The organism is Bradyrhizobium sp. WU425, assembly GCF_021052305.1.
Taxonomy (GTDB): domain Bacteria; phylum Pseudomonadota; class Alphaproteobacteria; order Rhizobiales; family Xanthobacteraceae; genus Bradyrhizobium; species Bradyrhizobium canariense_D.
Genome location: NZ_CP088089.1, coordinates 4202518 through 4257507, shown reverse-complemented (window position 1 = coordinate 4257507; position 54990 = coordinate 4202518). Strand labels below are relative to the sequence as shown.

The 54990-nt window shown below is 61.5% G+C and carries 60 protein-coding genes, 1 tRNA gene and 1 pseudogene (2 of these 62 cut by a window edge); 31 read left to right on the top strand and 31 right to left on the bottom strand.

Features of this window, described 5'->3' with window-relative positions; translation table 11 throughout:
- The 3 genes from tnpC to tnpA form a co-directional block, all read right to left on the bottom strand.
- Positions 1-453, bottom strand: the 5' portion of a protein-coding gene (gene tnpC, locus BcanWU425_RS20710) for an IS66 family transposase (RefSeq protein WP_231188500.1). Its footprint begins 1176 nt before the window's first position; only the first 453 of its 1629 coding nucleotides appear in the window; its start codon is at positions 451-453; the stop codon falls past the left edge of the window.
- A 69-nt stretch (positions 454-522) separates the two neighbouring features.
- The gene (gene tnpB / locus BcanWU425_RS20705) at positions 523-870 is read right to left on the bottom strand and encodes an IS66 family insertion sequence element accessory protein TnpB (RefSeq protein WP_231188497.1); all 348 of its coding nucleotides are present in this window, start codon (positions 868-870) and stop codon (positions 523-525) included.
- Complete coding sequence (gene tnpA / locus BcanWU425_RS20700; protein ID WP_231188495.1) at positions 867-1262, bottom strand: IS66-like element accessory protein TnpA; 396 nt, start codon at positions 1260-1262, stop codon at positions 867-869. Before tnpA ends, tnpB begins: the two co-directional genes overlap by 4 nt.
- 401 nt (positions 1263-1663) lie before the next feature.
- On the opposite strand from tnpA, the gene BcanWU425_RS20690 reads away from it, so the two are divergent.
- Positions 1664-2173 (top strand): hypothetical protein, encoded by a 510-nt coding sequence (locus BcanWU425_RS20690; protein WP_231188493.1) that lies wholly within the window; start codon positions 1664-1666, stop codon positions 2171-2173.
- A 651-nt stretch (positions 2174-2824) separates the two neighbouring features.
- Positions 2825-3007 carry a TPR end-of-group domain-containing protein gene (locus BcanWU425_RS37720; RefSeq protein ID WP_445818657.1) on the top strand — a complete coding sequence of 61 codons (183 nt, stop codon included), beginning with the start codon at positions 2825-2827 and terminating at the stop codon, positions 3005-3007.
- Between the two features lie 139 nt (positions 3008-3146).
- On the opposite strand, the gene BcanWU425_RS20685 is transcribed toward BcanWU425_RS37720, so the two are convergent.
- The 9 genes from BcanWU425_RS20685 to BcanWU425_RS20645 all read right to left on the bottom strand — a co-directional run bounded on the left by BcanWU425_RS20685 (position 3147) and on the right by BcanWU425_RS20645 (position 13864).
- Complete coding sequence (locus BcanWU425_RS20685) at positions 3147-4235, bottom strand: ABC transporter substrate-binding protein (protein ID WP_231188491.1); 1089 nt, start codon at positions 4233-4235, stop codon at positions 3147-3149.
- 126 nt (positions 4236-4361) lie between these two features.
- Entirely contained in the window at positions 4362-5393 is a 1032-nt protein-coding gene (locus BcanWU425_RS20680; protein WP_231188489.1) for an ABC transporter substrate-binding protein, read from the bottom strand.
- Positions 5386-5712 carry a hypothetical protein gene (locus tag BcanWU425_RS20675; protein ID WP_231188488.1) on the bottom strand — a complete coding sequence of 109 codons (327 nt, stop codon included), beginning with the start codon at positions 5710-5712 and terminating at the stop codon, positions 5386-5388. Before BcanWU425_RS20675 ends, BcanWU425_RS20680 begins: the two co-directional genes overlap by 8 nt.
- 196 nt (positions 5713-5908) lie before the next feature.
- Entirely contained in the window at positions 5909-6757 is an 849-nt protein-coding gene (locus BcanWU425_RS20670) for an ABC transporter substrate-binding protein (protein ID WP_231188486.1), read from the bottom strand.
- A gap of 478 nt (positions 6758-7235) precedes the next feature.
- Positions 7236-8216: an ABC transporter substrate-binding protein gene (locus tag BcanWU425_RS20665; RefSeq protein ID WP_231188484.1), complete on the bottom strand. Its 981-nt coding sequence runs from the start codon at positions 8214-8216 to the stop codon at positions 7236-7238.
- Between the two features lie 324 nt (positions 8217-8540).
- On the bottom strand, positions 8541-9791 hold the full coding sequence (locus tag BcanWU425_RS20660) for an adenylate/guanylate cyclase domain-containing protein (RefSeq protein ID WP_231188482.1): 1251 nt from the start codon (positions 9789-9791) through the stop codon (positions 8541-8543).
- Entirely contained in the window at positions 9788-10177 is a 390-nt protein-coding gene (locus tag BcanWU425_RS20655; protein ID WP_231188481.1) for a response regulator, read from the bottom strand. The genes BcanWU425_RS20660 and BcanWU425_RS20655 overlap by 4 nt, the downstream gene beginning before the upstream one ends.
- The gene (locus BcanWU425_RS20650; RefSeq protein ID WP_231188475.1) at positions 10174-12738 is read right to left on the bottom strand and encodes an ATP-binding protein; all 2565 of its coding nucleotides are present in this window, start codon (positions 12736-12738) and stop codon (positions 10174-10176) included. Before BcanWU425_RS20650 ends, BcanWU425_RS20655 begins: the two co-directional genes overlap by 4 nt.
- 127 nt (positions 12739-12865) lie before the next feature.
- Positions 12866-13864, bottom strand: a complete 999-nt coding sequence (locus tag BcanWU425_RS20645) for an ABC transporter substrate-binding protein (protein ID WP_231188474.1) — start codon at positions 13862-13864, stop codon at positions 12866-12868.
- 1071 nt (positions 13865-14935) lie between these two features.
- Between BcanWU425_RS20645 and BcanWU425_RS20640 the strand changes: the two genes are divergently transcribed.
- Together BcanWU425_RS20640 and BcanWU425_RS20635 are read left to right on the top strand one after the other, a co-directional pair.
- Positions 14936-15094: a hypothetical protein gene (locus tag BcanWU425_RS20640; RefSeq protein ID WP_231188473.1), complete on the top strand. Its 159-nt coding sequence runs from the start codon at positions 14936-14938 to the stop codon at positions 15092-15094.
- Between the two features lie 28 nt (positions 15095-15122).
- A complete protein-coding gene (locus BcanWU425_RS20635; protein ID WP_231188472.1) occupies positions 15123-15557 on the top strand; it encodes a YybH family protein in 435 nt (144 codons plus the stop codon).
- A gap of 307 nt (positions 15558-15864) precedes the next feature.
- Here BcanWU425_RS20635 and BcanWU425_RS20630 read toward each other — a convergent pair whose 3' ends face one another.
- The 6 genes from BcanWU425_RS20630 to BcanWU425_RS20605 all read right to left on the bottom strand — a co-directional run bounded on the left by BcanWU425_RS20630 (position 15865) and on the right by BcanWU425_RS20605 (position 21998).
- Positions 15865-16287 (bottom strand): hypothetical protein, encoded by a 423-nt coding sequence (locus tag BcanWU425_RS20630; protein WP_231188471.1) that lies wholly within the window; start codon positions 16285-16287, stop codon positions 15865-15867.
- A gap of 314 nt (positions 16288-16601) precedes the next feature.
- Complete coding sequence (locus tag BcanWU425_RS20625) at positions 16602-16889, bottom strand: hypothetical protein (protein WP_231188470.1); 288 nt, start codon at positions 16887-16889, stop codon at positions 16602-16604.
- Positions 16890-17119: 230 nt separating this feature from the next.
- Positions 17120-18955 (bottom strand): caspase family protein, encoded by a 1836-nt coding sequence (locus BcanWU425_RS20620; protein WP_231188469.1) that lies wholly within the window; start codon positions 18953-18955, stop codon positions 17120-17122.
- Positions 18956-19283: 328 nt separating this feature from the next.
- Complete coding sequence (locus BcanWU425_RS20615) at positions 19284-19547, bottom strand: hypothetical protein (protein ID WP_231188468.1); 264 nt, start codon at positions 19545-19547, stop codon at positions 19284-19286.
- A gap of 488 nt (positions 19548-20035) precedes the next feature.
- The gene (locus BcanWU425_RS20610) at positions 20036-20194 is read right to left on the bottom strand and encodes a hypothetical protein (RefSeq protein ID WP_231188466.1); all 159 of its coding nucleotides are present in this window, start codon (positions 20192-20194) and stop codon (positions 20036-20038) included.
- Positions 20195-21122: 928 nt separating this feature from the next.
- On the bottom strand, positions 21123-21998 hold the full coding sequence (locus BcanWU425_RS20605) for a transglutaminase-like domain-containing protein (RefSeq protein WP_231188464.1): 876 nt from the start codon (positions 21996-21998) through the stop codon (positions 21123-21125).
- 183 nt (positions 21999-22181) lie between these two features.
- Between BcanWU425_RS20605 and BcanWU425_RS20600 the strand changes: the two genes are divergently transcribed.
- Positions 22182-23051 (top strand): transglutaminase family protein, encoded by an 870-nt coding sequence (locus BcanWU425_RS20600; RefSeq protein WP_231188462.1) that lies wholly within the window; start codon positions 22182-22184, stop codon positions 23049-23051.
- Between the two features lie 506 nt (positions 23052-23557).
- Complete coding sequence (locus BcanWU425_RS37405) at positions 23558-23680, top strand: hypothetical protein (RefSeq protein ID WP_268738910.1); 123 nt, start codon at positions 23558-23560, stop codon at positions 23678-23680.
- A gap of 548 nt (positions 23681-24228) precedes the next feature.
- Here the strand turns inward: BcanWU425_RS37405 and BcanWU425_RS20595 are convergent.
- Positions 24229-24432, bottom strand: coding sequence for a cold-shock protein (locus tag BcanWU425_RS20595; RefSeq protein ID WP_231188461.1), 204 nt, complete (start codon positions 24430-24432; stop codon positions 24229-24231).
- Between the two features lie 1325 nt (positions 24433-25757).
- On the opposite strand from BcanWU425_RS20595, the gene BcanWU425_RS20590 reads away from it, so the two are divergent.
- Positions 25758-25976, top strand: coding sequence for a hypothetical protein (locus BcanWU425_RS20590; protein WP_018457943.1), 219 nt, complete (start codon positions 25758-25760; stop codon positions 25974-25976).
- A gap of 6 nt (positions 25977-25982) precedes the next feature.
- Here BcanWU425_RS20590 and glmU read toward each other — a convergent pair whose 3' ends face one another.
- Positions 25983-27338 carry a bifunctional UDP-N-acetylglucosamine diphosphorylase/glucosamine-1-phosphate N-acetyltransferase GlmU gene (gene glmU, locus BcanWU425_RS20585; protein WP_204511261.1) on the bottom strand — a complete coding sequence of 452 codons (1356 nt, stop codon included), beginning with the start codon at positions 27336-27338 and terminating at the stop codon, positions 25983-25985.
- A gap of 174 nt (positions 27339-27512) precedes the next feature.
- On the opposite strand from glmU, the gene BcanWU425_RS20580 reads away from it, so the two are divergent.
- Positions 27513-28871, top strand: a complete 1359-nt coding sequence (locus tag BcanWU425_RS20580) for a hypothetical protein (protein WP_204511262.1) — start codon at positions 27513-27515, stop codon at positions 28869-28871.
- 110 nt (positions 28872-28981) lie between these two features.
- Entirely contained in the window at positions 28982-29362 is a 381-nt protein-coding gene (locus BcanWU425_RS20575) for a hypothetical protein (RefSeq protein WP_018457946.1), read from the top strand.
- Here the strand turns inward: BcanWU425_RS20575 and BcanWU425_RS20570 are convergent.
- The gene (locus tag BcanWU425_RS20570) at positions 29322-30881 is read right to left on the bottom strand and encodes a glycoside hydrolase family 17 protein (protein ID WP_162496338.1); all 1560 of its coding nucleotides are present in this window, start codon (positions 30879-30881) and stop codon (positions 29322-29324) included. The genes BcanWU425_RS20575 and BcanWU425_RS20570 overlap by 41 nt on opposite strands.
- Positions 30882-31210: 329 nt before the next feature.
- Here BcanWU425_RS20570 and BcanWU425_RS20565 point away from each other — a divergent pair, with 329 nt between their 5' ends.
- The 6 genes from BcanWU425_RS20565 (at position 31211) to BcanWU425_RS20540 (ending at position 37100) form a co-directional block, all read left to right on the top strand.
- Complete coding sequence (locus BcanWU425_RS20565; RefSeq protein WP_085353125.1) at positions 31211-31801, top strand: beta-1-3, beta-1-6-glucan biosynthesis protein; 591 nt, start codon at positions 31211-31213, stop codon at positions 31799-31801.
- A 214-nt stretch (positions 31802-32015) separates the two neighbouring features.
- On the top strand, positions 32016-34691 hold the full coding sequence (locus BcanWU425_RS20560; RefSeq protein ID WP_085353127.1) for a glycosyltransferase: 2676 nt from the start codon (positions 32016-32018) through the stop codon (positions 34689-34691).
- 315 nt (positions 34692-35006) lie between these two features.
- Positions 35007-35082: transfer RNA gene (locus BcanWU425_RS20555), tRNA-Lys, on the top strand.
- A 674-nt stretch (positions 35083-35756) separates the two neighbouring features.
- Positions 35757-36125 carry a hypothetical protein gene (locus BcanWU425_RS20550; protein ID WP_204511263.1) on the top strand — a complete coding sequence of 123 codons (369 nt, stop codon included), beginning with the start codon at positions 35757-35759 and terminating at the stop codon, positions 36123-36125.
- 100 nt (positions 36126-36225) lie between these two features.
- A complete protein-coding gene (locus BcanWU425_RS20545) occupies positions 36226-36609 on the top strand; it encodes a hypothetical protein (RefSeq protein ID WP_085384048.1) in 384 nt (127 codons plus the stop codon).
- Positions 36610-36917: 308 nt separating this feature from the next.
- Positions 36918-37100, top strand: a complete 183-nt coding sequence (locus BcanWU425_RS20540; protein ID WP_018457954.1) for a hypothetical protein — start codon at positions 36918-36920, stop codon at positions 37098-37100.
- A gap of 83 nt (positions 37101-37183) precedes the next feature.
- On the opposite strand, the gene BcanWU425_RS20535 is transcribed toward BcanWU425_RS20540, so the two are convergent.
- The gene (locus tag BcanWU425_RS20535) at positions 37184-37390 is read right to left on the bottom strand and encodes a hypothetical protein (RefSeq protein ID WP_085384046.1); all 207 of its coding nucleotides are present in this window, start codon (positions 37388-37390) and stop codon (positions 37184-37186) included.
- Positions 37391-37551: 161 nt separating this feature from the next.
- Here BcanWU425_RS20535 and BcanWU425_RS20530 point away from each other — a divergent pair, with 161 nt between their 5' ends.
- Positions 37552-37911: a hypothetical protein gene (locus BcanWU425_RS20530; RefSeq protein WP_143273397.1), complete on the top strand. Its 360-nt coding sequence runs from the start codon at positions 37552-37554 to the stop codon at positions 37909-37911.
- Positions 37912-38089: 178 nt separating this feature from the next.
- Here BcanWU425_RS20530 and BcanWU425_RS20525 read toward each other — a convergent pair whose 3' ends face one another.
- Positions 38090-38752 carry a hypothetical protein gene (locus tag BcanWU425_RS20525; RefSeq protein ID WP_085384044.1) on the bottom strand — a complete coding sequence of 221 codons (663 nt, stop codon included), beginning with the start codon at positions 38750-38752 and terminating at the stop codon, positions 38090-38092.
- Positions 38753-39241: 489 nt separating this feature from the next.
- Between BcanWU425_RS20525 and BcanWU425_RS20520 the strand changes: the two genes are divergently transcribed.
- The 4 genes from BcanWU425_RS20520 (at position 39242) to BcanWU425_RS20505 (ending at position 40735) form a co-directional block, all read left to right on the top strand.
- The gene (locus BcanWU425_RS20520) at positions 39242-39412 is read left to right on the top strand and encodes a hypothetical protein (RefSeq protein WP_018457957.1); all 171 of its coding nucleotides are present in this window, start codon (positions 39242-39244) and stop codon (positions 39410-39412) included.
- Positions 39413-39733: 321 nt separating this feature from the next.
- The gene (locus BcanWU425_RS20515) at positions 39734-39976 is read left to right on the top strand and encodes a hypothetical protein (RefSeq protein WP_007590794.1); all 243 of its coding nucleotides are present in this window, start codon (positions 39734-39736) and stop codon (positions 39974-39976) included.
- A 133-nt stretch (positions 39977-40109) separates the two neighbouring features.
- Entirely contained in the window at positions 40110-40337 is a 228-nt protein-coding gene (locus BcanWU425_RS20510) for a hypothetical protein (RefSeq protein ID WP_018457959.1), read from the top strand.
- A 104-nt stretch (positions 40338-40441) separates the two neighbouring features.
- Entirely contained in the window at positions 40442-40735 is a 294-nt protein-coding gene (locus tag BcanWU425_RS20505) for a hypothetical protein (protein WP_018457960.1), read from the top strand.
- A 1-nt stretch (position 40736) separates the two neighbouring features.
- Here the strand turns inward: BcanWU425_RS20505 and BcanWU425_RS20500 are convergent, their stop codons facing one another.
- Together BcanWU425_RS20500 and BcanWU425_RS20495 are read right to left on the bottom strand one after the other, a co-directional pair.
- Positions 40737-41123, bottom strand: coding sequence for an NUDIX hydrolase (locus BcanWU425_RS20500; protein ID WP_026233469.1), 387 nt, complete (start codon positions 41121-41123; stop codon positions 40737-40739).
- A gap of 145 nt (positions 41124-41268) precedes the next feature.
- On the bottom strand, positions 41269-42378 hold the full coding sequence (locus tag BcanWU425_RS20495) for an AI-2E family transporter (RefSeq protein WP_026233470.1): 1110 nt from the start codon (positions 42376-42378) through the stop codon (positions 41269-41271).
- A gap of 141 nt (positions 42379-42519) precedes the next feature.
- Between BcanWU425_RS20495 and BcanWU425_RS20490 the strand changes: the two genes are divergently transcribed.
- The 4 genes and pseudogenes from BcanWU425_RS20490 to BcanWU425_RS20475 all read left to right on the top strand — a co-directional run bounded on the left by BcanWU425_RS20490 (position 42520) and on the right by BcanWU425_RS20475 (position 45684).
- A complete protein-coding gene (locus tag BcanWU425_RS20490) occupies positions 42520-42741 on the top strand; it encodes a hypothetical protein (protein ID WP_018457963.1) in 222 nt (73 codons plus the stop codon).
- Positions 42742-42896: 155 nt separating this feature from the next.
- Complete coding sequence (locus BcanWU425_RS20485) at positions 42897-43124, top strand: hypothetical protein (RefSeq protein ID WP_018457964.1); 228 nt, start codon at positions 42897-42899, stop codon at positions 43122-43124.
- Between the two features lie 118 nt (positions 43125-43242).
- Positions 43243-45290, top strand: a pseudogene (locus BcanWU425_RS20480) (acetoacetate--CoA ligase).
- A 91-nt stretch (positions 45291-45381) separates the two neighbouring features.
- Positions 45382-45684 carry a hypothetical protein gene (locus tag BcanWU425_RS20475; protein ID WP_026233471.1) on the top strand — a complete coding sequence of 101 codons (303 nt, stop codon included), beginning with the start codon at positions 45382-45384 and terminating at the stop codon, positions 45682-45684.
- 3 nt (positions 45685-45687) lie between these two features.
- Here the strand turns inward: BcanWU425_RS20475 and BcanWU425_RS20470 are convergent, their stop codons facing one another.
- The gene (locus tag BcanWU425_RS20470; protein WP_026233472.1) at positions 45688-45924 is read right to left on the bottom strand and encodes a hypothetical protein; all 237 of its coding nucleotides are present in this window, start codon (positions 45922-45924) and stop codon (positions 45688-45690) included.
- 337 nt (positions 45925-46261) lie between these two features.
- Entirely contained in the window at positions 46262-46549 is a 288-nt protein-coding gene (locus tag BcanWU425_RS20465; RefSeq protein ID WP_204511264.1) for a hypothetical protein, read from the bottom strand.
- Positions 46550-46736: 187 nt separating this feature from the next.
- Here BcanWU425_RS20465 and BcanWU425_RS20460 point away from each other — a divergent pair, with 187 nt between their 5' ends.
- From BcanWU425_RS20460 to BcanWU425_RS20450, 3 genes are all read left to right on the top strand, one after another.
- Positions 46737-47324: a formyltransferase family protein gene (locus BcanWU425_RS20460; RefSeq protein WP_018457969.1), complete on the top strand. Its 588-nt coding sequence runs from the start codon at positions 46737-46739 to the stop codon at positions 47322-47324.
- 200 nt (positions 47325-47524) lie between these two features.
- Entirely contained in the window at positions 47525-47869 is a 345-nt protein-coding gene (locus tag BcanWU425_RS20455) for a hypothetical protein (protein ID WP_018457970.1), read from the top strand.
- On the top strand, positions 47814-48359 hold the full coding sequence (locus tag BcanWU425_RS20450; protein ID WP_026233473.1) for a hypothetical protein: 546 nt from the start codon (positions 47814-47816) through the stop codon (positions 48357-48359). The genes BcanWU425_RS20455 and BcanWU425_RS20450 overlap by 56 nt, the downstream gene beginning before the upstream one ends.
- Positions 48360-48411: 52 nt before the next feature.
- Here BcanWU425_RS20450 and BcanWU425_RS20445 read toward each other — a convergent pair whose 3' ends face one another.
- A complete protein-coding gene (locus BcanWU425_RS20445; protein WP_204511265.1) occupies positions 48412-48810 on the bottom strand; it encodes a RidA family protein in 399 nt (132 codons plus the stop codon).
- 151 nt (positions 48811-48961) lie between these two features.
- On the opposite strand from BcanWU425_RS20445, the gene BcanWU425_RS20440 reads away from it, so the two are divergent.
- Both BcanWU425_RS20440 and BcanWU425_RS20435 read left to right on the top strand, forming a co-directional pair.
- A complete protein-coding gene (locus BcanWU425_RS20440) occupies positions 48962-49837 on the top strand; it encodes a DMT family transporter (RefSeq protein WP_204511266.1) in 876 nt (291 codons plus the stop codon).
- Between the two features lie 204 nt (positions 49838-50041).
- Entirely contained in the window at positions 50042-51472 is a 1431-nt protein-coding gene (locus tag BcanWU425_RS20435; RefSeq protein WP_204511267.1) for a caspase family protein, read from the top strand.
- A 75-nt stretch (positions 51473-51547) separates the two neighbouring features.
- Here the strand turns inward: BcanWU425_RS20435 and BcanWU425_RS20430 are convergent, their stop codons facing one another.
- Positions 51548-51790, bottom strand: coding sequence for a BrnA antitoxin family protein (locus BcanWU425_RS20430; RefSeq protein WP_007610629.1), 243 nt, complete (start codon positions 51788-51790; stop codon positions 51548-51550).
- 3 nt (positions 51791-51793) lie between these two features.
- Positions 51794-52771, bottom strand: a complete 978-nt coding sequence (gene cysK, locus BcanWU425_RS20425; RefSeq protein ID WP_018457976.1) for a cysteine synthase A — start codon at positions 52769-52771, stop codon at positions 51794-51796.
- 199 nt (positions 52772-52970) lie between these two features.
- On the opposite strand from cysK, the gene BcanWU425_RS20420 reads away from it, so the two are divergent.
- On the top strand, positions 52971-53189 hold the full coding sequence (locus BcanWU425_RS20420) for a hypothetical protein (protein ID WP_026233474.1): 219 nt from the start codon (positions 52971-52973) through the stop codon (positions 53187-53189).
- A 15-nt stretch (positions 53190-53204) separates the two neighbouring features.
- Here the strand turns inward: BcanWU425_RS20420 and tgt are convergent, their stop codons facing one another.
- Positions 53205-54353, bottom strand: coding sequence for a tRNA guanosine(34) transglycosylase Tgt (tgt, locus tag BcanWU425_RS20415; RefSeq protein WP_204511268.1), 1149 nt, complete (start codon positions 54351-54353; stop codon positions 53205-53207).
- Between the two features lie 226 nt (positions 54354-54579).
- Here tgt and BcanWU425_RS20410 point away from each other — a divergent pair, with 226 nt between their 5' ends.
- Positions 54580-54990: the beginning of a patatin-like phospholipase family protein gene (locus BcanWU425_RS20410; RefSeq protein WP_204511269.1), read on the top strand. It continues 774 nt past the right edge of the window; only the first 411 of its 1185 coding nucleotides appear in the window; the start codon lies at positions 54580-54582; the stop codon falls past the right edge of the window.

The window sequence follows — 54990 nt, the reverse complement described above, 5'->3', positions numbered from 1 at the left end:
TTTCGGGATCACCTCCAGCGTCTCGGTGATGTCCTCGCCGAGCTTGGACAGCCGCGCGCCGCCACAGCAGGCGCACGCCACAGGTCCCGGCACTATCACCCGCTCGCGAGGCAGATGCTCCGGGAACGGCTGGCGTGACGGCCGCTTGCGCGTGAACGACGCCACCTTCGTGGTTTTGGCCGCGGCCATTTCGGCGGTGAGTTCGTCCTCCGTCGCCGAACTCTCCAGCTCCTCCAACGTCAGTTCAAGCTGATCCAATAGCCGCGCGGTACGCTCCGAGCGCGGACCATGGCGGTCGCGGTTAAGTTTCTCGATTTGCAGCTTCAGATGGGCGATCAACGCCTGGTCGTCGGACTGCCGGGCACGGGCGGCCGCAGCCTCCGCCCGTGCAACGATCAATGCCGCTTGCAGCGTTTCGACGTCGTCTGGCAGCGATTCAAGGTCGTCACCCATGGCCCCGATGGAATCACAAAAGAGGCGATTTGAGGCCTCTTTTCTTCCGCACCTCAGAACTTTTTGAGCCTATCCTGCGCTCTGTGGCCGCCACGTGTGCTGCGGATTGCGCCAGTCGATCGCCTCCAGCAGATAACTCATCTGCGCCGCGCTCAGCCCCACCACACCGCCAACCGTCGCCGGCCAGACAAAACGGCCACGGTCCAACCGCTTCGCGTAGAGCGACAGTCCAACTCCATCGTGCCACAAGGCCTTGATCAGCGAACCGCCGCGTCCGCGGAACACGAAGACATCTCCGGCGAACGGATCACGACCAAGGCTTTCCTGCACCAATAATGACAAACCCTGCATGCCCTTGCGCATGTCGGTGTGGCCGGTCGCAATCCAGATCCGGGCGTTCGAAGAGATCGGTATCATCGAAGCTCCAGAACCTGCAGCACCCGCGCCAGCGCCGCCGCATCGACGCTGGCGTCGACAATCACTCGACGATCCCTGCCGACTACGATCACCATCTGCCCACTCGGCGGTGTGGCAGCAACCGCCGGCTCGACCTCAGCGGCCAGGATGACCCGCGCAAAGCCAGATTGTTCGCTTTGAGGGCTGATCGGCTCGGGCCCGAACGCGCGACGCCATGTCATCAGCAACGAACGTGATATGCCATGGCGCCGTGCCGTCGACGATATAGCACGCGGCTCTTCAAAGCTCTCGCTCACGATCCGCAGCTTCTCGTCATCCGACCAGCGCCGACGACGACCAGTCTCGACCACCTCAAGCCGTTCAAGCTGAGTACTGCGCTTATGGCTGTCCATAAGGACTGTTACGCACCAATTGGACTAACCCAACAAGGCGGCCCTCACCGGAGGGAAACGCCATACCCCACCGACCGATGCTCGCGTTGGGCCCTCCTTTCGACTCGCGCGCCAGCGCTCTCCAGTATTGACCGGCGCAGTTCGTAGACGGCCCTCGCTGCTTCGTCTGAAGCTTGGTTCCCGCCGCCAGATGGTGGCTGGCTACGAACGCCAGTGAATGGGTGGCGGCGGTTCACTCATGCGTGGATGGGACCTGATTGAGGAGCTGCAAGACCGCAGTGACGAGATGGGTCGGCGCGAACGGCTTCTGCAACAGGATGCTGCTTAGGACACCCCGCGAGCCCCCCTTCGTTCGCCGCAGCCTGGTGCGGCTGGCACGCTATACCTATCGGCTAATCCCGATGGCGGCAGAACTCGTCACCGTTTTCATACTCGATGCAGGTCTTGACGCGAGGATAAGGCTGCATTTCCCCATAGTGCCTTCCTTCATATCGGTCTTCGCCGCGGCCCGGCGACCGGTATCCCCTTCGCGTGTAATCATCGTCGCGCCGCCAGTTTTGGCCCATAGGTCGATGATCGTCATCTTGGTCGATCATTCGGCCCATCTGGCGATGCATCTGACGCATGCGATCCATATCCATGCGCTCCTCGCCACGCTGCCGCGTAGTCCAATCACGGTTGATGCGCGTCTCTTCAGCGCTCTGACGATCTCGGTCGCGTGCCTGATCCGATTGCTGCGGTGTACGCTCTGGCTGGACTGGAGCCTTTTGGGGTTGGACTTGGTCGGGCTGTTGCGGCGCGACGTCGGGCCGAGCTTGGGGAGAGGCTTGAGCCTCAGGCGCTGTTTGCTGAGCATAGGCAGTAACGGGCAAGAAACTGGAGAGGACAAGCAGGAGGGCAGCCATATCTGATCGGAGCATGATCTCACCTCGCGAGTTTGCTCTCTAACTTCGTGAGGTGAATTTGGTTCTTATGGAAGCAGCCTGCTTTTGAAACGTCAGGAATGGTGACGCTTGACTTTACTCCCTTCAAAGAAATCCTAATCACGCTAGCTCCTCCTCGACAACGACTATACAGGCGGCCTCCTTGATGAGGAGCTCACCTCAACTGACCGAGCTGACATGACCGATGACTCGATCCCGAGACCGAGCCGCAGCGGCCAGCCGTACCCGCTCGCCTCCGCTTGCCAGCGCTCGGTTAGAAGCTCAAACGTGGATCTCATGTTCGACCGCCTTCAAAGCCGCGCAACCCAAATCACCGGGCGACGACCATTCCACACCTCACCTCCTCCGGTGCTTAGGTCCGCTGTGACGCCGATTGCGGAAGAGAAGCTAAGTAGCTGATGTGGTCAGCTATGGGCCATGTGTGGACGGCTGCGGGTCGGCAAGGAGAATTTTCAGTTGCGGCTGCTGCCTTTGGTCATGTTGAGAACATGGTGCCAGAATGGTCGGTCCCTTTAGCCGCTCGCGACTTTGTCGAAGGCATTGCCGTACGTACTTCCGATACCAGAGCAACCCTGCGGAAATTGGAAATACTCTCGGAACGAAAGTTTGTCACATCTTATGGGTCTCGCGCTGGTCCATGCAGCTCTTGGCGATACGGATGGCGCGTTTGCCCGTCTCGATAAGGCATTTGCCGAGCGGTCCAACTGGCTGATATGGCTGCGACTTGACCCGCGTTGGAAAACTCTGCGGCTCGATGCACGCTTCAAGAAATGCCTGAACCGTCTTAGCTATCCGGAATGAACATAGCAGTGGGTCAACTACGAACAACTCAACGCGAGCAAATCTGGTCCGCGCGGCCTTGCGGATCGAACATCTATAGGGGGTGCCGCAAATTCGGCGGTGGGCCATCTGCAGATGCACCGAGATAAACCGCACAGAGCTACTGAATTAGCTCATCAGCAAGCAGCAGGATTGATGGTGGTATTGTCAACCCGAGGGACTGCGCGGTCTTGAGATTGACGACTAAACGGAAGCGCGTCGGCTGTTCAAGTGGCAGATTGGCGGGCCTCTCGCCTTTCAGGACGCGCTCCACCAAGCTCGCCCCCCGCTCAGCGGTCTCTACCTCGTCCGGACCATAGGACATAAGGCCTCCGTCCCGCACGAAGCTATCCGCCTCATAGATGGCAGGCAAGCGATGCCTCGCCACAAAGTCAAAGACGCGTTTGCGATTGAGAGCGGTGAGCGCGTCCGCTACCATCAATAACCCATCTGGCATGGAGCGTTCCATGCTTGCAAACGCATCATCGAAATCATCAGGCTCGCGCACGCCTAATGCCATCACTGTGATGTTCAACTGCTTTGCCGCAGCCGCAGATGCTTCATAGCGCGCGGTCATTCCGGGGTTACCTGCATTCCACAGCAATGCTACGCGTTGAAGTCGAGGCGCCGCGTTCTTCAGCAATTCGAGGCGCTTCGGCGCGAGCTCGGCTGCGACATCGGAAATACCCGTTATGTTTCCTCCAGGTCGATTGAGACTGGCGACGAGATGCGTTTGCACGGGATCACCAGTGGCAAAAATCACGGCCGGAACCGTACTGGTACCTTCCTTCACTGCAGCAGCCACAGGATAGCTGATGGCAATTATGACGTTGACCTTCGCTGTAACCAGCTCCGTCACGAACCCAGGTAACCGGTCGAGATGCCCTTCAGTGGCACGTTTGACCAGCTCGAGGTTGACCCCCGGAGTAAAGCCGTTCTGCGCGAAGTGGTGAGTTAGTTGGTCCGTGAGCCTGCCGGGGTAAGTGTCCGGCGCGAAGCTCCCTGCGCTTATGACGCCGACGCGGTAAAGCTTCAGCGCCTGCCCGAGCCCAGCCATGGGCCACGCGAGCGGCAAGACTGCTAGACCCCCAAGGGCTGAAAGCAGCTGGCGTCGTTCCATCGCGGTACCAATGACCTGAATGATGAGCGCCTCAATGTAGCACGCCTGCATATCGGCCGTGCAGGATTTCACGGCCGCATTGAGAAACAATCCCCGGCGATGCCCGCTTCGCGTCAATCTCTGCTTAAAGCGCAATCGAGGGCGGTCTGCTGTCCGCTGTAAACCTGACGCTCGCCAGCAGCCGCCGAAGGGCGTCGTCGGTGGGCCAACTAGGCGTCATTCAATGACTTCATCCGCCGACGCTAAGAGAGATGCCGGCAAGTCCAGTTCAAGCACTTTTGCTGTCCGCAAGTTAAGGACAGTTTCAAACGTCGTTGGCCGTTCGATTGGCAATTCCTCTGGTCGTGCCCCTTTGAGGATGCGGTCTACGTAGGACGCCAATCGATGGTAGGAATCGGACAGCTTTGGGCCATATGTGCAGAGCGCGCCGCTTCTGGCAAAAATTGGCCAGCCCGATATGACCGGTACCCGATGTTGCATCGCGAACTCGATTATTGTGTTGCGATTTTGGATGGCAAATCCGTCGGCGAGGACCGAGATCGCTTGAGGAGGGCTACGGTCCATAGCCGCGAGTGCGGAAACGAGTCGATCCTGGGTTGCCGTGGCAAAGAAGTCGGCTGCGATCCCCAGCTGCTTAGCCGTGTCCTCTGAGTACACACGTTCGATGTGTGAGCCCGGATGTTCGGGGTTGCCGATGATCGCAACCCGCTGCAAGTGTGGAACCGCATCTCGCAAGATTTGCAGTCGCTTGGCGTTGAGTTCGGCCGCCATAAACGTCAGGCCAGTCATGTTGCCGCCCGGGTGCGAAAGGCTGGTCGCAAAACCAGCGAGCACAGGGTCTCCACTGAAGACGTATACGCCAGGTGTCGATAGTTTGAGCTGATTCACCACAGTCACGGCGGACCCTTGGACGACCAAGAGGTCAACGGGCGTGCTAACCAGCTCGAAGGCAAGTCTCGGCACGAGCGTAAGATCATCGTCGCCATACCGATAGGTGATTTCTAGATTCACATTCTCAACATAACCAAGCTGTTTGAGACCGCTTCTAAACACGTCGACAAACGGCGCGAGGCTCGGCTCGCGCTGAGCCGTAAGGAATCCTATTCGGAATATTCTTCCGGCTGCCCGTGCTGGTTGCCGCTCCGCAAACACCAGTATGAGGCTCGAAAGCAAAAAAGTGCGTCGATCCATTGGCTCGTCCTGACCACAAGAGCTTAACTTACCAAAGTTGATGGCACCATCAAACAACCTCGGCCAACCGTCCAGAGGGACAGACCTCGGCTTTGTATCGACCGTCGATCACTTCTTGCGCGCACGTGCTCAGCTTGTTCGTGTCACCGTCGGCAAATCTACGTCTGAAGGCGATGTTCTGTCCCTCGACATATCCAAACACACGTAGCGCCGGGATGAACGCGTCGAGCGTGGCAAGACTGGCGTCAGTTCTGACGCCGCGGCCCCCCGACAGAACGCCGATCTGGACAATCTTAGAGGTCTGCTGCGCGTCGGCGGCGATCGGCCAACTCCCGACCGCGCTGATGAGGAGTTTGATGAGCTCGCGCCGCGTCATTTGCCACCCCGACATAGCGGCCATGGTAGCGATAAACATTCGTCACCGGAAGGGTGCAAGGTCTGTCATGACCGCTTAGCCTCCACAAGCTCCCTCCCCTGGCTAGTCGCCAGACGTCCTTCGGTCGACCTCGACCTCTGGACAATCACCGCCGCCGCCGCCTGCCGCCATAAGCAGCTACGCACGCCTCCCGATCTCACTCAATCAGTTCGTCCGCCTCTATGAGAATGGATGGGGGTACCGTAAGGCTGAGTGCTTTCGCAGTTCGCATGTTGATGACCAGCTCGAACTTCGTCGGCCGCAGGACTGGAAGATCGACCGGTTTCGCTCCGCGGAGGATCTTGCCCGCATAGACGCCGACCTGGCGGTAGGCGCCGGCGAGGCTGGCACCATAACTCATTAGCCCGCCATCCGCCGGAAACTCCCGAATGTGGAAGATGCCGGGCAATTGTTGACGAGACGAGAGAGCAATGATCTTGGTTCGCCGAGAGTCGAAGAATGGATCGTTCTGCACCATCAACGCCCCAACGCCAGCTTCATTCAGCGCCGCGAAACCCGCCTCGATCTCAGCATCCGTTGTCGCGCTCTGCACGATTATATCGCGGCCGAGCGACTGAGCTGCGCTCACTACCGACCGTCGGAACTCGTCGAACGCTTCCATTCCGAAGGCCGGGTTGAGCAAAAGTCCCACAAGACGAGCCGAGGGGACCAACGTGCAGAGAAACTCCAGGCGTTTGGCGCCGAGATCACCCGTGAAGAAGTTCACACCAGTGGCCGTGCCTGGCCGATTCATACTTGCGACCAGACCGGCGCGCACTGGATCCTGCCCCACGACGAAGACAAGCGGCACGGCAAAGCCCGCCGCCTTGGCTGCGAGTGCGGCCGGATCACCGGTGGCAATGATAACCGAAAGCGGTCTGCCCCGCAGATCGGCGATAAGGGGCCCCAACTGACTGTAGTCGCCCTTCGCCCAGCGATACTCGATCGCGACGTTACGGCCTTCGACGTAAGCCATTTCCTCCAGCCCGCGGCGGAAGCCGTCCATGTGAACCGTAGCTTCTTCAGGAGAGCGCGTGCTAACGAATCCGATCAACGGCTGAGAAGGTACTTGCTCCGCGCGCGCAGCAGCCGGCAACGTTGCCGAGAGAGCCGCAATTCCTCCAATGAAATCTCGCCGTCGCATTTATCACTCCAAGATACGCGCAAGCAATTGGATGCAAATGTCAGGGGCTCGGCTCCAGGAGATTGCGCTTGAAGTTTTCATGCTGTGCGTGTCACGTTCGGCTATCGCGTCGCCCTGAGTTCGTGATCTCCGACCTGCTGCTGCGCAGTTCTGACTGATTAATGCAGAAGGTCAGCTTGGAGTCAAAAGAGCCTTGCTAGCCTGAGCTTCTAGGGCGCACCAAATCGAGAGCAGCGTCCGGCACCTGAGAAGAGAATTGAAGTTGACAATGCGTTGCAGTGTTAGAGCGAGTCGGCCGGAACTGACTGGAGCGAACATGCCCTACCCCTGCAGAAGCGGTCTATTCGATAACTTCATTGGCCCGCGCGAGCAGTGACATCGGCACGGTTACACCGAGGGTATTGGCAGTTTTAAGGTTGACGATCAGCTGAACCGCCGTGGATTGTACTACCGGCAGATCTGCCGGCTTGTCGCCCTTCAGGATCCGACCTGTGTAAGTGCCCGCAAGACGATAGACGTCTTCAACATTTCCACCATAGCTCACCAACCCTCCGGCCTCGGCATACTCTCGCCTGTCGAAGATCGTGGAGATTGCGTAGCGTTTTGCCAGATCAACGAGTTGGGCGCGCCGGCTGAATAGAAACGCATCCGTGTCGACGAGAAGAGCGCTTCTCCCTCGTTCACCGAGTTCGGCAAGAGCTACATCGATCTCGCTTTCAGTTGTTGCATTCACCGTATCGAGTTGCAGCCCGATGCTGCGAGCCGCCGTTTCCAACGCTCTGGACTGAGTTTTCGCGTTGGGATTCACCGGGTTAACCAGCGCGGCAACAACGCTTGCGTTCGGGAGCAGTTCATGAAGCAGCTCCAGCCGCTTCGAAACGACCTCGACATTCAACGTGACCGCGCCGGTCACGTTGCCTCCGGGGCGGTCCAGGCTGGCAACAAGCCCTAACTCAACAGGATCGCTGCTGGTCGTAAAGACGATGGGAATTTGCGCGGTTGCCTTCTTTGCAACGAGGTTCGCAGGGGTGCTTGTCGCGACGATAACGGCGACGCGCCGGCCAACCAGATCAGCCGCCAACGCCGGCAGCCGATCGTAGTGGCCTTCCGCCCACCGGTACTCGATCTCGACGTTCTGCCCCTCAACGTAGCCGGTTTCGGCAAGCCCACGGCGAAATGCCGCGACGAAGTGGCCATATCCCTGCGGCGATGTGCCATTGATGAATCCAATGACTGGCATCATGGGCTTCTGCGCCCACGCCGCAAGCGGCCAAACGGCAGCGGCGCTGCCGAGTAACGAGACGAACTCGCGCCGCTTCATGTGATCATCCTGTTGGGATTGCCGGTGACGCAGCACCTTGCGCTTAAAAAGCGGAGAATGAAACAGCTTATAAGGAAAGCCGGCGTTGCGGTCCCAAGAGGACGTTTCGGGCCAAACTGCGTAGGGAGTTGACCGGAGCAACTCTAGTCCGCTCTTACCTTCCTAAGCTGACCTCAACAAGGTGCGCGGCTACTGCGCAGATGCGCCAGAAGCGGTTGTCGCGAGACTACGGAAACAGGAAGGTGACGCGGCTGCCATCGAGATCTTACATGCCGCCAAACAATTGTTGAAGCGTGGACAATCTTTGGGCGCGGTGCGGGACTTCTACTCAAACTGAATGCGGGCGCCCTTGGCACCGTTGAGTAGCCGCTTGAGATGAAATCCTGCCAGCGCGTCGTCAGCATGTAGGCCAACCAGTGCAGCAAAGGCCGGCATCGCCGTTGTATCGCCGGCCTGCAGCCTGGCGAAAGCCTCGACATATTGCGCGGTGGAAGGCGCCCTGAATGCCGCGTCCTGAAGCGGCTCAAAAGCACGAAGCGGCTCGCTGCGTCCTCGCAACATAATTTCACCGACTGGCCGTCCCTGAAAATTGCCCGCGGCTGCGGCTGCCGCTGCGCTGACGCAAATGCGGGTGCCGAGATACTTATTCGCAGCCTCGAGCCGCGCTGCGGTATTGATGGTATCGCCATAGGCGGTGTAGTCGAAGAATCGACTTCCGCCAAAGTTGCCGACCAGCGCAGCCCCCGCATGCACACCGATGCGCGTGGCACCAAAATCAACGCCCTTTTTTTCCCAGCGTTCTCGATACATTTGGGCCCAGGTGTCGAGTTCATGAGCGCAGGCAATGGCTCGTCGGGCATAATCGGGCTGTTCGCCTGGCGCATTGAACAGCACCTGGATCGCGTCGCCTAGGACCTTGGCGACCGTGCCCTCATGAACGAACACCACATCGGTCATACCGCCCACATATTCGTTGAGCAGCGCGCCCAGCACTTCCGGGGCTACGGTCTCCACGAGCGAGGTGAAGTTGGTGATGTCGGTGAAGATAGTCGCAATCTCCCGCCAGTGCACTTCCATACCGTCGCTGTCGCCTATCGCCGCGAGACGGCTGGCGATCTGCGGCGAAAAATAACGAGATAGCGAGGCGTGAGCGCGTTCGGCTTCGAGCTGGCGGCGGCGGGCCTCGCGCATGGTCTGGACGTGACTGATCGTCTTGTTGATCGTGATTTCAAGGTCGTCGAAGTCGATCGGCTTGGTCAGAAAGTCGAACGCACCGCGGTTCATGGCCGTCCGAATGTTGCTCATGTCGCCGTAAGCAGAGACGATGATGGTCGATTTCTTGTCCTCGTGCTCCTGCAGCTTGGCCAGCAGCGACAACCCGTCCATCCTGGGCATATTGATGTCGGATACCACCATGTCGACATGCGGATGCTGCTCGATCGATGCTAACGCCTCGATGCCGTCATGCGCGAATACGAACGCCATTCCTCCTTCACGGATCTGCCGACGAAATTTCTGCAGCACCAGCGTCTCGAGATCAGGCTCATCATCGACGACCAGGATAGTCGCAGTCATGCAGCTTGACCTAGTCGATTATCAATTTCGATCCGGAGCAGCGCGAAGTCGATCGGCTTGGTCAGCAGGCCGACCGCGCCGTTCTCGATGGCCTTGCGGCGCGTTTCGGCATCGCCGTACGCGGTGATCATGATCACGGGCACATCAGGGCGCTGGGCACGTACTTTTGGCAACATCTCGAGTCCGCTCATGCCAGGCATGTTGATGTCGGAGAGGATCAAGATCAGTGAGGGATCTCTGACCTCAGCGGCACGCGCCAGTGCTGTGGCCGCCGACGGGGCGAATTCCATCTGAAAGCGGCCAGATTTCAGATCGCGGCGGAACTGCTGACGGAACATGGGCTCGACGTCGGGCTCGTCGTCAACGACGAGTATGTAAACGCTCAATTTTTTTCTCCGCTAGTCGTCGGTCCGGTCCTGCTTCTGGGCAGCGTGATAATGAATTCGGTAAATGCGCCGGGCTCGGTGGCGACGTCAATTGTACCGCCGTGCTGCTTCACGATGATGTCGTGGCTCATTGACAATCCCAGGCCGGTGCCTTCGCCCGCCGGCTTGGTGGTGAAGAAAGGATTGAAGATCTTCTTTCTCACCTCGGGAGGAATGCCGGTGCCGTTGTCGCGGAACCGTATCTCTACTTTGTTGCCCAAGCTCCTGGTCACGGCGCTTAAGATCGGCTCGAAGTTTTCGTCGCACGTCTCCTTGCGCTTGGCGGCGGCATAGAACCCGTTCGAGATCAGGTTGAGGAAGACCCGAGTAATCTCCTGCGCATAGACGTCGATCTGGCCCGCGGCGGGATCGAGGTCGCGTTCGAGCGTGATGTTGAAGCCCGCCTTCTCGGCGCGTGCGCCGTGGAAGGCGAGATTGAGGCTTTCCTCTACGATCGCGTTGATGTCGGTGGGCCGCTGCTCACCCGAGCCTTCGCGGGAATGTAGCAGCATGTTCTTGACGATCGAATCGGCTCGCCTGCCGTGCTGCACCACCTTTTCCAGGTTGCCCTTCAGCATATGGGTGAGTTCATCGACTCCCTCGCGGGTCTCGCCATCGAGCGCCGCCGGCTTTAGCAGGTCGTTCAGCTCTCCAATCAATTCCCCCGACAAAGCAGCGAAGTTGTTGACGAAATTGAGCGGATTCTTGATCTCATGGGCGATACCAGCGGTAAGTTGGCCTAGCGAAGCGAGCTTCTCGGTCTGCACCAGGCGGTCCTGCGCGGTGCGCAACTCCTCGAGCGACCGCGCGAGTTCTTTGGTCCGCGCCTGAACCTCGTCGAACAGCCGGACGTTTTGAATGGCGATAACGGCCTGGTCCGCGAAGGTGGTGATGAGCTCGATCTGCTTTTCGCTGAAGGGCCGCTTCTCCCGCCGCGTCAGGACGAACACGCCTATCGGCACGCCCTCACGTAGTAACGGAACAGCAATTCTTGATTGCGCCGGATCCGGATCTCCTCGCAGTGGCGAAAGACCATCGTTGAGTACTGTCGTTTTAGCTTCGGACAAAGCGCGTCCAACTGCTGTTGCTCCGCCCGGCGTGAAACGATAGCCTTTCAGAAACTCCCGTTTTTTAACGCTAAGCCCGCAACTTGCCGCCAGTCCGAAGGCACCGTCTCTGGGTTGCAGAATGAGCCCTTCATCTGCCTCGCACAGTCGTGCTGCCGACTGCACGAGGGTATCAAGTACCGTTTGTAAATCGAATGTCGAGCGGCTGATGACCTTGAGAACGTCAGCCGTTGCCGTCTGCTGTTGCAGTGCCTCGCTCAATTCCGCGGTGCGCTGCTCGACCTTGTTCTCAAGGTCCGCATAGGATTCCTGAAGCCGCCCCCCCATCTTGTTAAATTGATTCGCAAGACTTTCGAGTTCATCGCCGGTCGTGATTGAGATACGCTGAGCAAAATCGCCGTCGCCAATTCGTTCGGCGCCAGCGCTTAATGCCCTGATCGGACCAACCATACGGCGGGCCAGGAAAACTCCGGCTAGAATGGCAAAGGTCAATGCGCCGGCGAGTACGATCGAAAGGCGTTGCAGCGCCAGATACAGCGACGAATAGGCTTCATTGACCGGCAGCTCTACAAACATGGTCCAGCCCAAGGGCACGATCGGCGCGGACGCTGTCAGCACCTCTTGGCCCTGGATATTCAGCGAGCCCTGCAGCGCATCGGCCTCGTTTGCACTGCCGGCGTGCGCCGCCTGCACCTGCACCAGCTTCGACATGTCGGTGTTACGCAGCACCAAACTGATGTCTGGATGCGCAATTAGCCGTCCTTCCGAACCCACCACATAGGCATGCCCGCCTTCGCCGACCTTGATTTGCGAGACCACTTCCCAGATGAGCTTCAGGTTGACTTCGGCGATGCTGACGCCGGCGTCCTTGCGCGTGCCGGCCAGCGACAGAGTCATGTAGGGCTCCGAGTCCCGGCGGAAGTAGACGGGGCCGTAATAGACTTTGTTGGCGACCGCTTCGGTGAACTTCGGATCCTTGGATAGGTCGAGGCCGGAGTCCACGACATCCATGGCGAGGCGCGATATCCGCAACCGCTCCTTACCCGTCGAGTCTATTTGCGACAGTTCGGTAACGGCCGGCACCTGCCGCAGCAGCCTGAGGGCGTCAAAACGCCGGTCCTGCAGCGAGCCCGCCGACCACGGTAGCTGCGTGGTCCAGCCGAGCTGGCTTTCGATTTCCTTGATAAATTGGCCGATCTTGGCCGCGGCGGCCTCGGCCTGCTCGTGCTGAATCCGGATCAGGGCCGCCTTGTGCTCGCGGTAATAGAAGAAAACTTCGAAAATCCCGTTCGAAAGCAGCGCGAGCCCCACCACCACCACGAACAGCCCGACATATTTGGCGAAGAGGCGAGCTCGGACTTTCGGCGGCGCTGACTGCGCTGCGGGTGCCTCCGGCCCGGTCGAAGCCGCCAGCGTCCGTCCGTCCGACGTGTCCGGTTGAAGGGAAATGCTCATCCCAGGCATGTTATCAAGAGGAATTGGCATTGTCGCCCGCGCGAGCCACGAAAACGCCTAAGCCGCGATGAACCGCCTTGGCCGTTCACCAATAACTTGGCGCCCATGAACTCGGAAATAATTGCTCTCACTCGAGTACCCCGTCGGCGCGAGCGAGCAGCGCGGCAGGAATTTCGATGTCAAACGTCTTTGCAGTTTTGAGGTTGATAAAAAGTTCAAACTTGGTGGGTTGTTCGACCGGCAAGTCAGCAGGCTTCGCGCCTTTGAGTATCCTATCCACGTAGGCAACGCAGCGCCGGTTGGAGTCGATAATGTCCGCTCCATACGACATCAACCCACCGAGTTGCACAAACTCTTTGCCCATAGCCATTGTAGGCAGCCGATGCTCCGCCGCCAGGTCGACAATGTGCTTGCGTTGATTAAAAAGCATCGGACTCGGAAATATGAGAAGGGCATCGGCACGCTCTCCGGCAATCGCGGAAAACGCGCGATCCAGATCTTCGGGGACGTACACAGCAACAAGTCGGAGGTGCACTGCCAAGGTAAGTGCCGCCTCCTTTGCTTCGTTCATCATGTCGTTCATCGTGGGCTCGCCGTAGGCGCCGGGATGCCAGAGCGCCGCGACTTGCGAAGCCGTGGGTAGCGCCTCCTTGAGCAGGGCTAAGCGCTTGGGGACAAGCTGCGGTCCAAGGAAAGTTAACCCGGTGACGTTTCCACCCGGTCGAGCGAGACTAGCTACGAGCCCGTCTCCGACAGGATCGCCCATAACCGGAACGACAATGGGAATATGGCTGGTTGCTTGCTGCACGGCACGCGCGGCGAGCGAATTCGATGCGACGATAAGATCGACATTAAGGCGCACCAGTTCACTTGCCAGAACCGGAAATCGATCGACGTTCAAGTCCGCGGCTCGGACCTCTACGATCACGTTCTGACCAGCGATATAGCCGTATTCGCGTAGTCCCAGATCGAAGGCCTTCAGGATTGCCCGCGCCTCGGGAGATACAAGCGAACCCGTCACCAGGAAGCCAATTCGCGGTACATTTTTTTTGGGCTGCTGCGCCAATACCGCGAGCGGCCACGCTGCTGCTCCGCCAATAACACCAAAAACGTCTCGCCGCTTCATGGGCTCCCTCATCGTCGGGAAGCAGCATCGTATCGGCTAAAACGAGTACAATGATAGGGGGAAACCAACTTCGTTATCGCTAATTGAGACCGACTCACGTCCGGGTTCGGTCACAAGCGGCAGTAGGCGCCGAATTGGATCGATGTCCGGATTGCCCTGACAGCCGACCCACCGGCTCGCAAGATCGGTGGGTTTGCCAGGCTCCCGCTTACGCTGGCGGGCCTGCTATAGAGGCAAGCTACGATGGCGAGAACCACGTCGGCGCCCAGCTCACCCGAATACGCAGCTTTCCTCGGGCTGTAAAGTTGGCTACCGGAGGATCATTCCCAGCGACCACTCGGTTTCGTTCGCGCGGCGATCGTCGTCTCGATTTCCTGAACCATCTCTCGCACTCGTTCGGCGAGCCGCTCGAACAGCGCTCGCGTCTGCTTATCAGGGGCAGTTCTCGCCAAGCGAGCACAATAGCCTGCCTCCGTTCGAAACTTCTCAAGTTGAGCAATGAGTTCTTCCATTCCCGCCGTTCTACTCCCACATATCCGAGAGCTGTTTAGCGGCGACCTATCGGCCGGACACCTGGGAAATTTCCCAGTGTCCCAAGCGTACAAAATGGCGGTTGCGCTGCAGGGAGAAAAAACGGCTCAAGGCGCGGAGCTTAGAGCTTCTAGCGCGAGGCTCGACGCTCGACGACGGAGCCACGGTTGCGCTGCTTTTTGAACTGAGATAGGCGGCGGATGCAGCGCCGTAGAACTACTGTGCATTGCTGCAGTGCACCCAAGATGCTTGCTGTTGAGGCAGTGAAAGCTTCATAAGACGTCGAGACCAATTGGATCGGAGAAACCATATGACAGGTCCCACGAAGCGATCCTGAAACAGACCGGCCCTACCCTTCATCAGGTGGATAGGGGACCTAATGGCATGTGGACGATCATCAACGCACTCTATGAAGAGTACTGCCAGGCTCGGCTTGACGAGATGCTGCGGATCGACGCTGTAAAATAGGAGAACTCCGGCGCCGTAATGGGCTGAAGCCCGAGTTTGGATCATCCGCAATAGAATAAATTGGAGGGTAACATGCCGGCATTGGCTACCCGTATTTTTCCGAAGGCGACGGTCGATGCGATTGCTGACTTCGAGACGTTCTTGTCCGTGTCGCTATTCTGCTTTGGCGGCTTGCTGATCTCCGTGAGCATTATTGTTGCCGACAAGTACATGCCGGGCGAGTGGTTCTGACCGCGTCGTCCTGACAAAGGCGAACCCGATGGTGCGTACGATCGTACTCGCCGCGTTCTTATTGATGCCGGCGTGCTATGGTGCTGCCGCTGAGCAGGCTACAGCCGACCAGTATACCGACCTGCAGAAGAATTTTGCTGAGGCATACAATCGCAAAGATGTCGATGCCATGGCTGCAGCGTTCACCGATGACGCCATTCGAGTGACGCCGAGCGGTATGTTCGTTGGCCGAGAAGCGATTCGCCGTAACCTGCAGGATGTCGTGAACTTGGACCTGCACGACTACTCGGTAGAGCGAAACGTGTCGCGTTCTTTCGGCAACTTCGTGTTCAATGCTGGCGAGTGGCAGGCCAAGCTCGGTGACCAACTGCTACACGGCTACTATACCGCAATCGTGGTCCGAGACGGCAGCGTGGCGAAGATCATGGAAGAGACCGTGACCGTGGCTGCTCCTGGGCAGTGATGAAGCTTTAGTATGAGGCGACTATCGGCCTGCTGCGCTGGTGGGCATTGTTTGTTGCTGTACTTAGCGTGCGGCTCTGTTCACCCCGAACGCCGGGTCGCGCTCCTGATCGACAACTCCGCCTCCAAAAGCGTTCCCCCGCTCGCGAACCCGGTGAACGACGCCACTCTTGTCGGAGGCATGTTACATAGGCCGGCGATTTCTGTCATTCCGCACGTCGGCTAGCAGCCTCCTCGCGCGCAGATGCGGGCAGCGCCCTCTGAGACCAGTCGCCGTCGCGCCGCACGGGGCATCCCGTTTGTGACTATTAAGCAGCCTGGCTTCGACCGCCGTCGATGACCGTGAACAGCGCGCGCCGATCAACTGGTGAGCTACTCGGCTGATCAGGATTTTCAGCGGACCCTATAGGTGGCGGACACTTTTCCAGCAAGGTTTCCGACGTTGCCGCCTCTGCTTCTATATCAGCCACGGGAGTTTTTACCTTCTGTTCCATAAGTTCGAGTGCGGCTGCGCCCTTTGCCGTCAATCGCCAACCGAACGAATATCTTTGCACAAAGCCTAAGGAGAAGACGTCCAACGACGGGAGCGTAGCACCCAGCCGCTTGCTGTAGCTTGCCCAATCAGCGCCGCTCGTTGCCAAAAATGCGAGGTCGCGTTTGATATCCGTAAGCGTCGCCAGCCCAGTGGGGTAGCTAGCAAGTAACTTCAAAATGGAGACCTGGAAATTCACGACCTGCCACCCACCCGGCTATGCCGGCTATTTTGTCAGTGGTTCGTGGCACAATGCAATAAATTTGAATGGACAATGCGGCTTACTGATCTAGCAGAACTCCGTTGGGCGCGGCATGAGCGATCCGGATGAGAAGGAAGTCCACGATAGCCTGGCACGAACGTGCGCTGCATTCTGGAGGGTGACGAGTTGACGCCCCTATTGCACGCACGGAAGAGGTACTCGAAGCCGAGCAACGTCAGGTCATTAATGGTGACTGGCTTTTTCTCTCCAGGCATACCGGCGCATCTAAACGTTCTCGGTCCAGCGCCGCGTTACTCGTTCAGTTGGCGCAGCCGAGGAGAGCCGCGCAGCAGCGAACGTTGATGGTCGATATATTCTCGCACTACCTGCCGAACTTCTGCCATTCCCACGGACCGGTCCTCGCGCTGGGCCCTTGTCTCGACTCGCGCGTCAGCGCTCTCCAGTATTGACCGGCGCAGCTCGTAGACCGCCATGGCAGCTTCGTCTGAAAGCGCCCGCGCCTGCTCTCGTGCGGCACGGGCCTCATCGACAAGCCGTCGACGATCAGCATCAGGGTCTTCCGTTTTCTGCTGTGTCATCTTGAGCCCCGAATCAATTGACGGCCCATCATGCAGTCGACGTCGATAGCGCGTCGCTAACTTAAATTATTTCGCGATTTCGACCGCTATGCTCCACTAGCGGACTTGGTCTTCCAGCTGGGTCGGTTCCGCCAGGGCGGGCCGGCCTGCGGACAATTAAGCAACTGGTCGCTAGATCGGACCGTGCTTGGAGTATGTAAAGCGGGCCACGCTCTCTCCCGACTTTCTTCCTAGTTACAGACTTCTCTTTGAAACTGCTCTTGCGCGGCTCCAGTCTTCACAATATGGCACCCCCTTCCCACCGGCCGGCAGCCAGCGGAGCTACAGTAAATCTGCCCACTGGCCTGTGGCTTTGATGCCTGCGATTCTGCCTGTTTCCGGTCTGCATCCCGCTTCCTGGAGTCATCGCGAGTCGCGATAGGCTTCTTGTCCGGCATCTTCTCGCATTCGTTGTCGTCGTTGACGCGATAGCCAACGCGGCAGGCAATCTTGACGCAGGTGTCGCCATCAGCTCTGGAGCCACGATCACAGACCAGCGGACAGACCCGTCCAGGCTTGCCCTTGATCGCGTCGAGCGCGTCTAAGCTCGCGAGCTTGGAGTCGAACCTCGTGCCGGCATATTTATTGAACAGCGTCAGCGAGCGTTGTGACGAAGCATTCCAGTCACCATCTGCCGAGGCTGTCAGGCAGCCGACGCGGCGGAGTTCTGACTGCACCAATTTCGTCGTCTGGGGCGAAATCGCTAGCGGGGTCGAAGCCGGCGCGATAGCCGCGATCTTCTGCTCCGCGTTGGCTGAGGCTTGTTTGTCGGCAGCTTGCTTCGCGGCCAGCTCGGCAACAGCCTTGTCGCTCGCGATCCTCTCAGCAAGCGCCTTCTCGGCGGCCTGCTTGTCGGCCAGCGCGTTGGCAACGGCTGCCTCGGCAACCTTCCTTCGCTGCTCGGCAGCGACGGCTTTCGCCTCCTCAACCTGCTTGGCCTTTTCGGCCGCGAGCCGGCTGTCCTCAGCGATCTTGGCGGCAGCAGCCGCCTTGTCCTGCTCGGCCTTTTTGGCATGGTCTACCGTAAGCCGCGCTTTTTCGTCCTCGGCCTGCCGCGCCTTATCGGCAGCAGCGGCGCGGGTCTCTTCAGCAGCTATCTTGTTTAATTGCCCTCTCGCCAAATTGGCGTAAAAGCCATCAGGAAATTGACCCAGGAAGGCTTCCCAGCCGTCTCGGGTGCCGAGTTGGAGCGCCAGTTCGTAGTCCCTGCGAATCGCATCGAGTGGGCTAGCCTGCGGTCCTGGGGCAACTGCCGGCTTCGTCGGCACTAGCGGTACGTCGTCGCCGCCGAGTGAGCCATATACGTACGGCTCCTGCTTGTAGCCGGTGTTTTTGAGCACGTCGTCGCGCACGAAGCCGAAGGCCTTGCGCAGGTCGAGCCCTGGCGTCGGCAGGCGCTCGACGAGCGCTGTCGAGAACGGGCTGTTCTTGGAGTCGCCATCCGAGGCGGTAGAGCCGGCCTTCGCGGCGAACGCGATCATCGTGTTCGGGCTGGTCGGCTCGATCTTCGCAAGTCCCCGTCCAATCGCGCGCGACGCCACCGTTCGCTTCATGGTCTTGGCGAAAGGATTGTCACGGCAGGCGTCCAGAATAACGAGGCGGAGCTGCTTGGCAGGTTCGATGGCGAACAACACCCGGTCGAGCGGGAATGTCTCGTCAAACACGTCGGTATCGGTCTCTAGCGCCGCGTCGGTCGGGATAAGATAATTGTTGCCGTCTAGCTCAATGCCGTGGCCAGCGTAATAGATCACGGCGACATCAGCATCGCGCGCCTTCACCCCGAATTCGCGAAGCGCCTTACGCATGTCGACGACGCTCAGGTCGAGTTTGGTATCGACAACATCGAAGCCGGCCTTCTTGAACATGCTCCCGACGAGCGTGGCATCGTTCACAGGGTTGGCGAGCCGGGGGACGCTCTTGTAAGCTGAGTTGCCGATGACCAGCGCAACGCGCCGCTCGGCCTGCGCCGGAGCGGAGCCCAGCGTGATTGCAGAAATCAATAAAACCGAAAACCGAAGCGCGCCCACTTGGAGCCCCAAATCACAATCTGGGCAGAGTATTCGCAGCCTGCCGGAACGCAAGGGCCCAGTCTGTGACGCGGGTCACGCCACGATCTGCGTCGCTAAAGGCGACCGGCGGGGTAACTCAGCAACAAGTCAAAAGCTGCCTTGGCCAGCTTGCATCGTCCTGTTCCGGTCCCCCTCAGAAAGCAGCCCTGGCGCCGCCCTGAGTTAGAGTCCGCCACCGGGCCACAACCGGACTCGTGCCAACGCTGCCCCCTGTTGTTATTCGAGACAAGGCAGTGCAGCATCGTGGAGGGCTGAGCGACTGCCCAGCCCGTTGGGGGTACCTCGCCTATTTCCGCTCAGACGACCAGGGAAAATTGACGAAAGTCTCCCGGCTGTCGAAGCAGATATTGCCGTACATCTTGAGATACGACGCGCGAACCGCCGGGTCCTTGTAAACCGCCCCGGGGTCGGCCACATCGGCCTCGTAGCGGGCGATGTTTTGTAGTGTCAATGCGCGCGGCAGGATGTCCATCGCCTGCGGAATGCTTTTGCCTTCGAGCCAGTCGGCCGCGTGCAAGGGCGAATTACAGACGCTGATCAAAATGATCAACGGGGGCTCGACTGCAGATGCAATCGCGACCGAGCTTGGAAGGTATATCGCGTCCGTCAAAACGGGTGGCCCCCGACATGGGATTTTTGCTCCGAAGCGAGAGGACCGCTGCACAGAGACGTAGACATATAAGTCCCTTGTAGAATCGCTCTATGCTGGCTCAGCCAAACCTTACGGGGAAAGCAGGGAATGGTTAGGCCCGGCGCGTCTTACCGGACAAGGACGCGTCGGGCCGCGAGTGCGTAAACGCGCACAAGGCTGGCGGCGCCTTGCCTTGGCGAATACGGGTCGGCTAATCAGCGAACGGGTCGCAACCGCGGCGGCTTGCCGCTACTGAAATCCGGCCTGACATCAGACCCCCGGTTGCTCATCCGCAGCAAACAAACCGCGGCTCGCAGACAAACACCCGCACACCGACAGCCCGGACCGCGAATTAACGCACCACGGAGCCGCGCTGACGATCGGCGAGCGCCGCAAGCCGAGGCGGCTTACTTCTCTTTCTCTTCCGCTTGCTCGTGCTCAAGCTCGCCGATCAGCTTCCCAATGCGCTCTGTGGTCGTGGGGTTAGTCGCGCTTCGCAGCAAGCGTCTGGTTTGCTCCAACCGAACAGCAATTTGCTCTTGGCGGTCTATCTGGTCCTGCATCATTTGTGTCGCCTCCGCATGGTCAGACGGGTGGCGAGCCAAATAGTTCAATTCGTTATGTGGGGCTGCGCCGCCGACTCGCGTCAGTTCCCCTCCGCGAACCGCTTGATGGCGCAGGTGACCCTAGCAGACCTAAGGAAGCCCCATCCGCAACGCAGCTACCAGGGGGTGGCCCGAGGGCTCCCGAACGAGTAGCGACTCCCTGGAACGGCGTAGAGGGCAAACTGCGGGCGCTGGAGTCCTTCGGAATCCTTAGGGCAGTTGAGGTGCTGCAAAGAGTCAGAACGAGACAAGAACTTAAAGTTCAGCACGCATGCACTCTACGGGCTTGAAGAACCTGAGCGCCTGGGAAATCTCAGGAAATCTTGACCGACAGAGGAGTGCCGAGGTGAGCCTAATAGCCGGGCTGTCATTCGATCGCGAGGGCTCCCCGATGGGCCCAACTAGGCGTGTCGGCCATTCCGTTAACTGTATGCTCTTACTGTTTAACGGACATGGTCACAAATCGTGGTTCATGAACAGATCGGCGGAACACGTGCAGCAGATCGAAACCAAAGACCCTATCGAGGCCCGGCGTAGCCGCTACGCTCAGTATCGGGGGCTAGTCGCGACCCTGACCTTTGGCCGCGCGACGGTGAGAGGCATGGTCCGATCGGTCAAGGAAGACAGCTCCTGTACCCCGGTGCGATGGTTGATCACTATCGCTCCGAGATAAACAGCGGTTAAGACGGGATATGGTGGATAATCCGGGCCTAACAATCGGCCAGCCCGTCCTTCCCGCGATGTCCGCTTGCGCTCAATGTGCAAGCGAGCGCGGCGCTGTCTCCAGACGTTAGGATCATGGCTTCCAACAATCCAGCATCGCGAGCCAATTAGTCGTCCGTGAACAAGGCTCTAAGCGCTCGGGACGCGAATTCGCCGCGCTAAATGATCACGCGAACTGCCGCTGATCCAATTTGTTGTGCGCATCTAGCCTCGGCTGACGCGAAAGCGGTTCATTTGCGGCCACCTCCTCTGTCAATACATTGAAGCGGACCAGCTTCGTTGGGCCAAACGCAGTTGATATAGCCACGTCAGCAGCATCTCTGCCGCGAGCCACGACAATGCGGCCGATGCGGGGATGGTTGTGCCGAGCGTCGAACGTATACCAATGTCCACCGATATACGCTTCGAACCACGCACTGAAATCCATCGGAGCGGGGTCTCGCGGAACACCGATATCTCCCAGAAATCCTGTGCAGTATCTCGCGGGAATGTTCATGCACCTGCAAAGTGTGACCGCGAGGTGCGCAAAGTCGCGACATACGCCTCTACGCTCTTCGTGAGCCTCCGAGGCTGTGCGATCGCTTCTAGCAAAGCCGTATCCGAACTGGATTCGATTATGGGTATAATCACAAACCGCCTGAACCCTTTGCCATCCACCATTGATCGAGCCAAATAGAGACCAAGCGAGATCTGAAAGCTTTTGCGTGTCGCAGTATCGACTGCCCAGCAAGTACACCAAGGCGTCGTCCGGCAACTCCGGAACCGGGGCTTGCAGAGCATCGATCACTACGGCATCGGGTAGTCCACTGTCTTGGATAACGAACTCGTTGGCAATCTCCATGAGCCCGGCCGGGGCGACGAGGCGCGTACAAATATTCCCAAACATATCGGTATAATTTTCGGCCGATACATTCGGCGAGAATTGGATGCGGTGGGCACTAAGGAGATCCGTTTGACGAGACGGATGGACACTGAGCATCAGCACCAGAGGCACGTCCTGGGAGCATTCAAACGCAATATCGTAGCCTGCGCGGATCTTCAAAGCCGTCTCCCTACCCGTCACCGTTGACGTCGCGGATAAGCCCGCCTGGCACGTGTTTGTTCCGCGAACTCATCAGCTATCCTGCTGAAATGAAAGGCAGTCGCGCGGACCGAAAAACAACAACATTTCCCTTGCGAACAACGGGCAAGACCGCGTCTTATCCTGCGCGACCGAGTGGAAGCGATGACCGTCTATACTGTCTACCACAGCACCATTTATCGCTACCGCAAGCCCGTGAGGCCCGGTCAGCATCAGCTGCTTTTTCGTCCCAGGGACAGTTTTGATCAACGGCTCCTCGATTGCGAACTTGCGATAAATCCGCAGCCGGTCGAAATCCGCTGGATACACGACGTCTTCGGCAATTGCCTCACGCTGGTTGAATTCAACACCTTCTCAGACGTGCTGGAGTTCGAAACAACAATCCGTCTCGAGCATACCCCGGAGAATGCTCCAGACTTTCGGATTGAGGAATATGCTCGAGAGCATCCGTTCGCTTATGACGGCAATGAGCTGCCGGATTTAGACCCATACATCCATCGCCACTATCCCGCCGATACAGCCGTCCCCGAGTGGCTGTCCAAGTTCGTGCCGCCCGGCGTGAGCCGCCCTACGGGGCAGTTGCTCATGACCCTCAATGAAGCTATCGCGGAGGGATTTTCATACCAGCGCCGCACGTTGCGAGGCACTCAAACACCTGAGGAAACCATAGGTCTTCAACGGGGGACTTGCCGCGACTTCGCGCTGCTGATGATGGAATGCGCGCGCTCACTCGGCTTCGCAGCCCGCTTTATTACCGGATACGTCTACGTGCCAGATCGTGATGGACCGGCTCGGCTCGGAGGCGGCTCAACACACGCCTGGTGTTCGATCTACGTCCCAGGCTCCGGTTGGGTCGAATTTGACCCAACCAACGGCATCGTTGGAAATCGGGACCTCATTAGAGTTGGCGTCGCTCGGACCCCAGCTCAGGCTATCCCGCTTTCTGGCACTTATCGTGGCGATCTCGGGGACGAGGCTGGCATGGAAGTCACAGTGAACGTAAAGTCAGCGTAGTTACTCAGAGGCTCAAGGATCCGTCGCTGCCAGATCCGATACCTCTCGAACCCATAGCCGGTTGAGCTGCCGCTTGTTCCGCTGCGTAGCCTGACAAGCCCGTGCCGCTCGGGCCGGCCCGTGTTCGAACCAGTCGTTTCGATATCGCCGGTAGTTGGTGCTCATGCTGCTGGAGCCGAGTCGCCTGTTGTTCCGGTTGCACCGGTCTCGCCTAGTTCCGGCGCCTGACATGACAGCGGAGCCAGATGGAGCGGTGGCGGCGGCAGCTCTGGTGATGGTGCGGGCGGCGCGAGTGGCCCGATGGGTTTCCGGCGATGACCTCATGGCTGCGCCAGCGTCCTATCTCATAACCCAGGCCGAGAAGGCTCAAAGGCCCTTGCAGGAGAAGAAGTTTCCAAGGCTGAGGCCTCCGAACCAGCTCATCGACTAGCTGCGGCAAAAGGCTGGGTTGGAGCACTAGCGGGAACCGCAAGTCGTGTGTATGCAAACGAGATTGGGATTCGCAGATGCCTTATTTCGTTTGCGCTCGCGACGGTGCCGGGCAGATCATTTTGAAGAGAGACACCAGCCGCGACATGGGCTGCTTCGAGGTCCAAGTCATCGCGAAGGCTGAACAAAAGGCGGCCTGATCACCATCATTCGGATCTTTCAGAAAACCCGCCCATTCCCGTTTTCTGAGCCTCAGTAGTCTTTTCCGAGAATGCCGATGATGCCAAACCTCACCAGTCCGGCTCCAGTCCCGCTTCTGATCTAGTTTTGAACCTCTCATTCGATCGGACGACATACTCAAGCTGGGGATTTCAGCGCCCGGTGAACACGCAGCGTCGCGTGACGAATATATTCCGTCACCGCGGCGCTGTTCTTTCAAACTTTTCAATTTAAGATGGATTGGCCGGCGACTCGGCGCTGAAAATCCCCCGTCGCCAGTCAGAGAACCCCGTGTGAGAACGCGGGGGTTTTCTTTGAACCATTTCGGGTTCACCGCGTCTTATTATTGAAGCGCGGAGATTCCCCCACCCCCGCTTCCTATCAGAAAGCCCCGCTTCCCCCAGGCGGGGTTTTCGCTTTTGGCGCGCTACAAAAACGCATCGGTTGTTTTGGAGCTCTCTTTTGGCTTGACCAAGACGCGGGCCAGTTTGAGGAGGCTTTACTTAAGCAGCTTCGGCGGCTCGGCTGGTCACCCGACCCTTAGATTTTCAGCCGATGTTTTGCCTTTGTTGCTCATTTCTTCGTAGCTGACCTTAGCACCCTCATTGAGGCTACTAAGGCCTGCCTTCTCGACGGCCGAGATATGGACAAATACGTCCTTGCCGCCATTGTCAGGTTGAATAAATCCGTAGCCTTTTGTTGGGTTGAACCACTTCACAGTACCAGTCGCCACATCTGCCTCCTGCTTGAGCAATGACCGAGCTTAAATCGAGTACGCACGTCGCGGCAAGAAAAACAGTCCTCTTGAACCGGCGGGGTTGCCGCTCCATCACGGGCACGAATTCCTCAGGACGCGAGCAGCGGACGAGGTTTCTATCGTTCTGGAAGCTGGGGGTGCCGGATATTCAGAACTTTTGCTGAAGCCGTGCCTTGGCGACCGCGATCTGCTCCCGAGAACGGCGGAGAATCTTTCGTGCCATTTGGCTTGCCTAGTTAACATGACACGTACACTGCTATTGCGAGTGCACCCGAAACTATTGCGATTCAGGAGCCGAATTTAGTGGGTTGGATCACGAATTTGCTCCGCAGGCCGGATGTCGGTCTTCGGCCTCGGGTCGGCGCACAGGTAGACCTACAGCCGCTATCCGAGCGCGGCGGCCAATGGTTGAAGCACAACCTGTATCGCTTCCCGGGCGCGGTCTGGTCTCGCAAGCGGGGTTGTGTGGAGCTGGCGGAGGGCGACGTGATAGCACTGCATCTCGTGGTCGGCCGGTTGAGAGAGGCCCGGGTTCGGATGCGGTTCTATGGTCGTCTCAGCCGCTGGGACGGCACGTCACCGGTCTGGAGTCAGCTGGTGCGCGGGAAGGAATGATCCGGCGGCTGTCGAAGCCACTGGCTCGCCGACTGCCGGGCGCCGCTGCACATCCAGCCCAGAAACTCGGCGAACTGCTGCCATGCAATTGCGAGATCAAAGCAAGCAACTCAATGAGGCAGCGTGAATGACGCCCCGCCGTCCTCTAGATGCTTGCATCCATTCCGACATGCCGAGGCTGAGGGAGGCTGGCGCGTTGGCGCTCCGCGTAGATCGGGAGTTCCCAGGCGCTATCCTGCGCAGAACTAAACCGCCGCCGTGCCTTTCTCAGGAGGCGGACGAGATCAGGTGCGACGCTTACTCGGGGCTGGATTGCTGCAGCACGCGGGCCCGAACCGGGTCCCAGATTCTCTCGATGCAAATTTCCCCAAGTGCGGTAAGGGCCACATCCACCCCGGATGATCCCCGGACCTGAATTCAAGTTTCAAACAATCTGCCAACAATTAGGGGGCTCGTCGCGCGGAGCGGCCGCATTGCAAGCTGCTCTATTTGCCGTCGATAATCGTAAAGCGCAAAATAGAAGCCGTTGAATCTACAAGATATTTTCGCTGCAACTTTATTGCTGATTGAGACAGCACCGACGGCGACCGAGCCTCGCCTGCGTCGAACTGGCTGGGCCTTAAACCGCGCGCGTTAACTTGTTGTCAACAAATTTGGCCAACCCTTGCGTACCAAGGAGAGAGGCCATGAAAGGCTCATCCAACCGCAAAGGCCTGTCATCGATGGCGGTGCGCGCCAGCGAGACCACCGGCACGCACCTCGCGCATTGGCCGCCACCCCAGCGCGGCAAGGAAAGCAAGCCCGTCTTCATCAAGCATGTCGCGGGCGAGCCGGCGAAGCGTGCCAAGCCGCGCGGCTGGCGCCTGACGCGAGCGATCTTCTCCGAATTCGCCGACGACGAATAGCGGCGTTCATTTCTCCGGCTTCTTGCCACCCGTCTTCAGCTCGCGATAGCGCACCGCCCCACCTTCGCGGATGGTCTGCGGGCTACGCTCCAGCGCCATGGCGTCATCAGGCACGTCGCGCGTGATCACGGAGCCCGAGCCGATATAGGCGCCGTTGCCGATTGTCACCGGTGCAACCAGCGAGGAGTTGGTGCCGACGAAGGCGCCCTGCCCGATGATCGTCTTGTGCTTCTTGAACCCATCGTAGTTGCAGGTGATGGTGCCGGCGCCGATGTTGGAATTGGCGCCGATGGTGGCGTCGCCGATGTAGGAGAGATGGTTGACCTTGACGCCGGCCTCCAGCGTCGCGGCCTTGGTCTCCACAAAATTGCCGATGCGCGCGCCGTCGCCGAGCGAGGTGCCGGGCCGCAGCCGCGCATAGGGGCCGATCGAGACCTTCTTGCCGAGCTTGGTCTCGACGATATGCGAGAAGGAATGGACCACCGTGCCGTCGCCGATCGAAACGCCGGGGCCGATCACCACGAAGGGCTCGATCGTCACGTCGTTGCCGAATACGGTATCCGCGGCGAGATAGACGGTTTCGGGCGCGATCAGCGTGACGCCGGACTCCATCGCCACTTTCCGCAACCGCGCCTGCATCACGCCTTCAGCCTCGGCGAGCTGCGCCTTGGTGTTGATGCCGCGCACTTCGTCCTCGCTGGTTTCGATCACCACGGCATCCCATCCCTGTTCGCTGATAATGCCGACCGCGTCGGTCAGATAATATTCGCCCTTGGAATTCGCATTGCCGATCTTGTCGAGGATCGCGAGCGCGCGGCGGCCGTCGATCGCCATGACCCCGGCATTGCACAGGTCGATCTTGCGCTCCTCGGCGCTGGCATCGGCCTGCTCGCGGATCGCGACCAGGCGGTCGCCCTCGACGATGAAGCGGCCATAGCCGGTGGGATCGGCGGCGCGGAAGCCGAGTGCGGCAATTGCGGCGCCTTTGGCCAGCGGCGCGCGCAGCCGCGCAAAGGTCTCGGCCGAGATCAGCGGCGTGTCGCCGAACGCAATCAGCAGATCATCCACGCCCCGCGCAATGACATCACACGCCGCCAGCACCGCATGTGCGGTGCCGAGCCGTTCCTGTTGCACGAAGGTGAGCGCGTCGGGACGGATGCGCCTTGCTTCGTCCGCCACCGCCTGATGATCGGGTCCGATCACGACCGCGAGCGAGGTGCCGGTTCCCTTGGGCGCCGCGGCGAGCACGTGGGCGAGCAGGCTCTGGTGCGCGACAGGATGCAGCACTTTCGGCAGGTGTGAGCGCATACGCGTGCCTTCGCCGGCGGCGAGCACGATCGTGAGGCTGGAACGGGCGGTCATCGCAATCCTGTCAATCGGCCGAATCAATCGGCGCCAGCGGGCGACGGGCCGCCCTCATCAGCTATCGCCTTGCTACCCCCGCAAACGCCCGGAGTTCAAGTGCGACACGCTTTTCCTGTTAATGTTCCCTGATTGATTCGGGGAAGCCGGACAGGGGTTGGGCACTTAACGTTCATGGCAAAGGATTCCGACCCACTGGCGGATGCCTTCGGCGCCAAGGAGACCGGCGGGCTGTTCTCCGGACTTGTGGCCGAGGAGAGTTCGTTCGATCGCGGCATGATGTGGCGGCTGGGCTCATGGGGCGTGGCGGCCGTCGGCGCCGTGGTGCTTGCCGTGTTCGCCAACCAGGCCCAGCTCGGCTGGCGGCGCGACCAGGTCGCATCCGCCGATCTCGCGCGCCAGGCCGACCGGCTCCAGATCCTGACCAAGGAGAGCCAGAACGAGGCCCGCCGGCTCGCCTCCGCCATCGAGACGCTGAACACCGATCGCGACCGGCTCTATTCGCGCGTCACCGTGCTGGAGCAAGGGCTCGATTCCGTCACCGGCGCCATCGCCAAGCAGACGACAACGCCGCCGCAGGCGTCCGTTGCGAAGCCGCAGGACGCGCCGGCCTTGATCGGCCCGCCGGCGCCCGGCATCGCGCAGGTCGCCTCGACACCGGCTCCGGCCAACGACAAGCCGCGCGCCGAGGCCGCAAAGGAGCCGTGGAGTCCGCCGCCGCAGAGCGCGGCCGCGGCCTCGCTGGTCGCGCAGTTGCCGGCGACGAATTCGGCACTGCCGATGCTTCCGTTGGTCCCATCCAAATCGATCATGGCGCCGCCCGATCCGGCCGCCCCGAAACTGGTTCAGCCCGAAACCGCAGAGAAGGCGACCGAGAAGGCTGCCGAGACGAAGCCAGAACCGGCGCCCGCTCCGATCGAAGTCGCCGCGGCACCTGCCAAGGAGGCCGCCGAAAGCGAGGCTCCCGCGATCGCGGTCCAGCAGACGCGCTTTGCGATTGATCTCGGTGGCGCCAACTCGCTCGATGGCCTGCGCGCGCTGTGGCGCGGGGTCACCAAATCCAATCCCGAAATCGCAGCGCTGCGGCCGATCATCATGATCAAGGAAGGCAACACCGGCCTTGGCATGCAGCTCCGCCTCGGCGCCGGTCCGCTGATCAATGCAGCGGCTGCAGCAAAACTCTGCGCCGGCCTCGCCGAGAACGACCGCCACTGCGAGACCACCGTGTTCGACGGCCAGCGGCTGTCAATGCGCGGCGGCCAAGAGAAGAAGCAGGACAAGACCCAAGACAAGACCCAAGACAGGGTTCAGGAGAAGGACTCCGACAAGCCCCAGGACTCGGTGCCGCAAGCCGAGACCGCCCCAGCGCCCGCGCCGGCCGCCAAGCCCGACAAGCGTCGCCGCAGCTATTCCTCAAAACGCTCATCGAAGCGCGAGGAGCCCGCGCCTGCTCCTGCGGCGCAGCCGGCCGCACAGCCGAAGCCCGAGACGGCGTCGGCGGGATCAACGCTGTCGTCGTTCTTCAGAAGGTAGCTTACCTCGCGGCAATTCATCAGCGTAATGGGTGAAGGATCTCACGCAGGTCGCGAGAAACTTGCGCCTCCCCTGTTGCCCCGTTCCACCATCCCGACCATATTGCCGCCATGACAAAAAAGCCCTTCCGCCTCACGCCCTACCAGGTGCAGTTCCTGATCGTCGTCGGCTTCGCCAGCGTCGGCTATGCGCTCTATCTGCGCTATCTCGGAATCGAAAACTCGCAGGTCGGTCTCGCCTGCGACGCCGGGCTTCAGACCCTGGTCTGCAAGGCGCGCTCGGTCTCGACCGTGCTGTTCAAGAATTCGGTGTTCGGCATCGTCGCGCTGGTGGTGGCAACGCTGAACCTGATGCGGCCGTCCATCGTGCTGCTCACCGCCGGCATCATCGCCGCGGGCCTTGGCATCGTGCTCTACAATGTCGTGCTGTCGGGCCTGGCGATCGGCCTGCTCATTCTTGGATTTGCTCGGCCCGCGCCCGCCACAGCGTGAGCGCGAACAAGAGATAGATCGCGCAGGTCCACAGCGACTGCCAATTGTCGCGGCCCTCGTTGAACAGCACATAGGCCGCCGACAGCGTCAGCACGCCGGCGAAGACCGATTCCGCGATCGGACGCTGACCGATCTGCGGCCGGTTCAGCATCAACAGCGCAAACGGCACAACCGCCATCGTCAGCGCGGCGTAAGGGAAATCCTTGTAGCGCGGGTCGAACACGAATCCGAGCGCGGTCTGCGCCGCGATGACCGCCGTCACTGCCAGCGTCAAGCCGAGCACGGCGGTGAGCTTCGACCATTTCCGGCCCTCGCGCGGACCAAGCAGATCGAGGAAGGTCGGAAGGCTGCGGCCGATCACCATCGCCTGCGCGCAGAAGATCGGCGACAGGATGCCAGCCGCGAGCAGCGCGCCCCACAGCAGCCAGCCGCCGATGCCGTAGCTCTCGTAGTACATCTTGTCGGCGCCGATCCCGAGCAGAATGCCGGCCGAGGTTGCCGAGATCGCCACGCCGAGCCAGGACGAGAAGCGCGGCGTCCAGGGTCTGCGCCGCAACGTCAGGCCCGCGACCGCGAACACCAGCACGGAGAGGCCCATGCCGGCGGCCATGTACCATTTCCAGTACGGGAAATTGCTGATCGGCTCGCCCGGCGGATATTTCAGGCTCCGGCGCACCGAGTCATAGAGGCCCCAATAGCCGCCGACGGTGCCTTCCAGTTTGCGCTTCCACGGCTGGTCGTAGGACTCGATCAGATTGACGCGGAATTTCTGCGCTTTCGCCAGACTCAGGATCTCCGAGACCACGCGCGCCTGGTTGGTGCGCGACGGCAGCGCGCCATCTCGCATGCGCCCTTCGCTCGGCCAGCCGGTTTCGCCGATCAAAATCTCCTTGCCGGGAAATGCGACCGCCATGCGCTCGCGGATCTGTTCAACATGGGAGGCGGCGAACTTGGCCCGCACCGGATTGTCTTCCCAATAGGGCAGGATGTGGATCGTGACGAAGTCGACGGCGTCATAGATCTCGCGATTCCTGAGCCAGAACTCCCAGACATCGGCATAGGTGACGGGCACGCTGACCTGCGCCTTCACCGAGCGGATGATGGAGACGAGGTCCGCGGTCGTCATCTCGCCGCGCAGCAGCACTTCGTTGCCGACGATGATGCTGGTGATGATCCCGGGGAAATCCTTGGAAAGGCGAATGGCGAGCGCGGCCTGCTCGAAATTCTTGGTGCGGTTGCTGGAGAGCCAGATGCCCTGGAGCACCTTCAGCCCGCCGATCCGGGCCGCGATCGCCGGCACCTGGTCGAGCCCGTTCTCCATCGAATAGGTGCGGACGCAGTCGGTGATCTCCTTGAGCTGGCGCAGGTCCTGCTCGATCTGATCGGCCTCGATATGAGTCCATGCGTTCAGCGGCGACTGCTCGCCGCGGAACGGCGCGTAGGAGACGCATTGGACCTTGTCGGCGGGATCGATCGGGGCGCGCGCGAGCGAGATCGGCGTGGCAAGCCACCACCACACGGCAGCGATCGCACCCAATGAAACGAGCAGAAGCGCCAGTGGCGTACGAAGAGAAATCGGTTCCGTCCTCCGCGAAGGGCCGTCGATTACCTGCTAGCACGCCGTCTGCCAAGGGGGTGACTCCGTTATGGATCCATCCCTCCCCTGAGGAATTTACCTGCGGCCGTTCGACCGAGGCCTAGGATCGTGACTTTGCTGGACAAAATTCCAGATTCAGGCCATGGACTCGGGAGGACTTTTCCGCCGCATTGGAGACCCATTTGGACGCCATCACCGGGCGCGTCCGCGAAGGTCCTGACGCGGACGGTCAGTGATATATTGGGGAATTCATGCGGCAACGGGTGTTCGAGTTACGAAATGCGGTCCTGCGGCAGTTCGCCGCCACCTTGGCCGTTTCTTCCCTTGTCATCCTGATGGGTATCGGCGCGGCCTCCGCCCAGAGCGGCACGCCCGCCCCCGACCAGAGCAAGGCAGCCGCCCAGCCCGCCGACACGGCCAAGGATGCCGCCCAGAATCAGCGCCGCACCGACGAATTCGCCGAAGCAGCCCAGGTCATCAGCGGCCCGGCCGGCAACCCCGAATGCGTCTGGCTCGGCCGCCGCGTGGTGCGGCTGATGTGGCGGGACGACCTCGATACCGCATTCCGCCATCTCGACCTCTATGACCGTTTCGGCTGCCCCGGCGGCCACATCCAGGCCGCCTTCCGCTGCCTGACCCGCTTCGGCGGCCAGATCGATCCCAAGGTCGCCGAGACCCTGGACAGCCGTGTGCACGCTTGCTGGATCAACCCGGCGTCGCAGCCACAGCAGGCGGCGGCCGCGGCCTCGCAGCCGGCCGCGCCCGCATCGGGCAATGCGCAGCCGCAGCCGGCCGCGAGCCCCTCGCCGGCGGCAAGCCCGTCACCGGCGCCCCCGAAATAGCCGCGATTGTTTCAGCCTCCGTTCAGGAACGATCGGCGATAGAAGCAATTGGCACTGCTGCGAATTTCGAAATGTGCATGCCCTCATTCGGTCATGAGGCGATGACAGTTGTGAAACCGCGCGGCAGAGGTATGCTCCATTTGCCGCGGACTTGGTCGGATCTCGGGGTCGGATCCGCTTCCCTGCCCCCTCAGCCCCTTTTGGTTTAGCCGCGATGCGGGTTGTCGCCGCCGTTCTGTTGCTTGTGTCCGCGCTCCACGCCGGCCTCTGGGGAGTCTCGCGCGACAAGGAACCCGCGCCCGACTTCAAGGGCCTGCTGCCCAGCGTCTCCTACGCCCCGTTCGAGGGCTCGGCTCATCCTGATATCGACAACATTCCGACGGTGGAGAAAATCCGCGCCGACCTGAAGACGCTGTCGACGATGACGCGCGCGATCCGCCTTTATTCGTCCACGGGCGGCGTGGAACTGGTGCCGCCGATCGCGGCGGAGTTCGGCCTCAAGGTCACCGTCGGCGCGTGGATCGACAAGGACAAGGATCGCAACGAGCGCGAGATCAAGGCCGCCATCGAGCTCGCGCGCAAGAACAGCAACGTCAACGGCGTCGTCGTCGGCAACGAGGTGATCTACCGCGGCGAGCAGAAGGTCGAAGACCTCATCGAGATGATCAAGAAGGTCAAGGGCTCGGTCCGCGTACCCGTCACGACCGGTGAGATCTGGAACATCTGGCGCGACAATCCCGACCTCGGCTCCAACGTCGACTTCATCGCCGCCCACGTGCTGCCCTATTGGGAAAACTTCCGCTCGGATCAGGCGGTCGACCAGGCCGTCGACCGCTACAATCTGTTACGCAACCTGTTCCCCGGCAAGCGCATCGTGATCGCCGAATTCGGCTGGCCGAGCGCGGGTTACAATTTACGCAACGCCGACCCCGGTCCGTTCCAGCAAGCACTGACCTTGCGCAACTTCGTCAGCCGCGCCGACGCCATCGGCATGGAATACAACATCGTCGAGGCCATCGATCAGCCCTGGAAATACTTCGAAGGCGGCGTCGGTCCGTACTGGGGCATCCTCAACGCCAGCCGCGAGCCGAAATTTGCCTGGACCGGCCCGGTGCAAAATCCCGATTATTGGAAGCTGATGGGTGTGGCGCTCCTCGTCGGTATCCTGCTGTCGCTGCCGATCCTGCGGCTGCAGCAGCCGACGGCGAAGCAGGCGTTCCTGCTGTCGGCCACCGCCAACGGCGTCGGCGCCTGGGCTGCCACCGTGTTCGCGTTCTGGAACGGGCACTATTTCATCTTCGGCTCGGCCTTCGCGCTCACGCTCGGCATGATCCTGCTTGTTCCCCTCGTGCTGATCGCGATGGCGCGCATCGACGAAATCGCGGCCGTCGCATTCGGCCGGCCGCCGCAGCGGCTGCTCACGAAAGGTAAGCCGGTCGAGGACGTGCCCGAGAATTATTGCCCGAAGGTCTCGATCCACATCCCCGCCTATTTCGAACCGGTCGAGATGCTCAAGCAGACGCTCGATGCGCTGTCGCGGCTGAACTATCCGAACTACGAATGCGTCGTCATCATCAACAACACGCCGGACCCTGCCTTCTGGCAGCCGATCCAGGATCATTGCCGCGCGCTCGGTGAACGCTTCAAGTTCATCAACGCCGAGAAGGTGCAGGGCTTCAAGGCCGGTGCGCTGCGCATCGCGATGGACCGCACCGCCGTCGACGCCGAGATCATCGGCATCCTCGATGCCGATTACGTCGTCGATCCCGACTGGCTGAAGGACCTCGTGCCGGCGTTCGCCGATCCCAGCGTCGGCCTGGTGCAGGCGCCGCAGGAACATCGCGACGGCGACCTGTCGATCATGCACTACATCATGAACGGCGAATATGCCGGGTTCTTCGACATCGGCATGGTCCAGCGCAACGAGACCAACGCCATCATCGTGCACGGCACGATGTGCCTGATCCGCCGCGCCGCGATGGACATGGCCGGCGGCTGGTCGTCCGACACGATCTGCGAGGACAGCGATCTCGGCCTTTCGATCCAGCAGCTCGGCTGGACTACGCACTACACCAACCACCGCTACGGCCAGGGCCTGCTCCCCGACACCTACGAGGCCTTCAAGAAGCAGCGTCACCGCTGGGCCTATGGCGGCCTCCAGATCGTCAAGAAGCACTGGCGGAACTTCCTGCCCGGACGGAGCCGGCTGACGCCCGACCAGAAGCGCGAATATGGCCTGGGCTGGCTGAACTGGCTGGGTGCCGAAAGCCTCGGCGTCGTCGTGGCGCTGCTCAACCTCGTCTGGGTGCCGATCGTCGCCTTCGCCGACATCGCCATCCCCGACAAGATCCTGACGCTGCCGATCATCGGCGCCTTCATCGTCTCGCTCGTACACTTCTTGTCGATGTACCGCGCCCGCGTCGCGATCAAGCCCGGCCAGATGCTGGGCGCGATGATCGCGGCGATGAGCGTGCAGTGGACGGTGTCGCGCGCGGTGGCGCAGGGACTGATCACCGAGCACATTGCGTTCGCGCGCACCTCCAAGGGCGGCCTGTCCAGGATGTCGATCGAGTTCCAGGCGTTCTGGGAGGCCGTGATCGGCGCCCTGCTCCTGATCGGCGCCGGCGTGCTGGTGGCCTCCAACAGCTACCGCCAGATCACCGAGATCTACATCTTCGCCGGCGTGCTGGTGCTGCAGAGCCTGCCGTTCCTGGCCGCGGTCGCCATCGCCATCCTCGAGCTCAGCCGCATCAACTCGTTCCAGTTCTGGCGCGACAGCGCGATCCGCACCGCCGAGCTGATCGGCTTGCGCCCGGTCGCGCTACCCACCCCCGCCGGCACGCCGCAGCAAGTGCCGGTGCCGAGCGAGGTCCGGCGGGAAGCGAACTGACGGGGCTCCGAACGTGGCATCCGTCCCGTGGGCGGACGTCGCGGCTTCTTCGGCGTGGATGACGGCCGCCATTCGGGTTGAAAATCCCGGCTCAAGCATTGGAAACGGCGAGCGAATTCCCGCTGTTGCCTTCAAGTTCGGCAACCACCCGAGCTATTGACCTCCGCGCCCCATCCCCCTACACAGCGCGGGCCGAAAGCATGATCCGGAAACAGCCGGTTTTTCCGCAACGCTTGCGTCGATGTGGCGGCAAGACATGCTTTTCCAAATGACCGAAGACGATGGCGATTTCTTTGAAGCCATCAGCGGCCATGGGAGCGCGTAGCTCAGCCGGTAGAGCACGTGACTTTTAATCACGGGGTCCTGGGTTCGAGCCCCAGCGCGCTCACCAACACAATGAAGCAGTAATCCCAAACGCAACTTCGACAGAAAGCTCCATGTCGGCACTGTGTCGGCAGCTGGAATTCCGCTGCTGACGCGTCCTGCCGCCGCAAATGAGCGGCGCTTTGATGTCGGCGCTTGCCGACGAGACTCTTCCGGAAAACTGGTGTGCCCAAAGCCATTCCGCCCCAAATAGGCCGCCTCAGTTGCCGCTCTCTCAGACGGTGCCGACGTCCCGCACGCCGGGCTCCGCCTCGTCACCGGAGCCAGAGAACAAGTAAATTAAGGCGGCGCCGGTCGTCCCCGCCTTAAGCGCGCAATCTTGATTTGGGCTCTCTCCCCGGCGACAGGCCAATCCTATATGATAACCAACGGACCATCGGCAGGAGCCACTCCATGCTTGCCTCAATCATGTTTGGCTTTGTCATTGTCACCCTGATGATGTGGTGTGGGCGCGTGACCGCCAATTTCGCGGCACAGAGAGGCCGGTCTAGGCGCATTTGGTTCATCTGGGGAGCGCTGCTGTTTCCACTGTTTCCGGCTCAATGGTTCGTCTTGGGACTTCTGCCAAAGAAGTAAGGCCGCTTCTCAAACGTCCGCCTCTTTCATTTGCCTATCGGCCTGAGTTCCGGGCGGAACGAACGGACAGTCGAACGATTGCTCCTCTTGAGTAGGAGTTGCGTCATGCGTCATGCGCCGTCGATTGTGCCGCTGGATCGGCTCGACCGGGAGATTTACCTGGTACTGGAAGACTTCGGCGCGCGCGCCGGCTGCTCCTGGCGCGAGGCCGACGAGCAGGATACCGACGTCGAGACCATCATCCGCGACCTACTCTCCGGGCAGTACGCGTATCCCGTCCGTATCGTCGCCTTCAACGCCATCGAGGGCTGGTCTCGCGATGCCACCAGCGAGATCGCAGATGAGCTTGCCGAGCGTGTCACGAGTAGCGAGATCACGCCGGCCTTGCAGGCCTTCGTCCAAGCAAATGCTTCCCGACCTTTTGCTGTACAACTGGCGCTTCCTCTACGGGGGCCGCCTGAGTTCAATCTGTGATCGTGATGTTGCGTGGGGATTGCGGTGCCAGTGCACTAAACAGGCACAGCCGTCGGAAGTTCGCGCTTCCCTTCGGCATGATTTTTTGGTACCAAATAAAATGAAACCAGCAAAAAAGATTCGTGCCAAAAAGCATCGCGGCCGCCCCGCTACTGGTCAAGGCGTCCAGATCGGCACGCGCTGGCCGGAGGCGACTGTCGCTCAGATCGACGCATGGGCGTCGGGGCAGGAAGACACTCCGGCTCGCTCTGAATCCATCCGTCGGCTGGTTGATATTGGCTTGGGCAAACCCGCCCCCGCCCTCGCGGTTACGTCTACCGCCAAGGCCTCGTCCGAGCGGGCTCGGGAAATGGCGGGTAATGCGATCGACAAGCTCAAAGACAACAAAGCGAGCCCGGATGACCAGGCCAGCCGCAAGCGGCGGCTCGTCAAGGGACCCGAGGAATTCCAGAATGTTCGACGCGACCGGCCAAATCGAAAATGAATTGACCGGCGCCCGCCTGGTCAATCTCGCCTGAAGGCAAAAAGCAAATGATCAAACCCAAACGGTCGGCCGCGCAACAAGTCGCGGACGAAGCCGATCGAAGGACCCTCAATCCGATAGGATCGAGACAGACAATAGCGGACAGCCAAGCCACTCCGGAGTTTCAGGAGAACCTCAAACGCCTGAAGTCCGAGCGGCTGGAGCGTGAGGCTAGACTGAATCCGAAGCACAAGGTCTGATTTGAGCTTATCGACCCTTCGCCTCGCCTGGCTGGGCCGGTCAGGCGAACGGGCCGCGTCGGATGGCGGGTGCAGAAGGTCATGGGAATGTTGAACCGACGGTGGATGATCTTCCTGCTGGTTTCCGTGGTGATTGTTTGCTCGATCTTCGCAGGCGCTCGGTACTATCTGAGCAAATGCCATGGCATGGATGCGTGCGCGGCCGCCGAAGCCGAGAGCCATGAGCGAGACAAGCCAACCGAGCCACAATAGTTCTTGGGTGAAAAGCCGGCTGCGGAGGCGGATGAAGCCACCGGCGAGTTCGCGAACGAATGTCAGTCGACCCCGACGACGGCCTACACCACGCCGCCGAAGTCGATGCCTTCCTTGGCAAGCGCCTCGGCTTCCTCGGCGGACGTTGTCGGCTTCGTGTCGAGGTAGGGACGCTCAGTCGCCGGCATTATCGTGCGGATGTTTTGGCCGTCTGTCCGCGTGATGCGAGCAACCCAGCGCTTGGGGCCGTGCTCGACTTGCTGGATATGGTACTGCTTATAGGTAATCATGACTCACGGACGCAACTGACGCTAACGGCGGCTCCCTTTATATCCAACGGCAGGCCGCCGAACAACGATTTCCTAAAGTGAGGTTAAGATCGCCGGCGTGAACCCGTTCAGCGATCATTCAGCCGCTCAGGCGTAGGCATAGTGCGATTGGGAGAAGTCCGATGATCGGTGCAGTTGTCGCAACCTTGCTGGCTCTACAGCTCGGTGAGGTTCATCAGGTTCAATACCGTGTCCCTGTGCACCCACCGCCGTGCGGCCACGGCTGGGACGTCAGCGCCCGCGACGGCATGTGCTACCCCAACGGCTACTTGCCGCCGCAAGAACAGGCCGCACGGCAGTACTATGGTGGCGGTAGAGGCTATGGCCATTATCCCGTTCCTTGCGGAAACGGTGCCGATATCGATACCCGCGACGGCCAGTGTTACCCGACCGGAACGGTTCCGCCGCAGTTTCAACAGGGCCGGCAAGGCTATTACGGCGATGATTATTACGAGCGCCGTCCGAGGCGCCGCTACTATTGAAAGACCCTCAGGGCAAACCGGCGGGCCCCTGATCATCGCTTCTTAGGATTCGCGGTGACAGTGCCGGAGAGCACTGTCACCAGCATTCCGTAGTTCCAAGTCGGGTAAAAAGCCGCGCTCACGTGAGCCCGCCAAGTGAGCGCGGACAAAGTCTCAGATCACCTGCCTGACCCTATCTTCAGCTCTCCGGGCCCGAAACTGTGGCAGGCACGCTCAACGGCGCTCCTCCAACTGAAACGGGACCTGCAGATTTCGACTGCCGAACCATCCGCTTGCGCATCGCTGCGGACAGTCCATAGCGCGCATGCGCTCTTCGAACCGAGGACGTGACGTCCGACATCATGGCATTTTGCAGCGAGTCGATCTTCGCAATCAGCGTGGACAGCTGCGAAGATACCTTCTTCACATCCACCCGTTCGTCCGTGATGCTCTGCCGCAGCGAAAGCAGCACCATCGAATCCGCCTGCAGCACAGCCGCGTTTTGTTGCAAGGCCTGATTGCTCTCCTGCAGCGAAGCCGTGTGTTGCTGCTGGGTCGACTGAATATCCTTCAAGGCCGCGACAACCGGATCCGGCTTTGGCGCTGAAGCCTCTTGGCGCGGGAGCAGATCAGCCAGGCTGCTCAGATTCAGCGATGGCAGGCCGGACGGCCATGTGTAGATCGCCGCGGCGCCGTTGATGGCCAGGGCACACACCGACAGCGCCATGACGGACGTCCGGCTGGATCGCTTGATCGGTTCCGGAGCGTCCAAACTTGCGGGTTCGCCGGCGGCGATGGCCGCAGCCAGTGCTGCAGGGTCGAGCTGTTCGACAAGGCCTTGCGTTTCGAAAGTCGCGGTCATGGCATTGACCCCAAATGAGCGAGCAACAGGAAGCCGTCGCCGGAACGTCCTCGCGACAGCTCCCTTACGCAGCACCCATCTACAACTGTCTAAAATTGTGGGCTTTTCAGCTTAATTCCACGTTAGCGGCCGCGGCCTGCTGCAGACCCCGCCACCCCCGGCCGACTACGGGGTCGTGCGAGGGTCATGACAGGCAGGCCGGTGCGCGAGCTCCTCCCGATCCCGGGAAGCCGCCCTGGCCCGAAGCGGATTTTCCGAAGTTGGCAGACTACCCCTGTTTTGCCCGACGCATCAACCCGGCGTCTCCGCCGGATGCAGGACCGCCATGTGCCAAAAAGAAAGCGTTGCGCCAGCGGGACTTAGCTACTGTGCATGGGGTTGTTTTCGCGATTTTGGCCACCGCCTGCTCGTGCGCCGGGCCCCTGTCCCAAAAGCCGCGAGACAACCCGCTCAAAAAGTGTAGGATTCGACAAAACAGGGAGGAGCGGCATGTTTGAAATCAGCGGTTTCGACACGGCAGGAATCGTCAGCCTCAAGCGGCTGTCACTCGCCGCCGCCCTCAAGAAGGCCAAGGAGCTCATCGCCGACGGGTGCTGGGGCGTTCAGGTGATCGGTCCAGGTGGCCAGGTCTACACCTCGTTCGAGGAGCAAGCCGCGTAGTCGCCCGCCTTCGGCACCAGCCTTCGGCATCATTCGAAAAGCACCCGACCGATCGCGCGCCGCGCGCTCTGGCCGTGGCGGTGATCGACGTGAAAACCCCAGCGCCTGGTGGAGCGCTGGGGCGTTTTCAAAATATCAATCGGTCAAGCAATGAGGCCTTCGTAGCAGCGATCTCGACCATCGCTTGTGAACTGCTTCACACGGCCTTCGATCTTTCCACATCTTGACGAGGCTCAACTGCCGCGCGCCGTGCCGTTGCCAATCAACTCGTTTGGGAGCACGCTCTCTCCAGGCGCGCAGACGCCGCTCAGGGAGAAAGCCATGAAGGACACGGGCCTGGATCATCGCCACCGCGACAAGGATGGCGCGATCAGCAAGAAGCACGGCAACACGCTGGTCGGTACGTTGCGCAAGATCTACGGCAAGGGTTTTGCTGCCGGTTATCCGGATACGACTGAACTCAGCGAGGTCTTGCATCAGTTGAACGAGACATCGCTGAGCCAGTTGCGGCGCGATCACGACACCGGGCATCTCGGCCACAAGATCGACCACGTCCCGAAGTGACGGACGTCACGAGTCCCAACTTCAGGTAGTTGAATCAACTGGGCTGCCGGGCGTCTCGGCGAACTTGCCGTTTGAGCCCTCGCCGCCCGAGCGCTAGGATGAGCCTTTTACGGAGGCTCATTTGAAACAGTTCATGATCATCACCGCCATTGCACTCGCCGTGACGGCTCCCGCCCGCTCGCAGGCTCTCGTCGATCCCAACAAGGTTGCTCCCGAATATCGCGAGGCGGCCGAGAAGCGGCGGGCCGAGCAGATGCGGCAGCGCGAATGCGCGCTGAAGGCGGATCTCGAGAAGGTGCTGCCCAGGGATCGCACCGTCTATCTCAACCATTGCCTGGACACGATGGCGGCCAAGCAATAGCGCCTGATCGAGCGGCTTGGTGTCGCCGACGCGTTCAAGCTTTCTTCAGACATTTGGGATCACCTGACGATCCATTTTCATCAGTCATTGTCGATCGACCGCGCATGAGTTTCGTCCAGATTCAGTGCACGCGCTGCAAGACCGTATTCCGCGACCGCGCGGGACGGTTGCAGGACGGCTATTCCAGGCAATGTCCGAGCTGCGAGGTGGTGCTGTTCTTCGCGGAGGATTCACCGAACCCTCAGGTCAAGCAGGCCATGAAGCGCGCGCGCAAGGCTCGCAAGGAGCAGCGCGAAGCCGAAATGGCCAGAATGTCCGCGCCGCAACCGCGCGCCAATTTTTCGCGGGCCCACACCGGACGGATACAGCTCTCGTCGGAGGACGACGAGGAGGCCTAGCTCACCCGCGCTTCCGCGGAAACAGGCGGTCGCGGATATAGCGCGAGGTCGGCGTTAGGCGGATGCCGCGCGGCTTCTGCCAGACGGCGCGGTCGATCTCGTGCTTGTCGCCGATCGCGAGCCTGCCCTTGGCGCCCTTGGCGATGAAGATCGCGTCGCTCATCTTGCGGCCGGAACGCTTGTTCCTGGCCGTCACTTCCTTCCAGAGGCTGATCCGGCCGAGCTTCAGCTTGGGCAGCTCTTCCTTGATCTCCCGCCGCAGGCAGTCCTTGTCGGACTCGCGCGCGCGCTTGCGGCCGCCCGGAAACATCCACAGGCCGTCCGACCGGCGTCTGACCAACAATACCTTGCCGCGCTTGGCGGCAACCAGTTTGGAAGACTTCGCCATGTCCGCCGTAATCGAAAATAGAATCGAGCCCATGGTAACTTGTCTAGTCGGATAGACAAGTTCCGGATGGATCTTGATCACCCGGGCCAAGGCCGTCAGATCTGATTAAACCCGGCAGGCCGATCCCGCCGTTCGAGGCGCCAGATCAGCCCTCGCCCGCCGCTGTGCCCGCCCTTGCCCCCGCCTCTGCCCGGTCCTCCGTCCTGATCCAGGCCATCATCATCTCCCAGGCCACCGACAGGATGATCGGGCCGATGAACAGGCCGACGATGCCGTGGGCGAGCGTGCCACCGATCACGCCGACGAAGATGACGATGGTCGGCGTGGTCAGGCCGCGCCCCATCACCAGCGGCTTCAACATGGTGTCGAGGAAACCGACGAGGACGAGAAACACGGTGAGCAGCAGCGCGGTGGTGACGTCCTTGGCGGTCCAGATCCAGATGATCACCGGCAGCAGCACTAGGAAGGCGCCGATCTGCACGATCGAGAGCAGCAGCACAATGAAGGCGAGCAGGCCGGCGCTCGGCACCGCGGCAAGCTTGAAGCCGATGCCGGCGAGCAATGCCTGCACGATCGCGACGCCGATCACGCCTTGCGCCACGGCGCGGATGGTCGCGCCCGCGAGCCCCAGGAAATGCTCGCTCTGTTCGGGCACGATGCGAAACAGGAAACCGCGGCCGGCCGCAACCAGCCGCGGCCCGTGCGGAAACAGGAAGCCGGCCACGAACACCGAGACCAGGAACTGGAGCGTGCCGACGCCGGCATCGCCCGCGAGCGACAAGAGCGGTCCCGCCAGCGGCTGGAGATACGGCGCCACCTCGCGGAGCACTGCGCGGATGTTGTTGTAGGCCTGCTCCCAGAGGTCGAATAACCAGGGGCCAACGACCGGCCACGACTTGAGCTGCTCCGGCGCCGATTGAAGCGCGAGGTCGCCGGTGCCGAGCTGGTGCGCCAGCTCGCGCACGCCGTCCACTGCACTGATCCCGAGCCAGGTCGCAGGACCGATGACGATGCCGAGCGTGATCAGGGTCAGGATCGCCGCTGCGGTCTTGGGCCGGCCGCCGAGGATCTTGGCGACCCAGCTGAAGGCCGGGTAGAACGCGACCGCGAGCACGCCGCTCCAGGCAAGGATCGGCACGAAGGGGCGGATGATCAGCAAGGTCCAGATGATCAGCAGGCCGAGCAGGCCGACGCGGATCACGAGCTGGATGATGTCCTCGCCCGTCAGGAGCTGACGCAGACTTTTCACGGGCACGGCTTTCCTTGCGGCATTGACGCGGGTTCCGGCACTTGCGCGGCCCCGCGTTATTGCCAGCCGCGCACCCGGCGTCAAGACGACCGGGCCGGCACGAGCCGGCGATTAGGAACGCATCGGGCCATTCTGCATTCCGAGACGATGGCACGCCGCCCCAGAGAGCCCGTCGCACACGCGGGAATTCACCGCGGCATCCGCTTTTCGCTGAAGCCAAACGGCGCACCGGGCTATTGGCGCTACGCCTATGCCGTCGGCGACAGGGCCCGCACCGGGCGCGTGCAAGGCAGGCTGCCGTTGCTCGCCATCAGGCGCGTGCAGATGTGCATCGACCGGGACATGCGAAGCATCCGGACCGGCGATTGATCTTGCGGCGGCGCCGTGGGCGAGCGCCGGCAAGGTGCGCGACGTGATGCCGGCTTGGCTAACGGTGATTAACCGGATTTCGGCCGACCGGTTTACGTCGATGCAAAGGCGTGCACCTACGCTTCCATCGAGGTCCCTCAAACCACTTCGGTGCAATGGCCAATACCATCTGGACGATCGAAGAATTCACCTGCGCGGGTTGCAGCATGAACTACACGGCGACAAGGGAGGAGCACGCCGAAGCGCATTCCGGCACCTTCAAGTGCAGCATCTGCAGCGGCGTGGTGCACACATGGTCCGGCAAACATCATTTCTTCGGCTGGGAAGCGGTGAAAACCAAGCCACCCGTGTTCGGAAGGCGTTGGGCCGGAGCCGGCGGGTAGACTGCTTCCACCGGACCCAGACCAGCTACTCCCGTCAACGCCCCCTGCCCGAACTGCGGCTTCTGCTACTCTGCGGCAACGGTTAAACTCTCCGCCCCGCAACTGAAGCCGACACGCAATGACCTCACCCTTCGTTCCCCAGATCGCCCTTTACCGCACCTGGCTCGCCGAGAAGCGCGGCCTCAACTTCGACAGCTACGAGGAGATGCGGCAATGGTCGGTGCGCGATCTCGACGGGTTCTGGCACGCCATCTGGGACTATTACGATCTGCAATCGCCGACGCCGTTTGCCGCCGTGATCACCGAGCGCAAGATGCCCGGCGCGCTCTGGTTTCCCGGCGCGCAGGTCAACTATGCCCGGCAGGTGTTCCGCCACGTGGACGCGGCTGACGCCGCCGGCCTGCCCGCAATCGTCAGCTGTGGCGAGGACGGCAGGCTTTGCGAGACGAGCTGGCCGGAGCTGCGGCGCAAGGCGGCTGCGCTCGCGCTGCATCTGAAAGAAAAAGGCATCAAGCCCGGCGACCGCGTCGCCGCCTATCTGCCCAACATCCCCGAGACCATCATCGCATTCCTGGCGAGCGCCAGCATCGGCGCGATCTGGAGCCTGTGCGCGCCCGACATGGCCGCGCCCGCCGTGATCGACCGCTTCAAGCAGATCGAACCGAAAGTACTGATTGCCTGCGACGCCGTCACCTATGCCGGCCGCCGGCACGATCGCAAAGACGTCCTCGCCGAGCTGCGGCGGTCGCTGCCGACGGTCGAGCACGTCATCCTGCACAGCGAGGCCGCCGCGCCCGCAGCGGCCGACGCCCTGCTCTCCGAAATTAGCGCAACAACCGGCGCGGAGATCGACGCGTTCGAGCCGGCCTGGCTGCCGTTCGATCATCCGCTCTGGATCGTCTATTCCAGCGGTACCACCGGCCTGCCGAAGCCGATCGTGCACGGCCATGGCGGCATCGTCATCGTGGTGCTGGCGCTGCTCGGACTGCACAACGATCTCGGCTGCTCCTACCACGAGACCTCGTTCGGCGAGCGCTATCACTGGTACTCTTCGACGGGCTGGATCATGTGGAACAGCCAGGTCGGCGGCCTGCTCAGCGGCACCACCTGCTGCATCTTCGACGGCAGCCCCGGCGGCGCCAGGGACAAGCCAGACTGGACCACGCTGTGGCGCTTCGTCGCGCAGTCGAAAGCGACCTTCTTCGGCGCGGGCGCCGCGTTCTTCGCCAACTGCGCCAAGGCCGAGGTCGACCTCGTCGCCGCCGGTGATCTCTCACAGCTTCGATGTCTCGGCTCGACCGGCTCTCCGCTGAGCGCCGACACCCAAGCCTGGTTCAACAACCGCTTCGCTGGCCTGTCGAAGACCAACGGCAGCAAGGCGCAGGCCGATATCTGGTGGGCCAACATCTCCGGCGGCACCGATTTCGCCGGCGCGTTCATTGGCGGCAATCGCGAACTGCCGCAGACGCCGGGCGCGATGCAGTGCCGTCTGCTGGGTGCTGCCGTGGAAGCCTTTGACGAACAGGGCCGCGCCGTCATCGGCGAGGTCGGCGAGCTCGTCTGCACCGAGCCGATGCCGTCGATGCCGCTCTATTTCTGGAACGACAAGGGCGGTGCGCGCTATCGCGCGAGCTATTTCGAGACCTATCCGGACAATTTCGACGGCACCGGCCGTGGGCCGGTGTGGCGGCATGGCGACTGGCTCAAGGTCGACCCGGACGGCTCCTGCATCATCTATGGCCGCAGCGATGCCACCATCAACCGGCATGGCCTGCGCATGGGCACGAGCGAACTCTATTCCGCGATCGAGGCTTGCCGGAGGTGCTGGATTCCCTCGTCGTCGATCTCGAATATCTCGGCCGTGACAGCTACATGCCCCTGTTCGTGGTGCTGCGCGAAGGCGTCGCCTTCGACGGCGCGATGCAGGCGAAGATCAACAAGGCGATCGAGGCCGGCCTCTCGCGCCGATTCCTGCCCAACGAGATTTTTGCGGTCGCCGAAATTCCCCGCACGCTCTCGGGCAAGAAGCAGGAGCTGCCGATCAAGAAGCTGCTGCTCGGCCAGCCCGTCGAGAAGGTCATCAACCGGGAGGCGATGGCCAATCCCGCCTGCCTCGACTGGTATCTCGCCTTCGCACGCGACTATCTGGCGCGGAGCGAGACTTGAGGGAGATCGCCGCAATTGCGCCGATGCCGTTTGGACTCCGTTCACCGATCGCCGCTAGAGCAGGATGCATCTTCCGCAACGAACGCGCGCCATGGCCGACCTCAACGCCGTCCTCTCCAGGCTGAACGACCGTCTGCTCCGCCTCGAGGGCGAGCTGTTCGTGCTGCGCTCGCTGGCCCGCGCGACGCTGACGGCGGGCGATGACCACGCGGCGCGAATGCGCAAGCTGGTCGAGGCCGCCAAGGTCGCGCTCGACGACGAGGCCACGCGTCCCCTCGACAAGCCGACGCGCAAATATGTCGATGCGGCGGCCGCGCTGGTGGAGGAATTGCTGGTCGAGCCGACCCAGGCGCGGCCGTTGTTCACCGTCATCGACGGTGGCCGGCGCGACTGAACGTCAAACTGGCCGTCCGTCGTCCGTCGCGGCGATATCGCCCGACTTGAGCCGGCTGAGGCCGGCTTCGATGATCGCGATCTCCTCGTCGATCTGGCCGATCGGCAGGCTGAAGTCGTAGCCGGACCTGCTCTTCAGATCGACTGCAAGCCGTTGCCTGTGCATCATCAGCTCGTCGAGGCCGCGCCGGTTCTTCAGCCGGACATAGACGTCGACGATCTGCTCAATCGCGCTCGGCATGAAATAGGTCCCGGCGAAAAAGCCCGCACGGCGCACCCGCGCCGGCGCGACAATCTCGGTGTCGCGGTACGCAATACAAATCCGCGACGGATTCGTCGATACGCCAAGCTGGTTGAGATCACGTTACCGTCAGATGATTTCGTGATGGCCGAGCATGAAAAAGCCGCTGGCGATCACGCCAGCGGCCAAATCCGGGTTCGAAAACGGATGCGGGTTGAAATGTCGCCAGCCCCGGTCGGTCCACGTTCTAACGGCAAATCCTGGGTCTCTCTGTTAAAAACGAAACACAGGAACCGGCCGTCGGCACTCGCCGCACCACCGTGGCGGCGTGGCAACGCTAGTCTGTGACGCAGAAATATTTGCGCGGCAGCCTGCGGTAGGCGCTGTAGCGGTAATGCGGCCGGTACGCGTAGCCGCGATAGAGCGCCGGCGGCTCCTGGCCGTAATAGGCGCCGTGATAAAAATTGGTGACCGGCCCTTCCGCGCAGCGATAGGTGTCCCAGGTCGGGCCGATGAAGGGCGCCACCCCGACCTCGGGCGGAACCACGGGATAGGGCGGTCCGCCAGCGCGCGCCGAAGTGGTTGCAACCAAGGTCGCGAGAAGGACAAACCACGCGCTCCGCATGCGTTCACTCCGAGCCGATGCCATGCGCATGGAAGCACCGGACCGGCCGACACCGCAATCGCGGAATTCATCGCGCAGCCTCGCCCGGCGCGTTGTTGATAACCGGCGCAAACTCAGCGCGGGTGGTGACAGGACGTCCGGACGTGTTATCGGGAGATGACGCAGTTGCGAGACGGATCGGACACCCATGCGCATTACTCTTGTCGGCTCCCGCCATTTCGGCGTGACCACCCTGAACATGCTCCGGGAGCATGGTGTCTCGATCGTGCGCGTCGTGGTGGCCGACGCCGAGGATCGTCTCGCCGCAACAGCCAAGGCGGCGGGCATCGACGTCGTGGTCCAGGCCAATCCCAAACTGGTGGTGGCCTCCGAGATCGCCCCCGACACCGATCTGATCGTCACCGCGCACAGCCACGCCCGGATCGGCAAGGACGCGCTTGAGGCAGCGAAGCTGGGCGGGATCGGCTATCATCCCTCGCTGCTGCCGCGTCACCGCGGCAAGGCGGCCGTGGAATGGACCATCAAGGAAGGCGATCCGATCGCCGGCGGCACGATCTATCACCTCGCCGACCGCATGGACGCTGGCGCCATTGCGGCCCAGGAGTGGTGCTTCGTCAAGAAGGGCGAGACGGCGCGGGAACTGTGGGAGCGCGCGCTCGCCCCGCTCGGGCTCAAATTGCTGGCCGACGTGATCGACTATGCCAAGGTCCACAAGGCGCTGCCGTCCAAGACTCAAGACGAGCAGTTCGCGACTTCAGCGCCAAGTCTTTCCTGAGGCCCTTTATCCTGAGTCGATCTCCTGACGTTTACTCTTAACGTGACGGGGCATTGATTTTGCTTCAAGAATCTCAGCTTGAAACCCAAATAAACCATTGTTCCCGCAGGAACAATTTTCGATTTGGCACTGCACCAAATTTCCGTCACATTTGGCCCGAATAAGGGTCAGCATATCAGACAAATTCAAGGACGGATTTTATGCGTTTTGCTCGCATTGCGGCGTTCTGTGCCGCCTCAGTTACCACCCTCGCCGCGCCCGCCTTTGCCCAGACCCCCTATGACGGCAACTGGCACGTCACCATCGTCACCAAGAGCGGCACCTGCGAGCCGACCGCGAGCTCCTTGCTGACGGTTGCCGACGGCAAGATCACCGCGCCCGGCGCTAACGTTTCCGGCACCATCGGCAGCGGGGGACTTGTGAAAGTTTCGATCAATGGTGCATATGCCAACGGTCAACTCAGCGGCAACGCCGGATCGGGGAAGTGGAATGGAGCATCTGCAGGCATACCGTGCAGCGGGCGGTGGGAAGCATCGCGCCAATAGAAAAATCGTGACGAGCGGTGTGGGCCGGCGGCTGCTGATCGCGGCCGCCGTTATGTTTGCCGCCGGAATTGCAAACTCCGAGAGCAAGGCCCAGTCGGGCCCGTTCGCCCCGCTGGCCGGCAGCTGGAGCGGCTCAGGCACGGTCACCCTGGATGACGGCTCGACCGAACGGATCCGCTGCCGGGCGAAATACGCTCCGATCGGACCGACCATGGAGTTGTCTCTGACCTGCGCCAGCGACGCCTACAAGTTCAACCTCGGCGCCAACGTCAAGGCTGAAGGCAGCGCCATCGCGGGCAGCTGGTCCGAGGCCAGCCGTAATATCAGCGGCTCCCTTTCGGGTCGCGGGGCCGGCGGAAACTATGAGCTGCTCGCCTCCACTGCCGGCTTCAACGCCAACATTTCGCTGAAGACGTCCGGCAACAAGCAGAACGTCACGATGCGCGCCGACAGCCAGTTCCGCGGCGCCAACATCTCGCTGTCGCGCTAAGCCGATACGAGTAGATTGACAATCGACCCGGCGATCTCGCCGGGTCGATTTTTTATGTGCCCGGCACGAACGCCGTGACCTCGATCTCGACCTTGGCCCGGTCATCCACGAGGCCGCCGATGTAGAGCAAGGTCGAGGGCGGGAAATTGCGCCCCAGCGTTTCCTTCCAGGCCGCGCCGATGCCGGCCCCGGCTGCCTCATATTCGCTGCGGCTGGTCAGGTACCAGGTCAGGCGGACGATATGCTCGGGGCTGGCGCCGGCCTCGCCCAGGAGCTTGATGATCCGCTTCAGCGCGGTCCCGACCTGCGCTGCCATGTCAGGCACGTAATTGCCGGTCTCGTCGCCGCCGGTCTGCCCGGCCAGCACCACCCAGCGGCCCGGCCCCTCGACCACGACACCATGGGAAAAGCCGCGCGGTTTTTTCCACTCGGCCGGCTGCAAGATGTGCATGAGCGAAGATCTCCCGATTGTTCTCGTTGTTCACTGATGCCTTAGCACGGCGCCCTGCATCGCTGCACCGGCAGATTTGACCGTTGCAAACGGCGAGGATGTCGCCGATACCGGCCTTCCCTCAAGACCCTCGCCTCTCACACCCGCGCCGATGAACACGACACCGTCCAAAACGATGGCTGCCCTGTGGATGGCTGGCTGGCTGTCGCTGATGCTGGTCATGGCGGTCGCCGGACGCGAGACCACGCGCGAGCTGAATGTATTTCAGATCATGGAAGTGCGTTCGCTGCTAGGATTCCTTTTGCTTTCGCCGATCATCTATCGGGCCGGCGGCTTCAAAGTGCTCAGGACGTCGCGCCTGCCGCAGCACATCGGGCGCAATTTGGTGCACTATGTTGCGCAGCTCGGCTGGTTCTTCGCGCTCACGCTGATCCCGATCGGCCAAGTGGTGGCTATCGAGTTCACCATGCCAATCTGGACGGCGCTGCTCGCAGCGAGCCTCCTCTCCGAGCGCATGACGCCGTGGAAGATCGCCGCCATCGCGCTTGGCCTTTTCGGTGTGATCGTCATCGTCCGACCCGCCACCGGCGAAATCAATCCCGGTCAACTCATCGCACTAGGCGCCGCGCTGGGCTTTGGCGTGTCCATGGTGCTCGTCAAATCGCTGACCCGCACCGAAAGCGCACTGTCGATCCTGTTCTGGATGCTGGTGGTGCAATCGGTCGCAGGCTTCATTCCGACGCTGTTCGTCTGGACGTGGCCCTCCGCCTATGTCTGGGCATGGGTTGGCGTGATCGGCGTCTGCGGCACGTTTTCGCACTACTGCCTCGCCAGCGCGATGCGCTATGCGGATGCGACCATCGTCGTTCCCATGGATTTCCTGCGAGTTCCATTGACCGCGACCGCTGGCTGGCTGCTGTATTCGGAGCGGCTTGACACCTGGACGGTGGTCGGCGCCGCGCTGATCCTGTTCGGCAATCTCCTGAATCTAAAGCCAGCTCCGGCGGATCCTGCTCCCGCACGCTGAACCTCGCGCCGCCTCGCGCGACAAAACCAAGTGGCCGTGTGATTTAGATCACGTTGGAAGGGTATTCCATCGTGCACATTCTGCCACACAGCAGCGGGTTGAACGCGACGAACTGCCGTTTTGGTGGCGCCGAGGCGGGCACTTCATGTAAGTTCGTTGCCAATTCGTTGCTGCCTGCAATTTCGATTCTGTTGGGGATTCCAGATGCGCACTCTCACCCTCCTCGCGTCGCTGATGTGCATGGCACTGTCGATCAGTGCCGCGAAGGCCGACCGCCGCGTTGCTTTCGTCGTCGGCAACGGCACCTACAAGAACGTCGCACAATTGCCGAACCCGCCGATCGACGCTAAGGCGATGGCGGCAACGCTGCGCAATGTCGGCTTCGAGGTGATCGAAGGTTCGAACCTCTCGCGCGACCAGATGACGGAGAAGCTGCTGGACTTCGGCCGCAAGGCGCAGGGCTCCGACGTCGCAGTGTTCTATTATGCCGGTCACGGCATCGCGGTCGGCGGCTCCAATTATCTTCTGCCTGTCGACGCCGACATCAAGTCGGAGATGGACGTCAAGCTCGGTGCCGCCATCAACATCGATCTGACCCTCGAGCAGACCATGGGCGACGCCAAGGTCAAGCTGGTCTTCCTTGACGCCTGCCGCGACAATCCGTTCGCCGCCAAGATCAAGTCGAACTCCGCGACCCGCAGCGTCAACGTGCAGAGCGGTCTTGCCGAGATGAAATCCGGCGAAGGCACGCTGATCGCGTTCGCCACCGGCCCGGGCCAGACCGCGCTCGACGGCCAGGAGGGCAACAACAGCCCGTTCACCCGTGCGCTCATCGACAATATCACCAAGCCTGGTGTCGAGATCCAGCAGGCGATGACGTCGGTCCGCGCCCAGGTCAACGAGGAGACCCACAAGGGTCAACTGCCATGGGGCCACACCAATCTGACCGGCGCGGTCTATCTCAACCAGGCTCCGACGACCCAGGTCGCCAATGTGGCACCGACGGCTGCTGGCAGCGTGCCAATGGCGACGGGCGGCAGCTCGGACGGTGTCGAGCTCGAATACTGGCGTTCGGTCAAGGAGAGCAACAAGTCGGAAGAGCTCAACGCCTATCTCTCCGCCTACCCGAACGGTCAGTTCAAGGCGCTTGCGCTGGCACGCCTCGCGGCCATCAAGAGCGGCCCCTCGACCGCGACGCGTACCCTCACCGCAGGCGTCGATCCCGCGACCTTCACCGAAGAGGCCACCCAGCTTACCGAGGACCAGATCGGCCTCGACAAGAACCAGCGCCGCGACGTTCAGCGTCGCCTGGGCGGGCTCGGCTTCGACAACAAACAGACAGGCGTCTTCGGCGACGAGACCCGGTCGGTGCTCAAGCGCTGGCAGGCGGCGCGCGGCTATCCCGCGTCTGGCTACCTGAACAAGCTCCAGCACAAGGCTCTGCTTTCGGAGGTCGTGGCCGGCCCGCCGACCGCGAGCGACAACAGCCAGAAGGCAGCCCGCCGGGCCGCCGCCCCCGCGGCCAGCAGCGCGCCCGGACCGGCTCCCCATCGCAGCAGCGGCGGCGATCCTGCCGGAGCAGCCTTCGTTGGCGGTGTCGTCGGCGGCATGATGGGCGGCATGTTCCGCCGCTGAGGCGAGGCCAATCGCAGATACAAAAGCCCGGCTCGCGCCGGGCTTTTTCGTTGCGAAAAACCAAAGCTTTGGCGTCTACTTCCCCGCGGCCTTTCGCAGCGCCTCGTTGATGCGGTCCTGCCAGCCGGGCCCGCCGGACTGGAAATGCTCCAGCACGTCCTGGTCGATCCGCAGCGTGACCTGCTCCTTGACCCCCGGCGCCACGTTCTGCTTTGGCGGCGCCGCAGCGACCTTCGCCGTCACCTTCTTGAACGCCGCCTCGGCCTCCGTCCTGGCGTCGCCCAACGTCCGCGGCCGCCTCGGTGGTTGATCCGCCATGTCCTAGATTCCCTCAAACAGAGCCGTCGAAAGATACCGCTCGGAGAAGGACGGCACTATAGCCAGGATGGTCTTTCCCGCAGCTTCGGGGCGCTTGCCGATCTCGACGGCCGCGGCAATCGCGGCGCCCGAGGAGATGCCGCCCGGAATGCCCTCATGCCGCGCCAGTGCCCGCGAGGTCTCGATCGCCGTCGTCGAGTTGACCTTGACGATCTCGTCGATCACCGAGCGATCGAGAATGTCAGGGACGAAGCCCGCACCGATGCCCTGGATCTTGTGCGGCGTGTGCTGGCCACCCGACAGCACCGGGCTCTCCTCCGGCTCGACCGCAACCACGCGCAGCGAGGGCTTGCGCGGCTTCAGCACCTGGCCGACGCCGGTGATGGTGCCCCCGGTGCCGACGCCGGCGACGAAGAAGTCGATGTTGCCGGCGGTGTCATTCCAGATCTCCTCCGCGGTGGTGCGGCGGTGCACCTCGGGATTGGCGAGATTCTTGAACTGCTGCGGCATCACCGAATTCGGCGTCGTCTTCAACAGCTCTTCGGCCGTCGCGATCGCGCCCTTCATGCCTTGCGCGGCCGGTGTCAGCACCAGCTCCGCGCCCAGAAAGGCCAGCATCTTGCGGCGTTCGATCGACATCGACTCCGGCATGACCAGCTTGAGCCTATAGCCGCGCGACGCCGCGACGAAGGCCAGCGCGATGCCGGTATTGCCGGAGGTCGGTTCGATCAGCACGGTGTCGGGCTTGACGATTCCGGCCTTCTCCATGGCGATGATCATGGCCGCGCCGATGCGATCCTTCACGCTTGCGGCGGGATTGAAATATTCAAGCTTTGCCAAAATGGTCGCGTTCACGCCATGCATGCCCGGCAGCCGGCGCAAGCGCACGATCGGCGTGTCGCCAAAAGCATCGACGATCGAGTCATAGATCCGGCCGCGGCCGGGTTGGTGCGCTGCACCCGTGGTGGACGATGCGTCCATGATGAACTCCCTGTGGCGACGATTGTGCTTCTAGACAGCCTGCGGCGACACGCAAGCGAGATTGCGTTACATGTTAAATACGCTGCATCGCAAAATCGCGTGAGCAATAATTATCAGAAAACCAACGCATTTGTGTTGCGACCTCGTCAACTGATTCTGCTTATGTTAGACTTAGGTCTCAAGCTGGGAGGTCACCACGATGTCAGCAGTCGCTGAAGTGTTGTCGACCGTCGCACCGAACCGCGCTCCGCGTTGCAGTGAGTTGCCGGCCTGTCCCGTCTGCGCCGACTCCATGATCGCCGCCGAAGGTTCTGCGTATTTGTCGGAACACGTGATCAGCTATCTCTGGACTTGCGACAATTGCGGCTACGGCTTCGTGACCAAGCACTCCGTCAAGCAGCGCCTCGTCTGCAACTGACGTTTTGCACTTGACCTAGCGCGGGGCGATGTCGCCCCTCCCCCAGTCTTCGCGCGTACGCCGATAGAACTCCTCGAACGTTCCCTGTGCGATCGCATCCCTGATGCCCTGCATCAGGAACTGGTAATAAGCGATATTGATCTCGGACAGCAGCATCGCACCCAGCGTCTCGCCCGCCTTGACGAGATGGTGCAAATAGGCGCGCGCGTAGCTGCGCGCCGACGGCCAGGAGCTCTCTTCGTCGAGCGGACGGGGATCGTCGGCGTGGCGCGCGTTGCGCAAATTCACCTGGCCGAAGCGTGTGAAGGCAACGCCATGCCGGCCATTGCGCGTCGGCATCACGCAGTCGAACATGTCGATGCCGCGCTTGACCGCCTCGAGGATGTCGTCGGGTGTGCCGACGCCCATCAGGTAGCGCGGCCGCTCTCTCGGCAGCAGCGGTGCTGTCTCGTCGATCATCGCCAGCATCACCGCCTGCGGCTCACCGACGGCGAGGCCGCCAATGGCATAACCATGGAAACCGATCTCGATGAGGCCTTGCGCGCTGGCATGGCGAAGCTGGGGTATGTCGCCGCCCTGCACGATGCCGAACAGCATGTAGCCGTCGGGCGCGCTCTCGAAGGCGCGCTTGCTTCGCTCGGCCCAGCGCAGCGACAATTGCATCGCGCGGTCGATGTCGGCGCGCTCGGCGGGCAGTCGCACGCATTCGTCCATCTGCATGGCGATATCGGAGCCGAGCAAACGCTGCACCTCGATCGAGCGCTCCGGCGACAGCTCGACCTTGGCGCCGTCGATATGCGAACGGAAGGTCACGGCCTGCTCGCTGACCTTGCGCAGATCCGCCAGCGACATCACCTGGAAGCCGCCGGAATCCGTCAGCATCGGCCCGTTCCAGCCGGTGAATGTCTGCAAGCCGCCAAGCGCCGCGATCCGCTCGGCGCCGGGACGCAGCATCAGATGATAGGTGTTGCCGAGCACGATGTCGGCACCGGCCTCACGCACCTCGCGCCAGTGCATGCCCTTCATCGCGCCGGCGGTACCGACCGGCATGAAGGCGGGCGTGCGCACCACGCCGTGCGGCGTGGTCAGGCGCCCGGTGCGCGCGGCGCCATCGGTGGCGAGCAGTTCGAAATGATTGGGCAGAGCGGTGTCAGGACGATTCATGACGGTGCTTATTGCGTGTCGGAGCAGGCCAATCAACCCGCTCGGGCGATGCCTCGGCCGGCTTATGCATCAGACTGGGACAATGGGTGCAAATATTGGGGACACGGAATTGTGCGCCAGCGACGCTTGTTAAACAAAACGATACAGTGTAGTTTTACCTTGGGCTGGACGGGATGCCGCGGCGATGTTGCCGGCGGCGGTAGATGCGTGATCGTCAGCCACCGCAATGCCCCTCCCTTCAAGTTCGACTGACCCAGCCGGCCGTTCGCATGGCTGGACGAGGTGGACCGGCGCCCGCCTGTTCGGATTGCTGGTCCTGACGTGCAGCTTGGCGCTCGGCGCCTGCACCTCCCTGCCCCGCACGCCCTATACGGCCACCGAAGCCAGCACATCGCGCGTGCTCGATATTGATGGCCTGCGGCGCTACGCCGACGAACCCATCACGAAATTCAATTTCGAGAAGGACACCAGCACCGCGACGAAGTCCTACCTGGCGCTCTCAGGCGGCGGCGCAGATGGCGCCTACGGCGTCGGTGTGCTCAACGGCTGGACCGCGGCCAAAACCCGTCCCACCTTCTCGGTGGTCTCGGGCGTGAGCACCGGCGGCCTGATTGCGCCCTTTGCGTTTCTCGGCTCG

Coding starts and splice junctions, on each gene's coding strand:
- BcanWU425_RS20435 (WP_204511267.1), top strand. CDS start 50,042: ATGCGCACTCTCACCCTCCTCGCGTCGCTGATGTGCATGGCACTGTCG.
- BcanWU425_RS20445 (WP_204511265.1), bottom strand. CDS start 48,810: ATGCACATCTTGCAGCCGGCCGAGTGGAAAAAACCGCGCGGCTTTTCC.
- BcanWU425_RS20550 (WP_204511263.1), top strand. CDS start 35,757: ATGCGTCATGCGCCGTCGATTGTGCCGCTGGATCGGCTCGACCGGGAG.
- tnpB (WP_231188497.1), bottom strand. CDS start 870: ATGATACCGATCTCTTCGAACGCCCGGATCTGGATTGCGACCGGCCAC.
- BcanWU425_RS20625 (WP_231188470.1), bottom strand. CDS start 16,889: ATGACACAGCAGAAAACGGAAGACCCTGATGCTGATCGTCGACGGCTT.
- BcanWU425_RS20675 (WP_231188488.1), bottom strand. CDS start 5,712: ATGACGCGGCGCGAGCTCATCAAACTCCTCATCAGCGCGGTCGGGAGT.
- BcanWU425_RS20515 (WP_007590794.1), top strand. CDS start 39,734: ATGAAGGACACGGGCCTGGATCATCGCCACCGCGACAAGGATGGCGCG.
- BcanWU425_RS20500 (WP_026233469.1), bottom strand. CDS start 41,123: ATGGCGAAGTCTTCCAAACTGGTTGCCGCCAAGCGCGGCAAGGTATTG.
- BcanWU425_RS20600 (WP_231188462.1), top strand. CDS start 22,182: ATGACCGTCTATACTGTCTACCACAGCACCATTTATCGCTACCGCAAG.
- BcanWU425_RS20450 (WP_026233473.1), top strand. CDS start 47,814: ATGGAGCATCTGCAGGCATACCGTGCAGCGGGCGGTGGGAAGCATCGC.
- BcanWU425_RS20470 (WP_026233472.1), bottom strand. CDS start 45,924: ATGCCGAGCGCGATTGAGCAGATCGTCGACGTCTATGTCCGGCTGAAG.
- BcanWU425_RS20535 (WP_085384046.1), bottom strand. CDS start 37,390: ATGATTACCTATAAGCAGTACCATATCCAGCAAGTCGAGCACGGCCCC.
- BcanWU425_RS20580 (WP_204511262.1), top strand. CDS start 27,513: ATGGCAAAGGATTCCGACCCACTGGCGGATGCCTTCGGCGCCAAGGAG.
- BcanWU425_RS20670 (WP_231188486.1), bottom strand. CDS start 6,757: ATGGACGGCTTCCGCCGCGGGCTGGAGGAAATGGCTTACGTCGAAGGC.
- BcanWU425_RS20505 (WP_018457960.1), top strand. CDS start 40,442: ATGAGTTTCGTCCAGATTCAGTGCACGCGCTGCAAGACCGTATTCCGC.
- BcanWU425_RS20590 (WP_018457943.1), top strand. CDS start 25,758: ATGAAAGGCTCATCCAACCGCAAAGGCCTGTCATCGATGGCGGTGCGC.
- BcanWU425_RS20560 (WP_085353127.1), top strand. CDS start 32,016: ATGCGGGTTGTCGCCGCCGTTCTGTTGCTTGTGTCCGCGCTCCACGCC.
- tgt (WP_204511268.1), bottom strand. CDS start 54,353: ATGAATCGTCCTGACACCGCTCTGCCCAATCATTTCGAACTGCTCGCC.
- BcanWU425_RS20665 (WP_231188484.1), bottom strand. CDS start 8,216: ATGAAGCGGCGCGAGTTCGTCTCGTTACTCGGCAGCGCCGCTGCCGTT.
- BcanWU425_RS20525 (WP_085384044.1), bottom strand. CDS start 38,752: ATGACCGCGACTTTCGAAACGCAAGGCCTTGTCGAACAGCTCGACCCT.
- BcanWU425_RS37720 (WP_445818657.1), top strand. CDS start 2,825: ATGGGTCTCGCGCTGGTCCATGCAGCTCTTGGCGATACGGATGGCGCG.
- BcanWU425_RS20645 (WP_231188474.1), bottom strand. CDS start 13,864: ATGAAGCGGCGAGACGTTTTTGGTGTTATTGGCGGAGCAGCAGCGTGG.
- BcanWU425_RS20565 (WP_085353125.1), top strand. CDS start 31,211: ATGCGGCAACGGGTGTTCGAGTTACGAAATGCGGTCCTGCGGCAGTTC.
- BcanWU425_RS20460 (WP_018457969.1), top strand. CDS start 46,737: ATGCGCATTACTCTTGTCGGCTCCCGCCATTTCGGCGTGACCACCCTG.
- BcanWU425_RS37405 (WP_268738910.1), top strand. CDS start 23,558: ATGCCTTATTTCGTTTGCGCTCGCGACGGTGCCGGGCAGATCATTTTG.
- tnpA (WP_231188495.1), bottom strand. CDS start 1,262: ATGGACAGCCATAAGCGCAGTACTCAGCTTGAACGGCTTGAGGTGGTC.
- BcanWU425_RS20635 (WP_231188472.1), top strand. CDS start 15,123: ATGGTGCGTACGATCGTACTCGCCGCGTTCTTATTGATGCCGGCGTGC.
- BcanWU425_RS20545 (WP_085384048.1), top strand. CDS start 36,226: ATGAAACCAGCAAAAAAGATTCGTGCCAAAAAGCATCGCGGCCGCCCC.
- cysK (WP_018457976.1), bottom strand. CDS start 52,771: ATGGACGCATCGTCCACCACGGGTGCAGCGCACCAACCCGGCCGCGGC.
- BcanWU425_RS20575 (WP_018457946.1), top strand. CDS start 28,982: ATGACAAAAAAGCCCTTCCGCCTCACGCCCTACCAGGTGCAGTTCCTG.
- BcanWU425_RS20490 (WP_018457963.1), top strand. CDS start 42,520: ATGGCACGCCGCCCCAGAGAGCCCGTCGCACACGCGGGAATTCACCGC.
- BcanWU425_RS20485 (WP_018457964.1), top strand. CDS start 42,897: ATGGCCAATACCATCTGGACGATCGAAGAATTCACCTGCGCGGGTTGC.
- BcanWU425_RS20660 (WP_231188482.1), bottom strand. CDS start 9,791: ATGACTGCGACTATCCTGGTCGTCGATGATGAGCCTGATCTCGAGACG.
- BcanWU425_RS20610 (WP_231188466.1), bottom strand. CDS start 20,194: ATGATGCAGGACCAGATAGACCGCCAAGAGCAAATTGCTGTTCGGTTG.
- BcanWU425_RS20440 (WP_204511266.1), top strand. CDS start 48,962: ATGAACACGACACCGTCCAAAACGATGGCTGCCCTGTGGATGGCTGGC.
- BcanWU425_RS20420 (WP_026233474.1), top strand. CDS start 52,971: ATGTCAGCAGTCGCTGAAGTGTTGTCGACCGTCGCACCGAACCGCGCT.
- BcanWU425_RS20690 (WP_231188493.1), top strand. CDS start 1,664: ATGGCGGCAGAACTCGTCACCGTTTTCATACTCGATGCAGGTCTTGAC.
- BcanWU425_RS20430 (WP_007610629.1), bottom strand. CDS start 51,790: ATGGCGGATCAACCACCGAGGCGGCCGCGGACGTTGGGCGACGCCAGG.
- BcanWU425_RS20510 (WP_018457959.1), top strand. CDS start 40,110: ATGATCATCACCGCCATTGCACTCGCCGTGACGGCTCCCGCCCGCTCG.
- BcanWU425_RS20520 (WP_018457957.1), top strand. CDS start 39,242: ATGTTTGAAATCAGCGGTTTCGACACGGCAGGAATCGTCAGCCTCAAG.
- BcanWU425_RS20650 (WP_231188475.1), bottom strand. CDS start 12,738: ATGAGCATTTCCCTTCAACCGGACACGTCGGACGGACGGACGCTGGCG.
- BcanWU425_RS20465 (WP_204511264.1), bottom strand. CDS start 46,549: ATGCGGAGCGCGTGGTTTGTCCTTCTCGCGACCTTGGTTGCAACCACT.
- BcanWU425_RS20640 (WP_231188473.1), top strand. CDS start 14,936: ATGCCGGCATTGGCTACCCGTATTTTTCCGAAGGCGACGGTCGATGCG.
- BcanWU425_RS20530 (WP_143273397.1), top strand. CDS start 37,552: ATGATCGGTGCAGTTGTCGCAACCTTGCTGGCTCTACAGCTCGGTGAG.
- BcanWU425_RS20455 (WP_018457970.1), top strand. CDS start 47,525: ATGCGTTTTGCTCGCATTGCGGCGTTCTGTGCCGCCTCAGTTACCACC.
- BcanWU425_RS20475 (WP_026233471.1), top strand. CDS start 45,382: ATGGCCGACCTCAACGCCGTCCTCTCCAGGCTGAACGACCGTCTGCTC.
- glmU (WP_204511261.1), bottom strand. CDS start 27,338: ATGACCGCCCGTTCCAGCCTCACGATCGTGCTCGCCGCCGGCGAAGGC.